Here is a 57671-nt window from a genome sequence, read left to right as displayed (position 1 = left end):
AAACTACACAATAATTAAAGAAATCTTGCAAAGGTTTCATCTTTCATTGTCAATCGTCCATTGTACATTGTCAATTGCAATATATATATAAATAATTTTTACATAATGTATTAATTTTAAATGCTTCTGTTATAAATAATTATTTACTTTAATAAAATAAATTTATAGGAGTGAAAAAAATGGCAAATAAAATCAGAACAAGATTTGCACCTAGTCCAACTGGATATATGCACGTTGGTAATTTAAGAACTGCTCTTTATGCTTATCTTATTGCTAAACATGAAGGCGGAGACTTTATATTAAGAATTGAAGATACAGACCAGGAAAGATTAGTTGAAGGTGCTGTTGACATTATATATAACACACTAAAATTAACTGGTTTACAACATGATGAAGGTCCTGATATAGGTGGTCCTGTAGGTCCATATGTACAAAGTGAAAGAAAAGACATCTATCTTGAATATGCAAAAAAATTAGTAGAAAAAGGTGAAGCTTACTACTGTTTCTGTTCAAAAGACAGATTGGATATGTTAAAAGAAAATGCTGAAGCATTAAAGAGACCTTTTAAATATGATAAACATTGTGCACATCTTTCAAAGGAAGAAATTGAAGAAAACTTAGCAAAAGGAATCCCTTATGTTATAAGACAAAATAACCCTACAACTGGTACAACAACATTTACTGATGTAATCTATGGAAAAATCTCAGTAGATAACTCTGAACTTGAAGACATGATATTAATAAAATCTGACGGACTTCCAACTTACAATTTTGCAAATGTTGTAGATGACCATTTAATGGGTATAACTCATGTTGTAAGAGGAAATGAATATTTATCATCTTCTCCTAAATATAACAGATTATATGAAGCTTTCGGATGGGATGTACCCGTTTATGTACACTGTCCACCAATAATGAAAGACCAACACAATAAACTATCTAAAAGAAATGGTGATGCATCATTTGGAGATCTTTTAGATAAAGGTTATTTAAAAGAAGCTGTACTAAACTATATAGCTTTACTTGGATGGAATGATGGATCAAACGAAGAAATCTTCTCTCTTGATGAATTAATAGAAAAATTTGATTATAAAGATATAAGTAAATCACCTGCAATATTCGATAATGCAAAATTAAAATGGATGAACGGTGAATATATCAGAAAATTATCTTTAGAAGAATTCCATGAACTAGCTATGGAACAATACAAAAAAGTATTACACAAAGATTTTGATTTTAAATTTATATCTGAATTATTACATACAAGATGTGAATTATTAAATGATATTCCTGAACAAATAGATTTCTTAGAAGAATTACCAGAATATTCAACTGATCTTTATGTTCATAAAAAAATGAAAAGCACACTTGAAACTTCATTAGAAAATTTAGAAAAAGTATTACCTGTACTTGAATCTATTGATGAAGAACATTGGACAATGGATACTCTTCATGAAAAAGTATTTGAATTAATCAAATCATTGGAAATTAAAAATGGTCAGATGTTATGGCCTATAAGAACAGCACTTTCAGGTAAATCATTCACTCCTGGTGGAGCCTTTGAAATTGCTGTATTAATTGGAAGAGAAGAATCCTTAAAGAGAATGCATAAAGGTATTGAACTTTTAAAAGCATAATTTAAAAAGCACGGTTTTTGCCGTGCTTTTATTTTTCTACAGAAAATTATATTCATGAAAACTTTGTGGATAACTTTTTAAAACAGCAGAAATACATAGTCTGCAAAGTTGATTTTTTATATATAAAAAGGGACCCCTTAAATATTTAAGAGACCCCTTTTTAAAAGCAATGTACTGTATTACTTCTAGAAAGTCAGTGTTTGTTTATTATTTTTACATATCTTCATTTGTATGAGATGAAAACAAACCCTTTTCATCTTTGTCTATTTCTTCTATACAATCATCATCTATATCTTTTTCATTCAATTCTTTACTATCTTCTTCATATTCCTTATGATTTTTCATATATTTCTTCCAATTCACATATATATAATACAGGTTCACAACATCCTGTTCATTATATAGAAGAATTTTTTCTATTTTTTCTTCTGGCATTCTTTTAAAATAACTCTTATCTTTCATAACTTTATGAAAAGTTTTTGCAAGATTCGAACCACTTATTACTTCCCCTTCCCTTACTATATCAAATATCTTTTCAAGATTTTTCAAACCTATAGATCCAGTCATTTCCTTTTCATATTCTTTCTGAATATCTATTGAATCAAAATACTTGTCAAAATCATAATCTATAGAGTTCTTTTCAAAAAGATAATTTATAACTGTAAAGTCATTATTTCCCGAAAAAGTAACAATAGCCTTTTTACCTTTATTTTTCATTTTCATAAAATAATCTCTTGCAAGATATAATATATCTATTGCTTCATCTTTATCTTCTATCATATACTGAGTAACCAGTATTGACTTTATTCTTGGATTATATTCACATGCTCCAAAAACACCAATACATTTGGGCTTTTTATAAACATAGTGTTCCAAATCAAAAAATATCAGTTCTTCTGGCGCATATTCCATACCATCACATTTCATCATAACTTCATTACTATATTCATCTGCCTTCACTTTATTTTCACGAATAATCACAGTACCACTCTTTCCTATACAAATTGTATATCTTCAATGTCTAAATTGTATATTACATCTTTTCTTTCAACTACAACATTAACTTTTTCAATGAGATTTCTATCTTTTATTACTTTCTGCAGAAGTTCTTTGGTCGGATTCATGCAATATGGATATTTTACATTTTTAAACATGGTATAATCTCCTGCCGTATCCCCATAAGCATAACTTTGATTCAAATCTATATCATATTTCTCTACAAAATTACCAATAGCTTTTTCTTTACTTTTGCTATCCCACATAGGAACCACTTCTCCTGTATATTGATTTTTTTCATCAATTACATATTGAGCACCAATATAATCTGTAAATCCATATTTTTCTGCCATTTCTTTTACCAGTTCTGAAGGCGATCCAGATATTATTATAAGAGTATGCCCTTTTTCCTTATGCCACTTTATTCTATCCCTTGTAAAGGTATATACCCTGTCACCTTTCTGTTCAACAATTTTCTTAGCTATATATTCTATCCTGTATTTTTCTAGTCCCTTTATAGCTTCCATATAGATACCTATCATCTTTAAAAGGTAATCATCATAATCGCCCTGTCTTTTATCCCATTTCATATAATCTGGTCTTACATCATTGTACCATCTTTCTTGTCCGATTATCTCATATTTGACCATCTTCTTAAACACTTCTGTTATAAGTCCTTCTCGATATAATGTCCCATCCAAATCAAAAAATGCTCCTATATTTGACATTACCTCACATCCTCTTAAGTCTTTTGTCTTATAAACCATTATACTTTATTTTAGGGATATGGAAAAGTTATATGATTTTTTTCAATACTGCTAATATATTATATTTTAGAAGTGTTATCAATGATACCACTGATTATTTAAATTAGTCATCCAGTTTCTCCCTCTTCACCAAATCTTTATTTGATTCTTTAAACTTATCCACTATCTTATTATAATAAATTCTTGCTGTCGCCATTGTTGGAGAACCCAATATCATTCCTACAGGTCCTAGTATTCCTCCTCCTAATGTAACTCCAAATATTATTGCAAGAGGACTTACTCCTACTTTTTTACCTATAAGTTTTGGTTCAAGATACCAGGCATCAAATTGCTGAAGTGCAAATAACATAATCGCAACAATCACTGCTTGAATAAATGATGAAAACACCGTAACTACAGCTGATATAATTATTCCTACCAGCGGTCCAAAATAAGGTATCATATTAGTTATTCCTACAATCAGAGCCAATAATGGAGCATAAGGCACCTGCAATATAATAAGTCCTATTAATGCAATAGTTCCAATTATCATTGAATCTATTGCCTTTATTCCTACATAAACACCTATCATTTTGTTGTATGTTCTCAAAAAAGTAAGCAAATGTCTTCCATTATTTTCTTTCAAAATCATGAAAGCTATTGTTTTTGCCACTCTTACAATATTATCTTTTTCCAACAAAACATATATTGAAATTAGAAATCCCAAAACTACATTAACAAGATTTGACGTCATTGATATTAAATATACTGCAAGACTCTGAAGTATTGACATGGAAACATTCCCTATTTGATTTGTTATATTTTGAATATTTTCTAAAAGTCCAGATTGTGCTATAAGTTCATTTATTCTCTCATTAGAAAGCCCTATATTTATCCATCCTTGGACTTTTTCCATATAACTTGGTATTTCACTTGTTATATTTAATATGCTGTCAACAACGCTTGGAATTGTAAAAAACAATGCAACAAAAACTATACCTATTAAAACAATATAGGTAAGTGCAATAGCCATTCCCCTTTTTATTTTCAATTTCCTTTGACATAATTTCACTACTGGATTTAATATATATGCACATATAAGAGCATATATAAAAGGACTTAAAATAGACAATCCTTGATTGATTATTTTGAAGAAATACTTATAATTATCAATAATTTTATAGCCTATTATTCCTATCAATGCAAATATTAAAATATCTCTGTATTTTATATTTCTGTTCAAAAACATTTCAGCATCTCCTTTCCTTTCTAATATTTTATTTAAATTATATCATAATTCAATATTAAAAATATTAAATTATTGTCATAACAATTCAATAATGGCATCGTATCATTTTACATATTTTATCACTATAAAAAATTAAATGTACATAATTCATCTTTATATATGAATCATGTACATCATAAATATAATAGTCTATTTTTACATCTTTTCTACTACACTAATTCCTAATAATTCAAGACCATTCTTTATAACCTGTAATGAAGCTTTAACAAGATTCAATCTTGTTGCTTTTAAATCTTCATCTTCTAAATTTAATACTGAATGTGCATTATAGAATTTATTAAATCCTTTGGCAACTTCAATTACATATCTTGTTAAAATTGATGGTTCAAGTTTATCTAACGCTAAAGTTATCACATTATTGAAGTTTCCTAATGCCTTAACTAATTCAAATTCTTCCTTTGATGATAATTTGCTATAATCAACAGTTCCATTGCATTGACCAGCTCTTTTCAATATACTGTTTCCTCTTGCATAAGCATATTGTACATATGGACCTGTTTCTCCCTCAAATGAAAGAATTTCTTTCCAATCAAATACAATATCCTTCTCTCTTGAATTCTTAAGATATGTAAAGATAACTGCACCTACACCTATCTTCTTTGCCACTTCTTCTTTATCTTTAATTTCTTCCTTATCTTTAATTGCTTCCATAGTCTTTTCAACTGCTTCTCTTAATAAATCATCTAGAAGTACAATTGAGCCATCTCTTGTTGACAACTTTCTATCTGCAAATTTTACTAATCCGAATCCTACATGAACACAATCCTTAGCCCATTCATGACCAGCAAGTTCCAATACCTTAAACACTTGTTTAAAGTGAAGTGCCTGTGGAGTTCCAACAACATATACACATTTATAGAAATCATAAGTTTTCTTTCTATACATAGCTGCTGCTAAATCTCTTGTAGCATATATTGATGCACCATCTGCTTTTAATACTATACATGGTGGCATATTATAATCTTCAAGCATAACAACTTGTGCTCCATTACTTTCAACAAGAAGTCCTTTTTCTCTTAATTCATCAACAACAGCATCCATTTTATCATTATAGAATGCTTCACCATTTAATGAATCAAATTTAACACCAAGAATATCATATACTCTTTCAAATTCCTTTAAGCTTAATTCTCTAAATCTAGTCCAAAGAGCTGTAGCTTCTGGATCTCCATTTTCTAATGCCTTAAAGTTTGCTCTTGCTTCATCTTCTAAACTAGGATCTTTTTTAGCTTCTTCATGGAATTTAACATATATTCTTAATAGTTCATCTATTGGGGCCTTCTCTAAAGCTTCTTCATCAACCCATCTGTGATATGCACTTATTAACTTACCAAATTGAGTTCCCCAATCTCCTAAATGGTTTAATCCTATTGTATTATATCCTTCTTTTTTAAACATCTTATATAAAGAATTTCCTATAGCTGTAGTAAATAAATGTCCAACATGGAAAGGCTTAGCTATATTAGGTGAAGAATATTCTACACATACTGTTTTTCCTTCACCAACATTAGAAGCACCATAATTATCTCCTTCTTCTAATACTTTTGTTATTGTTTTTTCGGCAAAAGTTCCTTTATCAACAAAGAAATTAAGATATGGTCCTAGATTTTCAATTTTTTCAAATCCATCTATGTCCATAGCTTCCTTTAATTCTTGTGCTATCATATTAGGAGCCTTTTTCATAACTTTAGCTAATTGAAAACATGGAAATGCATAATCACCCATCTCTGGTTTTGGCGGAATCTCTATAAGCTTTTCTATAGGTTCTGCATCTAAATCTACATGTTTTTTTATTAATTCTGCAATTTTAATTTTGTAATCCATAATTACCTCCATTTTATATAAATTTAATCATTGAATTTCAATCATTATTTTAAAATTATACATACGTAATATATAAATTTAAACAATAATATTTTATATTTAAAAAAACCGCCTCTTTAACAAAAAGAGACGATTTATTCGCGGTACCACTCTAATTGCATATTATATATTATAATATGCCACTCTAATTTTAACGCAGCTTTAACTGCGACCATCCCTACTCATTTCAGGCGATTTCTCTGAGGTTCTGTTTCCTTGCAATTTATCCTATCAGGCTTACACTCTGTCCTGACTCGCTTTAGGCATCAATTAAAGTACTATCCTCTTCATAGAATATTTCATAATAAAATTAACCTTTATTAATTATACAAATTGAAAAAATTATTGTCAATAAATATTTATATTATTGAATATGCAAATTTCATTATAAAATTTATAAATATAGATGCTATAGGTGAAATTACTCTCCATCCAAAAAATAATGCAGCCATTATCAGCAATCCTTGATACCTGTAACACATATCTTCAAACTCTCTAAATCTTCCCGGTTTTATATCCCTTACAAGACTAAATCCATCAAAACTTGGTATAGGAAGAAGATTGAATATTCCAAGACTAGTATTTATATTTACTATATATAAAAGCATATAATAAAAAATATATCCTAGTTTTCCAGGAATAAATCCATATAAAAATCTAGTATATAACGCTAGTACTATAGCTCCTACTACTGCCACTATAAGATTAGCAGCTGGCCCTGCCAGACTCACCTTCAAATCATCTTTATAGTAATCTTTAAAAGCATATGAATTAGCTTGAACAGGTTTTGCAAATCCTATTCCTAAAAACAATATACATAAAAATCCAAAGGGATCTATATGCTTTAATGGATTTAAAGTAAGTCTTCCTTGAAATCTTGCTGTATTATCTCCTAATTTATCTGCTACTACTGCATGACCATATTCGTGAAATGTAAAAGCAACAAGAATTGCTGGGATCATCAATATTTTACTCAATAAAAAATTCATTATTTCCTCCTTGAATATAAAAACATTGTACTTCTATGTTATCACATAATATTTATTTAAAAAATATTAATTTATATATATTACAATATTAAAATTTATCTGACTATATATAAAAATGTCAAAAAACTTACTACAAATTCATTCTTCATTATAAATTACCAATTGTACATTGCAGTATATATTATAAAAAATAGATAAATACATATTAGCTATGTATTTATCTCAAAAATAATTTTTATTAATATTATTTTTTATCTTTATCTGTTTTTAATGAAGTATATACAAGTTTTCCATTATTATCTGTAGTTGCTATAAAATCTTCTTTTATCTGAATAAGCTTTCCTTCATATTCCACTTCATTTCCTGTTGAAAGATTTTTTACAGCTCCTTTAAGATTATCATTGATAAGAATCTGGCTTTCATTATTAAAATATATATCGTTTCTATTAACTACCGCTTCAAGACTTACTGTCTTCCATGATGATGTTTCATCATCAATTTTGCCATATATTATACTTGCTATTTTTTCTCCATTAAGTTCACCAATATAAATAACATCATTTTTATCGATTCCTAAAAGAGTAAGATTTTTGTTAGAATTAAAATTCAACTGTTTATTAGGACTTGTAACATAGAATTTATTATTTATCTCATCTTCATAAACAAGTCTGTCAACATGAGGTATTACCTGCATATTTCCTAATACACTGGCTTGAAGTGAAACTTTACTCTTATCATTATTTATATCTACTCTATAAACAATGCTTTTAAGACCGCCTTTATATATGTCAACATAATAAACACTTGTAAATGTAGACTCTGTTATTTTTTTCACTTCCATATCTTCTGCATAATCACAGATATCAGTGACATAATTTATAGATGAATCTTTAGGACTATATGTAATAAGCTGAATTACTGGATTTCCATCTTTAACGACTTTCTCTGCAATTATAAGTCTGTCTCTGTCTGAAAGCCATTTATGGTATAAAATATCTCCATTGTCTTCAGTCTTTACTTCGTTTTTGGTTCCTGTCTTACTTTCTTCTATGTATAAAGTGTTATTTTCACAATAAGTAAGATACTTTCCATTATATGATACATTTACCTCTTGTGCCGAACCAGGAATTGTTGCAGTAATATCTTTTGTATTTTGCTTTTCTACATCCATTTTATTTCCTTTAAACTCCGATGAATGTTTGAACACAAAATTTTCTAAAACAAATAATCCACTGATCTGCAATATTATTGATAATATTGCCCAGGCAATTATTTTCTTATACAACTTCATAATATGTACTCTCTCCTTAAGTTTATTTAACAATAATTGCTGTTGGTATTGCTCTTTCGCCCATACTGTTTGAAGGTGTATTTCTCACTTCTCCATAATAGTATAATGTAGCAGATTTACCACCATCAAGATTCATTGCATTAACAGCACCTAATTGATACATTATTTCCTGAGTTTCTTTTAAAGTTGCTCCAATACTTCCTATGCCTCTTCCATCAATAACAAGCATGATTATAGCACCATCCTGTCTCTGTCCTATAGCAGTTCTTGGAGCTATTCCCCAGCCTCCATCTCCACTCATAGGAGTCATTTTTCCATTAACAACTAATGTAGGACCAAAACTTAATGCTTCTTGTATTCCTTTTTCCTGCAATTCGGCCACAGAATATTTTCCTACCATCATTACACCCTTTTTATCAATTGCAAGAAGTTCTGTCTTATCACCCTCTGCAAGATCATTATGTATTACTTCTCCGCCAGTCATTACTATTCCTGATGGAATTCCTCCATTTCCTGTCCATTGTGATGTTGATGACTGGTCAACAAATGCACCACCATTAATGGCTGCAACTGCATCATAATTTTCAGCTATCTGTGATGTTGTCTGTCCTTCTTCATTCAATTTAGAAGTATATCCCACTTTAACTCTTGTTGGATCTTTTACTATAAGATAGTATCCTGTAAATTTAGGATTATCAGCTATTTCATAGAATTCAATTGTATCATCTTTTACTTTTGGTATGTTTATTTCTGATGTATTAGTAGTTTCATCTGTTTCTTCTGTAGAGTTATTACCTAAAATTTCATTTATCTTTTCATCAGATAAAAACCAGGTTGCAAGATACTGGTGAGTCATAGAAGTCATAGCAGCACCTACATATGTACTCTTTGCATTTTCAAACGGCCCGTATAACAGCAAAAACGGAAATGTACAAGCTGTAAAAATGAATTCAAATAAGAAAAATAGTATAAGAGTCTTATAAGAAATCTTTTTTGCTTTCTTTTTCCCTTTTTTAGATTTGGGTTTAGGCCTGTTATTTTTTACTTTTTTATTTCCTATATTTTTATTCATAAAATAATATCCTCTCTAAAAAGCCTACTCTATCACTTAGAGTTTTAAAATATACCAAAACTTATTATATATTATTTATTTTTAAATTACAATGACATCAGCATTTCAATCTTATGTATAGAGTATTTTTTTTAACATTATGATATAATTTCATAAGGAGGTGCTTATTTATGGAAGAAAAAATTTTAGATATACTTAAAAGTTCATCTGAGTATATTTCAGGAGAAAATTTAAGTGCAAAATTGAATGTTTCAAGAACTGCTATATGGAAACATATTAAGAATTTAAAAAATAAAGGATATAATATCGAGGGAATATCTAATAAAGGTTATAAATTAATATCTTCTCCTGATAAAATAAACAAACAGGATCTTTACATAAATCTAAAAACAGAAAGAATCGGAAGAAACCTAATTCATTTTGATTCTACAGATTCAACAAACATAAGAGCAAAAGAAGCTGCCAAAGACAATTGTCCTGATGGAACAATAATAGTTGCTGAAGAACAAATAAGCGGAAACGGAAGATTTAAAAGAGCCTGGAATTCACCTGCTGGAGGAATATGGTTTACTTTAGTTCTAAGGCCTAACATTCCTACTTCCGAGGCTCCTAAAATAACTCAGATAGCAGCTGCATCCATATTTAAAGCATTAAAAGAACTGAATATTGATGCAAAGATAAAATGGCCAAATGATATCCATCTTAATGGTAAAAAATTGTGTGGAATTCTAGGTGAAATGAACTGTGATATGGATTCAATAAATTTTCTTATTATAGGAATCGGTATGAATATAAATATCGATATAAATACTTTAGATGAAGAAGTGCAGAAAAGTGCGACTTCTTTAAAAAATGAATATAAAAAGGATTTTGATAGGAATGAAATTCTTGCACGATTTTTAAATAATTTCGAAGAGCAGTACAATAAATTTTTAAATAATTTAGACATGAAAGAAACCATTGAAATTTGTAGAAATAATTCAATCATATGGGGTAAACAAGCAAGACTTATAACTTATAATAAAGAAGAATTAGTTACATGCATATCACTTTCCGATAAAGGTAATCTTATAGTCAAAGATGCAAACGGAAAAGAAAAAACTGTCTTATCTGGTGAAATAAGCTTTAAATTTTAATCACTAAAAATAATCAATCTTTTAAGTTTTAACTTTCCTTTAAACTGAAATATATATTATCAAAATTAACAAACAGCAACTTACAAATAATTTTTTGTAAGTTGCCATTTTTATCCATAAGTTTTTAAAGAAGTGTTATTCCGTTTTCTTTACATATATTTAAATTCTTATCATCCCATATTGAAGCTTGAACTTCCCCTATATGAGCTTTTCTTAAGAAATACATACATATTCTTGACTGTCCTATTCCGCCACCAATTGTATATGGAAGTTCTCCATTCAAAAGCATTTTATGAAATGGAAGTTCCCTTCTGTCATCACATCCTGCAATAGCAAGCTGCTTATCAAGTGCTTCCTCATCTACTCTTATTCCCATAGAAGAAACTTCAAACGCTCTTTCTAAAAGTGGATAGTAGAATATTATATCGCCATTTAAAGTCCAGTCATCATAGTCTGGAGAACGTCCATCATGTTTCTTGCCTGACTTCAATGCTCCACCAATCTGCATTATAAATACTGCACCTTTTTCTTTTGCAATAATATCTTCTCTCTCTTTAGGAGTTTTATCTGGATATTTATCTTCAAGTTCTTGTGTTGTAATAAATGATATTTCTTCAGGAAGAAATTCCTTTTCATTAATAAGTTCACTGCAAGCAAATGATTCTAATGATTTAAAAGTAGAATATATTTTTCTTACTGTATTTTTTAAAGTTTCTACATTTCTATCCTTCTTTTCAATGATTTTTTCCCAATCCCATTGATCTACATAAATAGAATGAAGGTTGTCCAATTCTTCATCTCTTCTTATTGCATTCATGTCAGTGTATAATCCTTCACCAACTTTAAATCCATATCTATGAAGACTGTATCTCTTCCATTTAGCTAAGGAATGCACTATCTGCACTTCCTTCTTAGATTCTAACAAATCAAAACTAACAGGTCTTTCCACTCCATTTAAGTTATCATTTATACCTGTATCTGGTTCTACAAATAATGGTGCTGAAACCCTTGTTAAATTAAGATTTTCTGCCAAAGCCTTTTCAAAGAAATCTTTAATCTTCTTGATATGAATTTCAGTTTCAATTAATGAATATTTACTCTTATAACCTTCTGGAATTATTAATCCATCAATATTCATACTGTTCTGCCCCCTTAATTTTTATAAACAAGCTTAATTACAAAATTGTAATAATACTCTATATAAATTATGCTTTCATCCACATTTTTAATTTAATATCATTTTTTCTGTTGCATGCATACAAAACTAAATTAATATGTAGATTTAATAAGCAGTAAAATATATAAAAATAGACCAAGACTGATTATTACAATCTTGATCTATAGTCAGCTTTTCTAATTAATAATTTTATAAAAATTTATTCTTTTTGTCAATTTATAAGTAAAATTATTTACTTATTTTAAAAAAAATTATTATTCATTAATCACTTTCTGAATATTTTCTTTTAATACCCTTGCAGAGTCCTGTAATTTTTTCAGTTCTCTTTCATCACTTATAACGGGATTTACAATTCTTACTGCTCCTGTACTATTAAGAACCGTTGGAACTGCCAAATACACATCATCAATTCCATATTGTCCTTCCATAAGAGTCGAAACTGTTAAAATAGTATTTTCATCTCTTAATATAGCTTCAACTATTCTTGTTGCTGCAAGACCTATTGCAAAATAAGTAGCACCTTTTCTATTTATAATTTCATAAGCAGCACTTACTACATCTTTTGCAATTACATCTTTTATTTCTTCATCCCATTCAAGATTGAATTTTTTAGTATAGTTTTCAAATGTCTCTCCTGCAATACTTCCAGTACTCCAACTTACAACTTCACTATCACCATGTTCACCTAATACATAAGCATGAACATTGTTATTATTTACATTCAAATACTTGCCTATTACATATTTTAATCTTGATGTATCCAATACTGTTCCTGAAGCAATAACCCTCTCTTTAGGAAATCCTGATAATTTATAAGTTATATATGCTAAAACATCGCAAGGATTTGATACTACCAATAAAATTGCATCTGGACTTGCTGCTGCTATTTGTGGAATAAATCCCTTAAATATTTTATAATTCTTTTCTATAAGATCAAGTCTTGTTTCACCCTCTTTTTGTGCTGCTCCCGCTGTTATTATTATAACATCTGAATCTTTGGTTTCACTTATATCTCCTGCATATATATTAACTGGTTTTACAAATGATGTACCATGAACTAAATCCATTACTTCACCCATTGCTTTGTCCATATTAATATCACAAATACATATTTCTGTTGCCACTCCACTGTTCATTAAAGCATACGCTGTAGTTGCTCCAACAAATCCAGCTCCTATTATTGATACCTTACGCTTTCTTTCCAACATAAATTTTCCTCCTTTATATGATTATTAATGCTATTAGTTTTTCCTATAAACAAAATATTATTAGATAATATTTTTGGTAATTTTTTATATTTAAATTATTATTGTTTAATAATAATTATTCTTCTTAATTATATCTCATTTGAATTTTGACGTAAATACTATATAATTAAATTTAACAAGTTAATAATTATATTATTCATATATATTGCAATTAACAATGATAATTGACAATGAAATATGAAATCTTTTCAAGATTTCTTTTATATTTTACATGTATCAGATAAATTTAAAATGTAATTTTAATCTTGCAACATATATACAAAACGGAGGGAAAACTGTAATGAAATTATTATTTTTTGATACTGAAACAACAAGTATCAAACCAGGAAGTATATGTCAGCTGAGTTATATCACTGTAGATGCAAATGTAAAACCTCAGGTAACAACCGGAAAAAATTTCTTCTTCACAGTTGATGAAATGGATCCATCTGCTCAGGAAGTTCATGGTTTTTCATTAGAGAAACTTTATGAATTATCTGAAGGTCAATACTTTGAAGACTTAGCTTTTGACTTTATAAATGATTTTAAAGAAGCCGACTTTATTATAGGACACAATGTAAATTTTGATATAAGATTTTTAAAACATGAGCTTCTTACTTTGGGCGAATTATTTGAACCCAAAAATACATTCTGTACAATGGCATATTATAAAAATATCTGCAAAATTCCAAAACCAAATGGTGAAATAAAAAATCCTAAACTTTCTGAAGTCATTGATTGGCTCAATATATCTGAAAAACAGATTGCAGAAACTTCTGAAAAACTTTTTGAAGGAAGCGGAAACTATCATGATGCAAGATTTGATACTGCAGCCACATATCTTACAGTTATAGAAGGATTGAAAAAAGGATACATTCCAAGAGGTTATTTTTCAAATCTTTTAAAAAAACAAGAAAATTTATAAAATAATTTATTTAAAATACAAATTAAGCTGTTACATGGAAATTGGACTTATTTTCTCATGTAACAGCTCTATTTTCATAAAACAGTAATTACAAATTAAAAATTTATAAAACACTCTAAGGATATTCAATCATAATATTTTATACAAGTATAATTCAATTAACAATGAAAGATAAAATCTTTACTTATTATGTTGTTATATATATTTTTTTTAATTTACAGGAACGTATATTTGTGTAATAATATCATCTGAATCAATCGGACCACTTATATATTTTTCATAAAATTCACCAGATATTTCATAATTATTTTCTGATATCCATTCAATAATCTTTGCATATCCTTCTGAAAGTTTATCATATTCACCTTTTATAACTGCCATTGCACATTTTCTGCCTTTAAATATTTTTGAATTTGATATTCTTTCTTTTATAGGAACTGCTATTTCAGTATCATTTGCATCATGATTAAACTCCTCTCCATAATAAATAGACATTGGCGGACCTATAACTGTAAGTTTTTCCTTTGCTACTCTTTCAAAAAGTTTACCTATATATTTTCCATACTCTTCAGTACTCATAATCTGACGGGTTGAAATAATGTTCATATCTTCTGCATTTACTATTTTCACTTCAATTTTATCCATAAATGACATAATATCAAATCCTTTCTCTAAATTAATTAAGTCATTATTCATATCTTTCTCTAACCTTTCAAAATCCTGTATTGTTTTATGAATCTCTGCTTTCTTTAGATTCATCATATCAATTATAAATTTTCTATCATTTTCTAAAATAACTTGCTTTATTTCTTCTAAAGAAAAATTATATTTTTTCAGTTTAGAGATAAGAATCATAGTCCTTATCTGGCTTATATCATAATATCTATAATTATTTTCTTCATTGATTTTTATTGGTTTTATTAGATCTATGTTATCATAATGGCGTAGTGTCCTTGTTGTCACTTTACATATTTTCGAGAATTCTCCTATTGTAAGCATAATCATCAATCCCTCCAATGCTTTAATGTTAATATATTCCTTAAGGATTAATCTTAGTATAAACTTTAACGTTGTGTTAATGTCAACATTTTTTTAATATATTCTTGACTTATTTGGGTTAAAAATTAAAACTGCATAAATTCTTATTTAATTTATGCAGTCTACTCATTAATATCCAAATATTTCTTCTTGATATTTTTTACACAGCTCTTTATCCATAGCTTCAACACCTTCTAATGGATATCTGATTTTCATTATCTCATATTTATTTACTCCTAATAGATGATATGGAAGTAGTTCAACTCTTTTTATATTAGGTATTGTATCTATATATTTCTTAAGCCCTTCTAAATACTCTCTGCTGTCTGTAAATCCAGGCACAACCACTTGTCTTATCCATATTTCTGTATTATTTCTTTTCATAGCCTCAAGAAACTTTAATGTTTCATCAATTTCCATCAAAGTTATATTCTTATATCCTTCTCTTGTATAATGTTTTATATCATATAAAACAAGATCTGTATATTTTAATATTTCGTCATAATCACCAAATCCATAGCCTGAAGTATCAAGGCATGTATTTATCCCTTTTTCTTTACACAGCTTTAATGTTTCTAATAAAAATTCAGGTTGTCTTAATGGATCTCCTCCTGAAAAAGTTACTCCCCCTCCACTTGCTGCAAAATAACTTTTAAATCTTTCTATTCTATCAACAAGCTGTTCTGGAGTATACTCTTCTCCTCCATTTTGAGTCCATGTATCAGGATTGTGACAGAATTTACATCTTAACGCACATCCCTGAAAAAATATAACCACTCTTATTCCTGGTCCATCTACAAGTCCCATACTTTCAACTGAATGAATTGTTCCTTTAACCATAATCGTATTCCACCTTCATTATCATTTGATTTTCGCATTTATTATAACTATCCTATGCATTACCTATTTAACACTTAACAATTATGAGTTTTGTTAGATATGCTATTAGTATTTCTTTAAATAATATATATTTTTCAAAATTTCTTTATAAATTTTATTTTAAAACAGAATCCTGGATAATGAAAAATCATCCAGGATTCTAAATTAATTATCTTTAATTATTTTATCTTTTGTAAGTAGATGAAATTAAAACTACATTTTTTCGTGGAATGTTCTGTTTATAACATCTAATTGCTGTTCTCTTGTTAACTTAATGAAGTTTACAGCATATCCTGAAACTCTTATAGTTAATTGTGGATATTCTTCTGGATGTTCCATAGCATCTAATAATGTTTCTCTGTTAAATACATTAACATTTAAGTGATGAGCATCTTGACCAAAGTATCCATCCATCATAGCACTTAAGTTAGTTATTTGTTGTTCTTTGGATTTTCCTAATGCATCTGGTACAATTGAGAATGTGTTAGAAATACCATCTTGAGAATGTTCATATGGAAGCTTAGCAACTGAGTTTAATGATGCTAATGAACCACTGTTATCTCTTCCGTGCATTGGATTAGCTCCTGGTGCAAATGGCTCTCCAGCTTTTCTACCACATGGAGTAGTACCAGTTTTCTTACCATAAACAACGTTAGAAGTTATAGTTAATACTGATTGAGTATGATATGCATTTCTGTAAGTCTTGTTCTTTCTGATTTTGTTCATCATGTTTTCAACTAAGTATACAGCAATATCATCAACTCTGTTATCATCATTTCCGTATTTAGGGAATTCACCTTCAACTTCGAAGTCCACAGCTATTCCTTCTTCATTTCTTATTGGCTTAACTTTAGCATATTTAATAGCTGAAAGTGAGTCAGCACAAACTGAAAGTCCAGCTATACCACAAGCCATTGTTCTGAATACATCTCTGTCATGTAAAGCCATTTGTAAGCTTTCATAAGAATATTTGTCATGCATGTAGTGAATTACATTTAAAGTATTAACATAAAGATTAGCTAACCAGTCTGTCATTACTTCAAATTTTTCCATTACTTCATTATAATCTAAGTATTCAGAAGTTATTGGTTCCATCTTAGGTCCAACTTGTACTCCAGACTTTTCATCTCTACCACCGTTTATAGTATAAAGTAAAGTTTTAGCTAAGTTAACTCTTGCACCAAAGAATTGCATTTGCTTACCAACTTTCATTGCAGATACGCAACAAGCTATAGCATAATCGTCTCCCCAGTATGTAGCCATTAAATCATCATTTTCGTATTGTACTGAACTTGTATCAATAGATACCTTAGAGCAGAAATCTTTGAATCCTTGAGGTAATCTTGTTGACCATAATACAGTTAAGTTTGGTTCTGGTGATGGTCCTATAGTGTATAGTGTGTTAAGAATTCTGAATGAGTTCTTAGTAACTAAAGTTCTTCCATCTAATCCCATACCACCAATTGATTCAGTAACCCAAGTTGGATCTCCTGAGAATAAATCGTTATATTCTGGAGTTCTTAAGAATTTAACTAATCTTAATTTCATTACGAAATGGTCAATTATTTCTTGAGCTTCTTCTTCAGTTATAACTCCATTTTGTAAATCTCTTTCAATGTATATATCTAAGAATGTAGAAGTTCTACCAAGTGACATTGCAGCACCATTTTGTTGTTTAATTGCTGCTAAATATCCAAAGTATAACCATTGAACTGCTTCCTGTGCATTGCTTGCTGGTCCAGATATATCTATTCCATAACTTAATGCCATTTCTTTAAGTTCTTTTAATGCAACTATTTGATCAGATATTTCTTCTCTTAATCTGATAACATCTTCATCTATTGTGCTTACTTCTAATGATTTCTTTTGTGCTAATTTATCTTCGATTAATCTATCAACACCGTATAAAGCAACTCTTCTGTAGTCACCTATGATTCTTCCTCTACCATAAGCATCTGGAAGACCTGTAACGATACCTGATTTTCTAGCTAATCTCATTTCATCTGTATAAGCATCGAAAACTCCTTGGTTGTGAGTTTTTCTGTACTTAGTAAATATTTCAGAAATCTTAGAATCAACTTCATATCCATAAGCTTTAGCTGCATTTTCAGCCATTCTTATTCCACCTTCAGCCATTACAGCTCTCTTTAAAGGTGCATCAGTTTGAACTCCTACAATTTTTTCAATTGCTTTGTCTATATATCCTGGTGCATAAGCATTTATTCTTGATGCTGTCTTAGTATCAACATCTAAAACTCCGCCATTATCTCTTTCTTTTTTGAATAAGTCACTTACTTCATCCCATAATTTAGTAGTGTTTTCACTTGCTCCAGTTAAGAAAGAATCATCACCTTCATAAGGAGTGTAGTTAAGTTGAATAAAGTTTCTTACATCAACACTTTTTTGCCATTGTCCACTTTTAAACCCATCCCATTGTTTAAACATAATTGTTTCCTCCTTTGTTTTGTATACTATTATAAGTTTCTTCTTTTGTACTATACAAATTGTTTGATAATTTACTCAAAGTCTTAAAACTTTGTTAAATCATTTTCAATATGATTATAATACAAAATCGACAAAAACAAAAGTTTTTTTTAAAATAATCAAAAAAATATTTGTTTTTTATAGTTAAAAATCATATTTGTTTTAAATTTATTCCTAAATATATAATTTTTATCTAAATGCGTGTTCTTTTTAGTGACTTTTCCATGCATTTCTTTAAAAGCTTTGTTAAAAATATAACATTTTTTGTTGTTTTTATTTTCTGACTATTCATTCAAATGTATTAGTAATTTAAAAGTTTCATTTTTTTATTAATTCAAATAAATATATAGCAAAATCTTATATTAAAGATATCATTTGATATACAGTCACTTCATGCAGATATTTATGCTTAACTAATATTAATTATCCATTATCAAAATTAAATATAAATTGCAGTTTTTCATTTAAGTACTATCATAATCATCTCTTTGCTCAATTTATAATTGTTGTTCTATTGTCAATCTATTAAATTATACAACGAATAAAGCTGCCTCTAATAATTTAGAAGCAGCTTTATTTCAAAATAAATTTATTTTACTTTGCACCATATTGAGCATAATAATCATCAATTCTAGCCTTTATTTCATCGTTTATAAGCACAGTTCCATTAATTTCCTTGTTATATAAGTATTCAATAACTTCTGCCATTGTAACTATCGCACAAGTTTTAAATCCAAACTTTTCTCTTATCTCAGATAACGCCGATTTTTCTCCCTGGCCTTTTTCCATTCTGTCAACAGAAATTATAAGTCCTTTAACATCAACATCTCCCTGACTCTTCAATATAGGCATTGTTTCATAAATTGAAGTTCCTGCTGTTGTTACATCTTCAACTATAAGAACTTTATCTCCATCCTTTAATTTACTTCCTAAAAGAATTCCCTTATCTCCATGGTCTTTAACTTCTTTTCTGTTTGAACAGTACTTAACATCTATATCATATTTTTCTGATAATGCAATTGCAGTTGTAACACCTAATGGGATTCCCTTGTATGCAGGTCCAAATAATATATCATAATCTTCACCAAAGTTTTCTTTTATCGCTTCTGCATAAAATGCTCCAAGTCTGCTTAACTGGCTTCCTGTTTGATAATTCCCGGTATTAACAAAGAATGGTGTCTTTCTTCCGCTCTTAGTAACAAAATCTCCGAATGTTAACACTCCACATTCTATCATAAAATCAATAAATTCTTTCTTGTAAGCTTTCATCTTTAATTCCTCCGTTAATTTTAATATTAATAACAAAGTAGCCTGATGCCACTTACCCCTAAATAATTAATTTTAATCGCAAACTTCTTAATCTTTATTTTGCATACATTAATTATTTTTTACATATACAAAAAAGTCTTCCTTTTATAAAATAAAGGAAGACATAATACGCCTACGGTTTCTCATAACTTCCTTATTGATTTCTCGAATCAATTTAAAGGGGTTTATCCATTGTTATTACGATACCATCAAATTATATTATTGTCAATTATATTTTAAATTTATTATACTAATATACTATGTTTAATTCCAGTTGAAGAAACATTTCTAAGCCTTTTTAGCTTTATTTTTCTACATAATTCCATTTCCCAAATCATATGCCATTTGTATATAATTTGTATTCTTAACATCAGCAGGAGAATTCACACCATAAGCCATAAGAATCCCTCCATCTTTGTTTCCTTCACCTCGAAAACATGAAACATACTGATGATAGCAATCAAACATTGTTTTCATATATTTCTCTTCTAGTTAAGCTCCAGCTGAAACCAAATAAAATATTTTATTAGTAAGTAAAGTTTCGATAGCAAATGTTCGATCAAGAACACGCTTCATTAAAGAAGTCCATGTGTAAAAATATACTGGAGATATGAAAGCAATGACATCTGTGTCTAGTATTTCATTGTAAATATCTAACATATCATCTTTCTGCACACATTTTCCACCATTTGTCTGACAGATGCCACATCCTACACAATCTTTAATTACTTTTTCTTTTAATTCAATTCTAGTAACTTCATGCCCTGCATCTTTTGCCCCACGAGCAAATTCATCAGCTAAAATTCCTGTATTTCCATTTTTGCGAGCACTACCATGTAAAATTAAAATTTTCATATCATTTATTCCTTTCATAATACTGTATTGTTTTAGGACTATTGATTTTAAAGTTAACCTTTTGCAATAAATGCAAAAGGTTATTCTCAAAACATTTTTTTGAAATTTAAACAAATATATGTCCATAAGATTAAATAGAATATAATGCTTTTCTGGCATAATTTTTATATATAATACTAAAACTCTGCCATGCAATACAAAATACTTTTGTTTTGTATTGATATCCTTTATATTTTTCATTCGTTTTTAATAGTACTGATATAGGACTATTATACTTTGAGAGTAATTTTTTGTCAAGTGAATAAATAATAATACTGAGTAACATGAATATCATTTTATCACTTAAAAGAAAGATTATATAATATTAATTTTCATTAACATTAAATTATACCAACTATCTCATTTATATCTTTAATCCCTTGTTCCTTCAAGAAATTTTCCATTTCTTCAATAATATCTTTTCCAGCCATAGGATTTATAAAATTAATTGTACCTATCTGAATAGCACTTGCTCCCGCCATCATAAATTCAATAGCATCTTTCCCATTTGAAATTCCTCCAAGACCTATAACGGGAATATCAACTGCTTTAGATACTTCATAAACCATTCTTAAAGCTACTGGTTTTACAGCGGGACCAGAAAGACCTGCTGTTACATTATTAAATACTGGCTTTCTCTTATATATGTCAATTGCCATACCTTTTAAAGTGTTTATAAGTGAAATGGAATCAGCTCCAGCTTCCTGACATTTAACTGCCATATCAACTATATCTTCAGCATTAGGTGACAATTTAACCATTAATGGTTTTTTTACAATTGATTTTATTTCCTTAACAACATCATATGCAACGTTTGATTTTATTCCAAATGCCATTCCTCCATGCTTTACATTTGGACAGGATATATTAAGTTCAATCATATCAACATCTGTTTCATTTATTTTAGTAACAGCAGCCACATAATCATCAATACATCCTCCACCTATGTTAGCTATAACATTTGTACCAAGCTTTCTCATTTTAGGAAGCTCATTTTCTATAAATGCATCTATTCCAGGATTATTAAGTCCTACAGAATTCATCATTCCAGAAGGAGTTTCAAATACTCTAAGTCCATCATTCCCTGCTTTTGGATTTATAGTAAGACCTTTTGATGATATCCCACCAAGAATTCCAACATCATAAAAATTATTATACTCAGCTCCAAAACCAAAAGTTCCTGATGCAGCAATTACAGGATTCTTAAATTCTACACCATTAATATTTACCTTCATCATATCAATCACGCCCCATTCCTATAATTCTACATAGTATCCATCAAATACAGGACCATCTTTGCAGGTTCTCTTATTACCATCTTTAGTCTTACATGTACATACTAGACAGGCACCAACTCCACATGCCATGTGCTTTTCCATAGAAACATATACTTTTACATTCTTTTCTTTACACATTTCAACTACTTTTTTCATCATGATTTCAGGACCACAGCATAATACTGTATCATATTTTTCCACATCTAAAAGATCTGTTACAAATCCTTTATGTCCATATTTACCAGTATTTGTTGATATCTTTATATCATTGACATAAGGCTTAAAATCATCAATCAGATAAATTTCATCTCTGAATCCAGAATATAAATCTATAACTTCACTATTGTTTTTTTCTCTAAGTCTTTTTGCAAGTTCAAACATAGGTGCAGTACCTATTCCTCCTGAAACTAATGCCACTTTTCCATAATCTTTACTTAAATCAAATCCATTTCCAAGAGGACCAGTTAAATTAATTTCATCATTTTCTTTAAGTTTAGAGAATTCTTTTGTTCCATTTCCAACCACTGCATATAAAAATGTAAGTCTGTCTCCATCTTTTTCACATATGCTTATTGGTCTTGGCAAAAGTGTTGTTCCATTAAGTTTTAGCATGTAAAATTGTCCAGCATTGATTTCACCTGCATCTTTAACCACTAATTTATATATATCTTTTGATACTTCTTCATTTGAAATAACTTTTGCACTTCTATATGTAACAGCCATCTTAAACCTCCATATTTTTACTATTTATTAACAGCATTCTTTATAGCATCTCTCATCTTTATAGCTTCTTCTCTTGCACATACTGCAAAATCTTCTGCAGGTCTGTTTAATTTTTTATACGCAAGGAGTATTCCTCTTGATGAATTGACAACTCCGCCATTTCCATTATTTAAATATAAAGCAACATCCTCCGCTGTTCCGCCTTGAGCTCCATATCCAGGTATCAAGAAAAACATGTTGCTGTAATTAGCTCTTATTTTCTTTCCTTCATCAACATGAGTACATCCAATAACACCGCCTATAGCAGTATATCCACATTTTCCAGTACAGTTTTCAGCCATCTTTGTAATCTTATCTGCAACTACTTCATAAACTTTCTTTCCTTCTGCTGTATCTATGTATTCAATATCTTCAGCTCCTGGATTTGATGTTCTTACCAAACTGAATACACCCTTTTTACCACTTTCTAAATATGGCATATATGGCTCTATACTGTCCATTCCCATATAAGGGCTTAACGTTATAAAATCTGCTTCAAAGTCTCCTTCAAAATGAGCTTTTGCATACATTTTTGCAGTAGCTGCTATATCTCCTCTTTTTATATCCGCTATTATTATTTCATCTTTTTCTCTTAAATACTCAAGGGTTCTCTTATATGCAGTAAGACCTTCAAGTCCTAATGCTTCGTAATATGCAATCTGAACTTTAAAACATGCTGCTACATCATATGTAGAATCTATTATTTGTTTATTAAATTCAAATATGGCTTCTCCTGGAGTTCTTCCTTCTTTTATATAATCTGGAATATAATCTAATGCTGTATCAAGTCCAACACATACAACTCCTCTTTTTTCTACTCTGTCATATAATTTATCAATAATATTATTTGTCATTTTAAAGCTCCTTACGTTATATTTTAAATCTATGTCAATTTTATCAATCATAAAATGCAAAGTCTGCAAATTATCATATCACTATCTCTGCAGATCTTTTAACAATTAGTTTTTCTTATATTTAATAACTCCACCCTTGATAGTTGCTAAAATTTCTCCATAAAACTCCATTCCTTCAAATGGGGTATTTTTTCCCTTAGATAAAAATTCTTTGCTATCAACTTTTATCTTTTTATCTAAATCAACAAGAACCAAATCTCCTTCAGTTCCCACACTTACTTTTCCTTTATTCATTCCTAAAAGTTTTGCACCATTAAAAGACATAAGTCCACTTAACTTGTTTATTGATATTCCGTTTTCCCTTACAAGTTTTGTGTAACATATTGGGAATGCAGTTTCAAGTCCAACCATTCCTGGCGAACCATTTTTCTTCTCTTCTGCTGTATGCGGTGCATGGTCAGTACCTATTGTATCAACCATTCCAAGCTTTATTGCTGAAATTATAGCTTCTACATCTTCCTTTTCTCTTATTGGTGGATTTACTCTATAATCATTTATATCTCTTGTAAGCCCTATATGATGAGGTGTAACTTCTAATGTAATATTTGCTCCGCTCATTTTTCCATCTATTATATATTTTATACACTCTTTAGTACTTACATGACACATATGTAATCTTGCCCCAGTAATTTTAGCAAGTTCAACGTCTCTTAAAGTCATCATATTTTCAGCAATCCTCATATCTACTTTTGAAAACTCTGGAGACTCTGCATGAGACATTATGACCCAGTTATTTTTCTTTGCAATCTTCATCGCTTGAAGCATAGTATTAGAATTTGCAACTCCTACACCATCATCTGAAATTGCTCTTATTTCAGGATCATCTTTTAATTCTTCAAGATGAGTCAGTGTAACTCCATCAAAATCCTTTGTTACTGAAAGACATTGATGTACATCAATTAAATCTAATTCCTTACTCTTATTTCTAACATACTCCAATGTTTCTTTTGATGAACATATAGGTTTTGTATTTGCCATAAGACACACTCCTGTGTATCCTCCTCTTAATGCTGCTTTTGAACCTGTTTCAATATCTTCTTTCCATGTAAATCCTGGATCTCTAAAATGAGTATGAGTATCAACAAATGATGGCATAAGAACTTTTCCTTCTGCATCTATTGTTTCAACATTTTCCTTATTAATTTTTTTCCCTATTTCATCTATTAATCCATCTTTTATGTAAACATCACCAGTGAAATCTTGAAATGCATCTATTATTCTTGCATTTTTTATCAATAATTCCATAATAACCTCCTTATATTAACTTATTGCTATTTATATAAATCTTTTCACAACATCATCTTTAATACTACTATAATCTAAATTATAGTCTTGTTATTGTATCACAATACTCACATCTATAACGTCCATTTTCTTTGTCAACAAGTATGAATGAATGAGGTACATACTCTTCAAATTTTGTTATACAGCTTGGATTCTTACATTTTATTATATTTTGCACTCTTTCAGGAAGTGTTGGCTTTATTTTATTTACTATAGCTTCATTTTTAACTTCACATATTGTAACTGTTGGTGAAAGCAATCCTAATACTGTATAATCAAGCTTTTCACAATTTTCAATTTTTAAAATGTCCTTTTTACCAAGTTTTTTGCTCTCTGCATTTATTATAAGAGCAACACTATAATCACTTTTATCAAGCTGAAGATAATTAAATATCTTTACGCCCTTTCCTGCTTCAATATGATCTATTACTATTCCATTCTTAATGCTAGTTATTTCCAACATTTACATCACCCCCAAAAGTTTTATCATAAGAGCCATTCTTACGTACATCCCATATTCAGCCTGCTTGAAATAACATGCTCTTTCATCGTCATCTATTTCATATGATATTTCATTAACTCTTGGAAGCGGATGCATTACAATCATATCTTTTGATGCCATATCCATTTTAGCCTTGTCTAATATATAACTATCCTTAAGTCTTAGATATTCTTCCTCATTAAAGAATCTTTCTTTTTGAATTCTTGTCATATATAAAATATCAAGATTACCTATAACATCTTCAAGTTTTTCTACTTCAACATATTCCATATTATTCTTTTGCAATATTTCTTCTCTTATATATTGAGGAATTGCAAGTTCTTTAGGCGATATCAACACGAACTTATTTCCAGAATATCTTGACATAGCTTTGATTAATGAGTGTACTGTTCTTCCAAATTTTAAATCTCCACATATGCCTATTGTATGATTATCTAATCCATTTTTTAAACTTGTTATTGTGAGTAAATCAGTAAGAGTCTGGGTTGGATGCTGATGTCCTCCATCACCTGCATTTATGATTGGAACTCCTGCATAAAGACTTGCAACCTTTGCTGCACCTTCTTTAGGATGCCTCATTGCAATAATGTCTGAATAAATTGATACTATTTTTATAGTATCTGCAAGTGTTTCGCCTTTAGAAATAGATGTTGAATTAGGTTCTGAAAATCCTAATATCTTTCCTCCAAGTCTCATCATTGCTGCTTCAAAACTTAATCTTGTTCTTGTACTTGGTTCATAAAATAATGTTCCTAATATCTTTCCATCACATATGTGTGAGAATTTCTGAGGATCTGCCATAATCTGATGTGCGAGTTCAAAGATCTCATTCAGTTCTTCAACTGTAAAATCCATTGGTTCTATTAAATGTCTTATTTCTTTTGTCATTTTTATCACTCCTTCTTAACCTCTCTGTGTTAATTTAAAGGTAGGAAATTATAATAAACATTAACTTTTATGTATAATTTTTATAAAAAAAATCTTCCTTAATCAAAGGAAGACACAATAATCCTGATACATAAAATATTGTCATATAACTTCCTTATTGATCTCTCTGAATCAAATTAAAGGTTATTCTTTGTGTAAGAATAACACTTATTTTTTATTGTGTCAATATAAATATTGTTTATTGATAAAAGAGAGATTCCTTTAACCCAGTATATATTTCAATTAATAATATACAATTGACGGTTTACATTAAATAAAAAGTATGAATATTCCAAAAAAGACTCCTTAATTTGGAGTCTTTTCTTTTAACTATTAAAAATTATTCATAACTGAATCCCACATCATTTTACCACATTTAGCTAATGTTACAGTTCCATAAACACTATTTGGAATTCCCATTGATAAAACTGTAAATGTAAATGCTCCTTTTTGTAAGTGTAAAAGCGCTGTATCATTTTCTACACCACTCTTATCTCCTGTCTTACTTGAAATTTCATATTTTAAATCATCTGGAATATATAATGCCAACTTATTTTTCATCTGTTGTCTTTGTAATATATCTATAAGCATAGTGCTATTTTTCTCATTTAAAAAATCTGCATTGTATAAATGTTTCCATATTTTAGATAAATCTAATGCACTTGTTATGTTTTCAATACCATTACTCAAAGCTCTTTCATCAGAAGTCTTTCTGTTAAGCTTTGTATTCTTTAATCCTAAACTTTGAATATCTTCATTGATAGTATCCATTCCAACAATATCTATTAATTTATTTGCTGCTGTATTGTCACTTTGAATAAGCATAGCAACAAGTAATTCAAAAAAAGTATAGTCCCTATTATCAAATTCATGAATTATTCCTGTTCCATATACTTTATCCTCTTCATTAATTGTTATTTTATCCAAGAATGAACCTTTACCATCTTCTACATATTTAATAGCAGAAACTGCAATAGGAAGTTTCATACATCCAGCACTTGTCATTTGAGCATTTTCATTATATCCATAACAAAATCCACTTTGTAAATCTTCAAAGAAAAATGCATATGTTCCAATTCTTGTTTCTAAATACTTCTTTATTTCTTTCATCATACCCACCACTTTCTAAAATACTAATTAATGTCACTAGGCATATTATATCCTTAATGTTAATTATAACAGATATATCTTATTCGTTAAAAACTTCTAATCAGCAAATGATATTCCTATTTTCTTTGCAACTGTAACCAATTCTCCTTCTGGATCTACATTTTTATTATTTCCAATTACATTTTCAAGACTGTCATAAGTTATTTCATTTCCTTTTAAGCATACCATACTTCCAAACTTACCTTGATTTATAAGTTCTACTGCTGCTACTCCATATCTTGTTGATAATATTCTATCAAATGTACATGTAGTGCCTCCTCTTTGAATATGACCAAGAACAGTACACCTTACTTCTCTTCCATCTACTAACTTTTCAAGATCATTTGCAAGTTTATTTCCAATTCCACCAAGCCTTATTGGATCAGGGCTATCTTCAACTATTTTAGCTACCATAACATCTCCATCTTTAGGTTTTGCACCTTCTGCAACAACTATAATAGTAAATAATTTCCCTTGTTTTTTTCTATCTTCAATCTTTTCAACAATTTTATTTATATCATATGGGATTTCTGGTATTAATATAACATCGGCTGAACCTGCTATTCCTGATTCTAATGCTATAAAGCCTGCATTTCTGCCCATTACCTCAAGTATCATTATTCTATGATGTGATTCTGCTGTTGTATGCAGTCTATCAAGAGCTTCTGTTGCAACACCAATAGATGTATTAAAACCAAATGTTGTATCTGTTGAGCCCAAATCATTATCAATAGTCTTAGGAACACCTATTACATTAACACCCTTTCTTGCAAAATCTCTTGCTGAAGTAAGAGTTCCATCTCCACCTATTACAATCAGAACATCGACATTTTCCTTTTTCAGATTTTCAACTGCTACATCCGAAACATCTTTTTTTATCTTTTTTCCATCTTCAATAACTGAATAATCAAACAGATTATCTTTATTTGAACTATATAAAATCGTTCCTCCTCTAGGTAAAAGACCTGATACAGTTGATAAATCAAGTTTCATAAAATCATTGTTATAAAGTCCTCTATACCCAAATTTATATCCAATAACTTCATAACCATAATTTAAAATTGCTGATCTTGTCACTGCTCTTATTACTGCGTTCAGACCGGGGCAGTCTCCCCCTCCTGTTAATAATGCTATTTTCTTAATCTCTTTCTTCATCTTAATCCCCCTATACCATAATCTTTTTCAACAAATTTTCATTATTTTCTGAATATTTGTCTTAAACCTTCTCACATCCCATATATTTTTTTAATAGAAAATCATATTAAGTATACGATTACTTCTACTAATTTTATGATATCATAAACTTTAATCGATGAAAAGTACAAATTGACAATATATTCTTTATTATATATTTTTTGATATATGAATTTTTAAATTTAATCTTCTTAATAATTATATTAAGACTTTTTATATATATACATATTACAATTAACAATGGAGAATTGATAATGAATGATGGAATCTTTTCAAGATTTCGTTAACTATTATGTAATTTTATTATCTGAGGATTTTTCATATTAGTATAATTCTCAAAAATAATAAATATACATTATGTCAAATATAAACATGTATATTATATGTTGATTTTAACTATATGGATTTATAATTATGAAATATCCATATTTAATAATATTATTATTAATTAATTTCATTTTCAGAATACATATAGATTTTTATATTTATAGCAACATATTCGTAAATAAAAATACAGCAGCATTTATATTATATATGGAAAATTTAAAAAGATATAACAAACATCCTTTTAAATTTTCCATATATAAATATAAAAACCACTGTAATGTATATTTTATGCTGATAAATCCATGCCTAACAACATTAATATTACAAATATTATTCCGACTCCTACTCTATACACTGCAAATACTCGCATAGGTCTCTTTTTTAAGTATGCCACAAATTTTTCCATAACAACTATAGAAACAACAAATGCAACAATAAATCCAATTACTAACGTAACCCATAGTGTTAATGTCATCTGAGAATAATCAAATTTCAGAAGATCAAGCCCGCTTGATCCAATCATTGCTGGTATTGCAAGAAAAAATGAAAATTCTGCTGCAATCGGAGTAGATAATCCTGCAACCCATCCCCCCATAATTGTTGATGCACTTCTTGACATTCCAGGCCATGAAGCCAATATCTGAAATACACCTACTTTTAAAGCCTGCATTGGAGTTATGTTATCAATGTTTTTTATAGCATTTTTCTTTCTTCTGAACTTATTTTCTATTACTATTAATAAACATCCTCCAACTATAAGCCCTATGGCTACTGCCTTTACATTAAATAGACTTTTTATTTTACTGTAAAATAGAAGTCCAAATATAAGCATAGGTATGCTTCCCATTATTACATTTATTCCAAAATCAAAACCTGTCTTTCCTTTTTTGCCTTTTGAGAATATATAAGCAAAAAATTCTATAACACTATCTTTAATTTTTTTCCAATATAATACTACAACTGCTAATATTGCTCCAAGCTGAATAACAACTTCAAACATATCAACAAATTCTTTTGGATCATTAAATCCTATAATGCTAGAAGCAATTATCATATGTCCAGTAGATGATACTGGTATAAATTCCGTCAATCCTTCTATAACAGCTATTACTATAGCCTTAAATATAAACAAAAAGTCTATTGCCACACTTTATCACTCACTTTCTTTTTCCTTCTGTTTAATTATAATAATATATTTATTTCTTGTAAATATAATTAAATTTTTGTAATAAATATAACTATTGCTTTTCAATTGTCACACTGCCAACTGTATTGATTCCATCTAAAGATAATTCAAGAACATTAGAACCTTTCTTAAGTTTTACTTCTTTATTTTCTTGAACTTGCTCATACCCTTCTCCATTTACATTTAAATAAAATTCTTTAAGAACACTATCATCTTTAAATGCAGCTACAAGTATTGAATTTTCATTAGAACTAGTTTTCTTTTTATTGTTTGCATCATCTTTTTTCTCATCATCATTAGAAACAGCTCCACATACTAATAAATATGCTTTTTCATCTGAACCTACAAGGGTATCAAATGGACTTCTTTCAAATAATTTTCTTTCTTTTGTAAATACTGTTGGTGCTGCAAAAGTGTCTTTTATTTTATATTCTATTGCAGTATCATTTTTTATATATGTTACATTACAATTACTTCTTTTCTTTTCACAACTATTCTCTATGGATACACTATATGAATCAAAATATTTGCTTATTTTATTTTTATAGTCAAGTTGAGATGTCTCTCCTAAATAAGATATTTTCTTCACATCACTATTTATAACTTCAACTGCAGATAATTTAGTATTATCATCTTCAAAATGTCCACCATCACTTACATCTATCATTACCCATTTATTGTCTTCAGAACTCCAATATTCAATAACATAATATTCAACATCTGAATGATATTTAGAATTTCCTTTTCTAAATACACCAATTCTGTTTTTAATTCCAAGAATATTTATGAAGTCTCTTGTAACAACTGCCATATCCTTAATTGACGATCTATTAGATTGAGTTTTTCTAGATAATATATCATACCCATCATTAAGATTTGTACTTTCAACATCATCAGTTTTTAAAATTTTATTTACAATTTCTACTGCCTTCATAACTTTGTCATAATCAGTTTTGCATTCACTAGCCTGTTCACTTATTTTATACGAAGAGTCTAATGTGGCAAGCTTTTCATTAGGAATCTGTTCATAAAAAAATGCTATATTGTTTTCATTATAAAAATTATTCCATTCTGTAATTTTCACTCCTTTTCCCACCAATAAATTCATTGCTGTTAACACAAGTCCTCCTGCAAGTAGGACACTGCCACATATAATTTTTAAACGATTTTTCTTTAATATATTCATCTTCCTCACCTCTGAAGTGATATTATAATTTATATATGTTCTAAATAATAAAACGACATAACAGTCAAGAAAATCTTAAAAGACTTCAGCATTTATTGTTAATTGCGACATATATACTTTAATAACTCTATTATATTTTCGTACAAATAACAATATACATAAGTTTTTGAAGTAAATTCACATAAAATTATTTAAGGATTATATCTTAATTAAAAAACTTAATTTGATATAATCCTAATAATTTAACTTTAATTATAAAAATTCAATATTAATAAATTAATTTTACTTCTGACACTATCTCATTTTTGTTTGAGGAATTATCCTTTTTTGAAGAATCATATAATACTTTTATTCTGTTATAGTTATCAGTTATTATTGCTTTTTCTGATTCAGATGTTTTTTCATCAATTCCTTCATAAGCTGCCTTAATATTACTCATTGCTCTTGTAACATTATGCTCAGAATAAATATAATAATATGCTGCATCATTTAAAGTTGCAATATCTTCCTTATCAATGTCATAAGCTTTTCTTATCTGATTTATTCCTTCTTCACTTTTTCCAGTTTCTAAATAAACTGCTCCTAATGCTCTAAAATATTTAGGATTAGCTTTATCTAAAGATGTACTGTTTTTGAGAAATTCAACAGCTTCATCAATTCTCTGATTTTTATATTGAATTAATCCCATCTTATAATATATCTCTGCATTATCATTATTTATCTTTGATGCAAGTGTATAATAATATAAACCTTTGCTGCTGTCCTGAAGAACATCTTTATAATATTCTGCTATAGTTATAATGTTGCCAAAGTTAAAAGGTTCTTTGGTTAAAGCTATTCTCAAATAAGGTTCTTCTTCTGACGTTTTATTTTGGCCTAATAATATTGATGGTATTAATGAACTATATGAATTTAAATAATCTTTATTGAGATATATACATCTCTTCGCAGCTTTTATTGCATCATCATATTTTTTTTCATAGTAACATTTAAGAGAATCTGCATATTCAGCTATATATGTACCTTCGTTGTTGTCCATTATATCATCCAATATTTTTTCTGCTGATTTGTTCTCCTTTTGATTTATATTCATCTGAACTTTTGTAAAAAGATAATTATTATTTTCAGCATAATCTTCTTCAAGTTTTTTCATTATTTCATCGGCTTTTGATATATAAGCAGAATCACTGCAATATACTCTTGCTAAAAATAAATCATAAACACTGTTATTTTTATCTTTTTCTTTTAATTTATTTATCTCTTTAATTATAGTATCCTTATTATATTTTGCTGCATCATCTATTGTATCAAGTATAATTATATTATTCTCATCCAATTTATAAGCATTTTCAATCTGCTTTAAACCTTCTTCATAATTTTTTAAAAGCAGATTCATTTTTGCTGCTGTAATTAAAGATGAAGAATCATTCTCAGCTTCTGAAAAGTTGCTTATTATTTTCTTAGCTTCATCTTTTTCATTATTTGCTATATAAACACCAAACATAGCCTTTAATAATTCTGAATCATCTGGATATAAGCCCAAGAAAAATTCCCCGTATTCCTTTGCTTTTTGATATTCACCATTTATAAAAGAATTTATAACAATTCCTTCTGCAAGTTCCTTATCTTTTTCTTCAAATCCTTCAATTCCAGCACTTTGTGTATCAATACTTTTATTTCTTGCTTCATAAGCCTTTTGAATAAATTCATTTGACTTTTTATAATCGCCTTGTATAGAATATACTTCTCCTATTTTCAATGTCCATATTGGCCATTGTTCATTCTGCTGTAATGAATTATATTCTGAAATTGCCATATCATATTTTCCATTTAAAAGTGCTTGGTCTCCATTATTGTCAGTTATAGATACTACTGCATTGTTTTCATCAGTTGCCATAGAAAACTTAACTACAACTGATATAAGTAATGCTATTGCTATATAAATAATAATTAATATCATTGGCATAAAATATTTGCTTTTGGAAATATTCGTATTGCTTTCTTCTATTTTACTCAACCTAAAATCCCCCTCCTCTTTTTATCTGTTTTTTAGCAGATCTATTTAATTTACAAAATAAATATCTATTTTTATTAAATTAAATATATATTACAATATTAAAATTATATTTAATATTTATCATATACATATAAAAATATCAAAGAACTCTTTCAAAGATTTCATTTTTTATTGTGAATTGCAACATAATATAATACTCATCGATTACAATCTGCATTATACTAAAAAACTTTAATTACAAATTATTACTGAAAGTATATGCTAAATTTTATTTTATCAAAAAATTCAATAAAAATCCACTTCTTGTTTTTCTTTGACATAATATTGAATATTTTTCATGAAAAATGCCTCTTACTTCAGATACAGATATTTCTGTTTCTTAAATAAGAAGCATTAAAATAATACTCTAAATATTATACATTAAATCTGAAATTAACTACGTCTCCATCCTGCATAACATAATCTTTACCTTCAAGTCTGAATTTACCATGTTCCTTAGCAGCAGCTTCTGAACCACATTCAACTAAATCATCATATCCTACAATTTCAGCTCTGATAAATCCTCTTTCAATATCACTATGAATCTTACCAGCTGCCTGAGGAGCTTTAGTTCCTCTCTTTATAGTCCATGCTCTTACTTCCTGAACTCCAGCTGTTAAGAAACTCATAAGACCTAATAATCTATAACTTGTTTCTATTAATTTATCTAATCCTGATTCTTCTAATCCATATTCAGCTAACATTTCAGCTTTTTCTTCATCATCAAGACCAGACATTTCTTCCTCTATTTTAGCGCTTACAACCATTACTTCTGAATTTTCAGCAGCAGCATATTCTGAAACTCTCTTTACATAATCATTATTGAAATTTCCATCCATAACATCATCTTCTGATATATTACATGCATATAGTACTGGCTTGTATGTAATTAAAAATAAACTTTTTACAAAAGCTTTTTCTTCATCAGAAAATTCTAATGTTCTTGCTGGTTTATTGGCTTCAAGCTGTTCCTTAATTCTCGCCATTACCCCATATTCAAATTTAGCATTCTTATCACCTGATCTAGCAAGTTTAACTGTCTTTTCCATTCTTCTTTCTAATATCTCTAAATCTGAAAAGATCAATTCAAGATTTATAGTTTCAATATCTCTTATAGGGTCAACGCTTCCTTCAACATGAACAACATTTTCATCATCAAAGCATCTCACAACATGTACTATAGCTGCTACTTCTCTTATATTAGCTAAAAATTTATTTCCTAATCCTTCACCTTTTGATGCACCTTTAACTAATCCTGCTATATCATAAAATTCTATTGCTGTATAAACTTTTTTCTTTGTGTTATACATCTTTTCCAAAACATCTAATCTCTTATCTGGAACACTTACAACACCTACATTGGGCTCAATAGTACAGAATGGATAATTAGCTGATTCTGCACCAGCCTTTGTTATTGCATTAAACAATGTGCTTTTACCTACATTTGGTAAACCTACCATACCTAATTTCATCTATGTACATTCCTTTCACTCATAAGTTTTGCTTATTTTTTATAGTATTTATATTAATTTTTATATAACTTCAATTTAAAAACAAGCATGAAATATTGACACTGGCTTTAAATTTTGACTAAATAAATACATCCTTAAAAATTATACTCTAGATGTCTTTTTATTTCAATATTTTATAAATCAATGATACAAATTACCATGTGTTTTATTTTTTAAATTACAAATAATATTAATAAATATTATAATTGACATCTTATTTAATTAACTCTAATATTTCTTTTATCTCTAAAATCCATGCATTTAAATATACAAATATTCAATCAACTTCTATATGTCAATTTTAATATATAATTTTATTAATGAATTGAAGGTGAATTTTAATGAATAGAACTCTAAAATATTTAGTTGCTTTTTCGTTATTTATCAATTTTTCTTCATCTATTGCCATGCCTGCATATGCTTCATTTAATAACTCTGAAAAAATATATAATGAGGATTATTTTTCAGATGATGGAGCACTAGGAGATCTTGCTGATTTTGAAGATTTTGAAGATATATTTACTTTTTCAAATGATCAAAGCGAATTAAACTGGTATTATGTTGGAAAAGGAAAAGATAATCCTTCTGAACCTCCTAAAGAATGTCTGAATTTTTTGAAAGAAAATGATGGATACTATTTAGGCGATACATCAAATAAAACAATATACCTTACATTTGATGAAGGATATGAAAATGGAAATACAGGAAAAATTTTAGATACATTAAAGGAATTAGAAGTTCCTGCTGCCTTCTTTGTAGTAAAACCATATATCGATACAGAACCTGACTTAATTAAAAGAATGGTAAACGAGGGACATATTGTAGGAAATCACAGTGTACATCATCCATCAATGGCACAAATCCATGATTCAGAAAAGTTTAAATCTGAATTCACAGGTGTTGAAGATGCATACAAAGAATTAACAGGACAGGATATGCCCAAATTTTTCAGACCTCCTATGGGAAAATACTCAAAAGAATCATTAGAAATGACTAAACAATTAGGATATAAAACGATTTTTTGGAGTTTCGCCTATAAAGACTGGCTTATAAACGATCAACCTTCTGAATCAAAAGGAATAGAAAAAATAGTAAATGGTTCTCATCCTGGATGCATAATGCTGCTTCATGCAGTCTCTGATACAAATACAAAAATATTGAAACAAGTAATAACAGATCTCAAAAATTCAGGATATCAATTTAAGTCTTTAACTGAATTACCTAATCTTGATGTATAGTGCAATTTAGAATTTAAGGATTAAATCTTTGATGTTTTTATCATGTAAATTTTCAAAATAATTTTAATCTTGAAACCTATATATGATTCAAGATTAACATTACATAATAATTAAAGAAATCTTGAAAAGATTTCATCCTTTATTGTCGATTGTCCATCATACATTATTAATTGTAATATATATGTAAATAGCTGTCTTGTAAAGATTAATTAACATTATACCTAATATTTCAATTAAAAAACACCATTAGATATATTTGTTCTTTACACTGACAGCTATTACACCTATTCTTTAATGTACTTGGTTACACTTTCATCAATTTTAACATTTGAATTCTTAGATTTAATTGTGTTTTTGATAACTTTAAAATCTTCTCCTGAATAATAACTAGGACTTATATAATACTTATCCACCTTGTCATTTCTATTATTCTTCTTTTTATTGCTTGTCTCTCTATATGTAACAGTAAAAAATTCCTTCTTTTTATTCTTTTCTTTTGGATCATTGTCTATGCTTAATGAGTCAATTGAACTATATTTTATCTTCTTTATCAAATTTTTATTTTGATAAAATTCCATTTTATTTTCTTTCAAATAAATATCTCTGCTATATTCTACCCATACAGCAAGAGCTGTTACTATAGCAACAAACAGAAAACATATAAAAAGCGGATTTGTAACTCCTTGAGTAATTGCATAAACTAATGCTATTACAAATTCTACTACTACTGCTGAAATCATAAGACTATTTTTCTTTTTTATTATAATAGGATATTTGTTTTCTTCCATAATCCTTTCTCTCCAATCTCTTTAGTTTAATTAAAATATGTTTAATCCCCTTAATCATTATATCCTAAGCACACTATCTTTTTCAATATTTACCTTGTAAAAGTTTAAATGTATTATTTTTTAATCTGAACATAAAATAAATCTGAAAGGAAGGTGTATACTTATGGCAACAAACAAAGCTGGTAGTTCTAATCCTATGCAGAAAGGAGAAAGACGACAGAGACTTCATAAAAATCAAGATAATGTAGGTAATGCAAAAAATAAACCTCAATATAACAACTTCGATGGAAATCCAATAGAATAAAATTTTAGAAGAGATTCTTTATTTTCACTTTAAGAATCTCTTCTTTACATAATAAATATACTAGTAAATTACTTTTTCAACTATTTCAGAAATTTTATTTCTTTCTATAAGAGATATTTCTAAAATATTTTTTATTTCCTTATCCAGATCTTCAAAAAATTCTTCATTTTTTAATGCCTTAAGGTTAACTTTAACATTTACAATAGAACTTTCAACTGCACTATGAAGAAGTATTGCAGATATTCCAAGATCAGATAAGAGCATTTTATTTCCATACTCAGCCATAATTTTAAGATTGTCATAAAATCCAATACATTCTCTTGCTAAAGCTAATGGTGCTTCCATAGACTTTATTGTATTGTCCCTTATTGCCTTTTTTCTATTTTCCTTTTCTTCATCAGTATCTTTAGGCATCTTATAACAATCCATAAGCTTTAAAAAATTTTCTCTATCTTCATCCATAATTTCAAGACTTTTCTTTGAAAATTCAATACTCTTTTTCTGAAAATCTATTATCATATTCTGTGTTTTTTCATTTAATGACATATAGCTCTTTTTTCCTACAGTCAATGAGTAAACCATTGAATTCAATGCTCCAGATAATGCTGCTATAAGTCCTGCAACACTTCCGCCTCCTGGTGCTGGCATATCACTTTCTAAATCTTCTATAAACTTTTTAATAGTATCATCACAAAACTTCATTATACACTCTCCTTAATAACCTTATAAATATTATTCTATATTTCTATTTCCTATAATGGACACTAAATATCCTGAGTATATCCAAAATATCATGGAAATAAAGCTCAATATATAAATCAATGTACTTTCAAATAAATTGACAGCTGCTATTCCAAGTATCATCGATGTCAGTACCGTCATATCAAATTTTTCTCTTTTCCTCATATGATCAATATGATTTATTATAAAAATAAACAATAGAATTATAAATATTAAAATCATCATCAATGATATAATTCCATTTACAGTTGCAATTTCAACATATATATTATGAAGACGTCCAGTTGATAATCCTGGAAGATCTTCAGTTTCCCTTGCATTTGTAACTGCATCAACCATTTCATTATATCCTACTCCAGTTACTGGATTATCTTTTATTACTATAGATGCTGATTCCCAGAGACTTGTTCTCCCACTTGTAAAATCCCTTATATGATTTCCTTCTATATTTATGGCAGCAGTACATGCTATTATTGGAATTATCAAAAGAACTGCTCTTATATATTTATTATTGCTGTATATAAAAGCAAAACAATATACTACAGCTATTACAACAAGATATGAACTGCGTCCATTAAATAAAATCATTGTAATCCCTTGAATGGCAATATTAATACACCAGAATATCTTAAGTCTAAAATTTTTTGTCATGTGATGAATATATATTGACATTACTATTGCAATTGCTGCTGCAATAGAAATTGCATTTGGATTTTCAAAAATTCCGCCTTTACTTCCTTCAAAAATGTATTCTCCTACTGTAAATGATTTATTAAATATTTTCATAATAATAGAAATAAGAGAAGCAGCAAACATGAATACAGCATAAAAATGAGTTGTTATATTCATTTCCTTTATTAAAACTTTTTTATTTCTAAACACATCAACAGTAAATATACTTATGAATAATACAAGATTAAAAATCCATATTTTTAAATTTTCACTTCCTCTATAGACAAAAAGATTAAATAAAAGAGTAACTATCACAAAAATTCCAATAGGTATATCAAATCCGTATATTTTTCTTTTCTTATAATCATTTATTGCCATAAATAATATTAATAATATCCCCCATATTAAGGCAATCCTGCTTAAAAGATTTATTCCTGGAATAACCTTAAGTACTGTTACCACACTTAAGCTTACAAATAAATAAAATAATCTGAAGTAAAATTTATTATCTATAATATCATATATCTGTTTTAATTTATCTTTCATTTATTTCTTTATACACTCCTTTTAGCTTTTCAACTAACACTTTTTCTGAATAGCTAAGAATTGTTTTCTCTTTTATTTCGTTTTTATCATAAGTTTTATAATCACGACTCATTTCTATAAGTGCATTTTTTAGTTTTTCTACATTATCCTTTTCAATTATAATTCCGTTATAATCTCTTATTATATCCTCTGCCCCTCCATTATAAGTTCCAATTACAGGCTTGCCACATGCCATTGCCTCAATATATACAACTCCAAATGTCTCATGTTCTGAAGCCAATACAAAAGAATCACACATTTTCATCTCTTGTGCCACTTCATCTCTTGAAAGTGCTCCCAAAAGATATATCTGATTTTCCATATGTTCTTCTTTAATCATTTCTTTTAACTTTTTAGTTAGAGATCCATCTCCTCCAATTTTCAAAATAGCTTTTTTATCTTTAAAGGCTTTTGAAAAAGCTTTTATTAGATTCTCCATTCCTTTTCCTTCTTCAAGAAATGCACATGAAAAAACACTAAATGTATCATCATCTTTTTTTATTTCCTTATTATTATCATTTCCAAACCGACTTAAATCAACCATATTATGAATTACTCTTATATTGTTATGTGTATAATTTTCCATTTCTCTTTTTAAGCCATTTCCAACTGCAATAAGAACATCTGCATTATCATAAGCTTCATATATATATTTTTTATAACTTTCCTTTGCATATTTTGCATATTTTAATGAAGAATGTTCTGTTAAAACTAATGGAATATTATGTTTTTTACTTATATAATTTGCAGATATTCCTCCCCAAAAAGCAGAATGTGCATGTATAATATCTACCTTTCCTTCTCTTTTTACTATCTCATTATATATTTTATCCATTCTTCTGTTAAAGCTTTTAAACATTAAAGGATTTTTAGGGAAATAATTATAATCTTTATATCTATAAGTTTTCAATCCATCTTCAATTGCAAACTGAATTCCCCTGCTTTCTTTTATTTTTCCAAGCATAGTTATAGGCCATATTTCATTATATGCAACTGTAATTTTAATACCTGCATTTGAAAGAGCCTTAAACTGTTCCTTAAAAAAACTTCCATGCACCTTATTTCTTGATGTTGCATACCATGAAGGAATTACCATTATATGCATTTCATCACTCCTCATTTAAAAGAATTTTGTTCAGTCTTTCAACTATAGAATTCCATTCATAATTTAAGTCTGGCGGACATTTTAGTTGATTTTTTTCAAACAGTTCAACCATATTATAAATTTTTTCTTTTATTAATTTCACTTCATTTTGCGTTACAATACATTTTTTATTGTTTTCCACAACTGATTTTATAGGATCCTTTTCATCACCATATATAACAAAAATTCTTCCCTCAGCACCAAAATAATCATATATCTTTGCAGGAATCTGTTTTGAATTTTTGTTACCAAATAAAAGTAAAATCTCTCCATTAAGCATATACTTAAGAGCTTCATCGAAAGGAATTCTTCCTGAAACTTTAGCTATTTCTAAATTTTCAAGTCTCTTTTTTCCTTCTATGTCATCAATATTCCCAAAAAACAATACATTAAGCATATTATACACATTAGAATTTTCTTCTTTTATTTCCTCCAAAGCAGTAATGAAAGGCCTTATATCTCTAAGTTTAGAAAAAATTTCACCTGTATATATCATATTAATTTTACCCTTTTTTATAAATTCAGGTGATTTTTCAAGAGATAATCTATTGTAAAGTTTTAAATCAAATCCCCTATTTAATATGAATGTCTTTTTTAATCCATTTCTTAATTCCTCATAATCTTTTTCATATTCTTTTCTATTAGCATCTGTGACAAAAATAAAGCTATCTGCCATATTTATAATTTTCTTTTCCATCTTTTGTTCAATTATTTTCTTAAATATTAAAGCTTTTTGTCTTGTTGAATCCTTAAGCCACGGATCACTCCAATAAGTAATCCATGGGACATCTTTAAAACAGCTTTTTATTTCATATGCACATAAATGAGAAGATGGTGGTTCATGCATAGAAAAAATAACATCAAATTTTTCTTTTTTCATCAATAACTTTCCATAAGAACCTGCTTTCTTAGCCCATCCATAATACATATCTGGAATAACAAGAGAATTTTTTATTTTTCTTAAGATTTTTTTTAAAGAACTACTATTATTTTTAGTATTAATAATACTGCCATTATTAAAGGACTTTTTAGGCATTAGTCTTTTAAATAAAACTCCTCCATCAATAAGATGTAGTTTTATATCTTTATTCATCATATTTAATAATCCTTCATCATAATAAATTGAATCTTTAGGAAAATTAACGGTTAAAAGATGAATTTCATTCTTTTCAATTTCACTTAACTTATTTAAATACTGCAGCGTTTCAATTGCAGCTGAATTATTGATAAGTGGAGAGTAGCAAGCGATAAATAATATTTTCATATGTCCTCCTTATCTTTAACTTTAACTTTTACTTCTTCTTATTCTGAATTTATTTAAAATAATGTTACTCAATTCAATAATTTCTTGAAGTTTTAAAATATATCCTAAAATAAGATAAAATATACTTCCTAATGCAGTTCCAACCACTAATAAAGTGAACTCATTTACTTTATTGCCCAATAATCTTATAATTCCTAAAATAACAATTCCCATAAATACAGAATCAAAAATTATAATTGATATTTTATATAAGATATCTTTAATTTTAAAATTATATTCTAATCTTATTATGCTTCTGAAAAGCAAAAGAGAAGTTGCAATCATTGCAATAACAGATGAAACTGCTATTCCAAAAACTCCAAAATATCTTGAAAGTATAATATTCAAAAATATGTTTACAACTACTCCTACAATTCCATTAAAAGTAGTAATTTTAGTCTTTCCCATAGTAAACAATGTTGAATTTAATATGTCTCTCATTCCTGTAAAGAATATTCCAAAACCATAACCTATAAGTGCCGCAGTTGTTATTTTTACTGCATATTCATCAAATTGTCCTCTTCCATAAACAATCTGCACTATTTGTTTTCCAAATATTAACATCCCAATAGTAATTGGAATCAATAAGATTGCAAGATAAACTATTGATTTTTTCAATGTTTCAACAAATCCTTCATGGTCACCATTATTCCTCATATTAGCCATAACTGGATATGCAACATTTGCTATTGATGTTGTTATTATAGTATTTATGAATATTATAAGTTTCTGTCCATAGTCTAATGCTGATATAGATCCTACAGAAAGAGAAGATGCTATTTTCTTATCAACAATCATGTTTAATGAATTGGCTCCAGCTCCTATTATGACTGGAACTATTAAAATTAATATCTCATGAAGCTTCCTATCTTTTAAATTTATAAAAAACTTAAATTTATATTTATGAGACATAAGAGATGGAACCTGAACTACAACTCTTAAAAAATTACCAATAACATTAGCTATGGTAAGTCCTACAATATCATATTCTTTAAAAATCAATAAATAAATTATCATAGGAAAATTAAAAAACAATCCAAGAATAGATGGAATAATAAAATCTTCATTAACCTGAAGGAGCGATGTAAAGCAGGCATTTACTGACAAAAATAAAATATTCAGCAATGTTATTCTTGTAAGCTTCGTTGCCAGAATTAATGCATCATCAGAAAACCCGCCAGCCAGAATATGCACTATTTCTTTTGCGAAAATGCTGCTCACTATAAAAAAAACTAATGATACAATAAAAAGAATATTAATCACATTATTCGCAAAATTATACATATCATTTTGGCCTTTCTCAGCTCTTATACTACTTAACATAGGAAGAAAAGCAGTTGAAATTGCAAGACCTATTAATGTAAAAATCGTTTCTGGAACAGAGACAGCTATGTTATAAGCATCTGTATACATTCCAGCACCAAAACTGCCTGCAATAAGCATATCTCTTATAAAGCCCATTGCCCTGCTCAAGAGAGAAACTATCATTATTATAAATGTAGATTTAATTAAACTGCTTTCCTTCTTCATTTTTCACCATACTATTGCTTTCTTGTTTTTTTATTTTTTAAAACTAGTAATAAAAATTTTGGTATTGAAATCAGTCTTTTTATTCTAAACGGCTCCTTTACTACCCTATAAAGCCATTCAAGTCCTAGTGATATCATCCATTTAGGAGCTCTTTTAAGATTTCCTGCAAATATATCAAAAACTCCTCCAACACCCATAAATATTTTTATATCCTCAATATCTCTTATCTTATCTATGAATATTTCTTGTCTTGGCGATCCCATTGCCACGAATATAGCCCATGGTTTACTGTCCTGTATGTTTTTTATTATTTCATCGCAATTATTCATATCAAAATATCCATTATGATATCCTGCAATTTTTAAATTCGGATAATCTTTCTGTACATTTTCAACGCATTTTTCAACAACTTCTTCTTTTGCTCCAATAAAATACACAGATTTCTTTTCCTTGTCAGCTTTGATTATTACTTCTTTTACAACATCTATACCTGCTATTTTTTCCTGTACAGGATTTCCTAATAATTTTGATGCTATTACAGTTCCAACCCCATCAGGTATTATTAAAGCTTCCTCATCATTGAAACTTTTTTTCAATACCTTATCATTCATTCCATTGAAAAGAATTTCTGGGTTGCCTGAAATTATATTTACTTTATTAAGACCCTCAATATAATTCATAAGGGCTTTTTTATCTCTATTAAAGACATTAAATTCAAGTATTTTTGTAAACATACCTACTCCCACATTATTAATCTATAAATTTTCTACTTGGCTCTATTTAGCATTTGATCAATCTCCATTACTATTTCATCATCTGGAGCAAGTTTTTTTGCAATATCTAGATTTAACCTTGCTTGTTCCATATCTCCTAAATTATAATAACACATTACAATATTAGTACATATTTCAACTTCTTTAGATGCTTCAAATGCCTTTTTAAAATATTTTATTGCTTCTTCAAATTCATTTAAACATGCATAATTCATTCCAAGTTCATTTACTACTTCTAAAATTCCAGATTCTATAGAAAGACTTTTATTTAAATAATGAATTGCTCTATTATAATGCTGAATTTTTCTATAACATACACCAAGATAGTAATATATCAATGGATTTTCTGAAAATTCCTTGCTCAGTGGTTCAAGAAGTTCAATTGCTTTTTCAGGATTATCTTTCACAAGTTCCACTGCTTTTTCATATGTACTTATATTCTCAACATCCTTCACGATTCCTTCTATTTCAGAATTAACTTTACCGCCTTTATTTATATATTCATGAATCTCTACTTCTGCACCTTTAAAATCTCCATCGTCTTTTAAAATAAGTGCATTATATAAATGAGGTTCTGGACACTTAAAGAATTTTTCTTTGCATACCTCTATATCTTCACTTAATGATTCAGTAAATCCAGAATCCTTTTCTCTTATAGCTTCACCTACACTCAAAAGTTTAATCATTATATCCTCTTCTTCACAATATCTATAAAGACCTTTTAAAAGAATATAGGCATCATCTAATTTATCTTGTTTTATTTTATCTGCAATAAGACTCTTTACACATTCCTCGCTATCTGGAATATATGTCAATATTGTACCATAATCATCTATATATCTTATATTAGGATCTGCACCAAAAGCTGTAAACATTCCTTCAATAAAATAATATATAGGCAAATTACTTAATCTAAGTTCATTATTAGCATTTTTTGCAACATAATCTGCACTTATTGGAATATAGAGATCTGAATTTTTAAATTTAATATATTCAGGCATATGTATACTTTTCTTAAATCCTTCTTGATCCACTTCAAGAAATAGCATTTTGCTCAACTTATCTTTATACATTGTTTTATAATTACTCATTTAGCACCTCTTATTAATTGTCATTGTTAATAAATCTTAATTATATTATATATCTTAATCTTTCTAATAAATTCAATCTTAGCATTCAAACAAATTATGCTGAAATGTTTATAATTTGTTAATTAATATTATAAAACCATATCTTAAAGTATGAATTTATATAACAAAACTACAAAATTAAAACATATATGTTCTAATAATAAACTTGCATAATAATTGAAGAAATCTTTAAAAGAATTCATCCTTTATTGTTAATTGGAATATATAATAAATTATTAACTGCAATATATATTATAATCTAAATTATTCAAATTTAATATATATACATCACAATTAATACTATTAAGCAGATTGCATTATTTAAATAAATCATAGTTAAAAACAAATGCTACAAAACTTATCACTGTTTTTATATAAAAAAATGCTGCCACTTTTGTGACAGCATTTTTTATTATTAATTTAGATTTCCATTAATTATTTCCATTACTTTTTCTTTAAATCTTGCAATTTCATGCTCTGCATTTTCTAAGCTGCTGCCTTTTACAGCTAAATAAATCTTCATCTTAGGCTCTGTACCTGATGGTCTTACAACGAAATAAGATTTATCCTCTAATATATATTTTAATACATTTGATTTTGGTAATTTAATTTCTGATTTAGTATTATTAACAGTATCATTTTCTATACTTAGTTTATAATCTAGATTCTTAACTACCTTAACGCCATCTATAGCATTTATAGGATCATTTCTCATTCCTTCAATACATGCTGCTATTTTTTCTTGACCTTCTTTACCTTTCAATTCTATTGATACTAATTGTTCTTTGAAATATCCATACTTTTCATATAGTTCAATTAAAGCTTCATACAAGCTCTTGCCTTGTTCTTTATAATAAAGAGCCATTTCACATACTAACATTGATGCAATTACAGCATCTTTATCTCTTACAAAAGTTCCTGCAAGATATCCATAACTTTCTTCAAATCCAAACAGATAACTCTTGTCTCCTGCATCCTCAAATTCTCTTATTTTTTCACCTATATATTTGAATCCAGTTAATACTTCCATTAATTCCACATTAAAATCTTCTGCAATAGCTCTTGCACCTTCAGTTGTAACTATAGTCTTTATTACAACCCCATTGTCTGGAAGCTTGTTTGTTTCTTTTAATGAACTTAAAACATAATGAGTTAAAAGTAAACCAGTCTGATTTCCTGTTAAAACCTGATAATTTCCTTGGCTGTCTTTTACAACTACACCTATTCTATCACAATCTGGATCAGTACCAAAAATTATATCTGGATTTTCTGTTTCAGCCATTTTTAATGCTAGTTTAAATACATCTGGATTTTCTGGATTAGGATAAGATGCTGTTGGGAAATTTCCATCTGGCAATTCTTGTTCCTTTACTACCTTTACGTTTGAATATCCTAACTGTTTTAATACAGTTCTTACAGGAATATTTCCTGAACCATGTATTGGAGTATATATAACGTTTAATGTATCAGCTTTTTCTTTAACTAAATCAGTTCTTATAGCTAATCCTTTAACTTTATCATAATATATTTTATCTAAATCTTCACCAACATATTTTAAAAGACCTTTTTCAACTGCTTCATTTTCATCCATATTTTTAATCTTTGAAAAATCATCTACAGCATTAACACAATTAATAATAGTCTTGGCTTTTGCATCAGTTACTTGTCCTCCAAATTCATCATACACTTTATATCCGTTATATATTTTAGGATTATGTGATGCAGTAACTACTATACCACCAGAACATTTTAATTCTCTTACAGCAAAAGATAACATTGGTGTTGGTCTTAAGCTTTCATATAAATAAACTTTAATATTATTAGCACATAATGTTAATGCTGCTGCTTTAGCAAATTCATCTGACATATTTCTTGAATCATGTGCGATTGCTACTGCTGGTTCAGTGAAATTATCATTTAAATAATTAGCAAATCCTTGTGTAGCTTTTGCAACTGTATATATATTCATTCTGTTGCTTCCAGCTCCTATTATTCCTCTTAATCCACCTGTACCGAAATCTAGATCTTGATAAAATCTATCTTCAATTTCCTTTTCATCGGATATATTTCTTAATTCATTTTTTGTTTCCTCATTTATAACATCTGAGTTAATCCATTCATTATATTTTTCTTTGTAGTTCATTTTAATTCCCTCCCCATTTTTTTCAGTTATATTATACAATATTTATCTGTAATAAAAAATAGTTTTAAATTCAATTTCTAAAATTATTCATTAATGTCATTTAAATAACTTTATCGTATTGAAAATAATATCATCATTTAATTTTGTCATATTTGTATATTAATTCTAACATTTTTATTACATTTATTTAATAATATAATATTATTCCTTTTCAAATGAATATCGTTATCATTGATTTTTTAAAAACATATATTTCAAATCAGCATATACTTATTATAAAATTTTTCAAATTTATCTAAAAATATAACCATATTTATTGTAACATAATCACTTTTAATCAAATCAATATAACAATAGTATTGATATATTTAATTTTATCGTAAACAATATCAATACTATTATAACTCATATTTATATACTAATCTATAAAAAAGAATTATATTTATAAATTTCTACAAAACAATATAGAAAAAATTTGTAAATAATCTTATTTATTTTCCTTTATTCTCATCATCTCCTGTTGGTATAAATTGTTCATTAACAACTGACGCACACACTGATGATAAATCTTCTACTATTGAAATTTCATCTCCTATTTCTAAATCAGATAGTTTATAAACACTTCCAACTTTTGCTTTTGAAACATCTATATTTATACTCTTTGGAAGGTCTTCTGGTTTACATGATACTTTTACAGAATCTTTCTGACTCTGAAGCACAATTCCTTTCTGACTCAAAAAATCCTTGCCATTGAATTTTATAGGAATTTCTGCAGTAATATTTTCATCCGAACATATTTCTTCTAAATCTATGTGTACTATCTTATGTGTAATAGCATCTTTTTGAACATCTTTGATCATTGCAGTACCATTATATCCATCAAGATCAAAATTTACAATTCCATGTTCACCTATAATGTTAAGCTCGCTTACTAAATTCATTTCTCCAATTTCAAACATTAAACTTCCAAGCTTTTTTCCATATATTATGCCTGGAACTAATCCTTTTCTTCTCTCTTTTTTTGCACTCTTAGATGAATTTTTGATTCTTTTATTTAAAAATAATTCTTCCACTTGTAATCCTCCTTTTACGATTATCAATCATTTCTCTATTATTTCTCATTTTCATATTTTTATTCAATCAATAGAAATTTTAATATTCTTATACATATTCATCTAAAAGTCTTATCAAAAAATTAAAACTATATATATTTCAATTAACAATGTACAATGAACAATTGACAGTGAGATGAAATCTTTTTAATATTTTTCTAATTATTATGTAATTTTATTATTGAAATATATATTTTTTCTATGACAAATTGTCAAGCTAATATAATTCTATTTCAAAAATAAATACAAAAAACAGACAGTTAAAAGATACTATTTCCCTTAACTGTCTGTTTTTTAATCTAAAATTATATCAATTAAACAACTATTAATTATTCTGCTGCAGTTTCTTCTTCTTCCTCATCTTCTTTTTCATCTACGATAATTGATCCAATAACACTTGATAAGTCATCATCAACAGTAACTTTATTACTAATTGCTAAATCTTTTAATGTATATACAGTTCCTGCTGTTCCTTGGGATACATCAAGATCAAATTCTTTTGGAAGATCTAATGCTGTACAAGTTACCTTTACTAAATCTTTTTGAACCTGTAAAATCAATCCCTTGCTTTCTAAAATTCCTTTTCCAGAAATCTTAATATCAACTTCAGTAGTCATTTTTTCTTTATCTGATACTTCTTCAAGATCTAAGTGAATAATTTTGTTTCCAAAATTATTTTTTTGAAGTTCTTTAATTACAGCAGTACCTTTTTGTCCATCTAAATCAAATTTTAATACTCCATGTTCACCTGATACTGCTAATTCCTTTTGTAATGCTGTTACATCAACATCAAACAATTCATTTCCTATTTCTTTTCCATAAATTACTCCAGGAATTTTACCTTGTCTTCTTTCTGCTCTGGCATCATGTCCATTTTTCTTAACTCTTTTACTTAATAATAGTTCCTCCATTGTAAATCTCTCCTTCTTAATTTTAATAATCCTAAATATTATGTTAATTCTTTTTATGCTTAGATCATTTAAATCATTAGCTTACGATGAACGGAACATATAGGCATATTACAATCATAAGGTCTTATATGCTTATAATGATTAGTCTTATCTGAAGAATTTTGAAAAGATAAGATTAATTTGCAATTAAAATTTAACATTTTTCTCGCCTCTAATTCATCTAAAATATATTCCCTTATTTCTTATTTAATTTTCATATATATTATACCACTTTTTATTCTATTTTTCCTTAAATTTATAATAAATTTTGCCTAGCTTCTCTCTATTTTAACTTTACTTCCACCTTTTCCACATTCAGCTGGAGATACTATAAGTTTAACAGGTACTCTGTTTTTTATGCTTTCTACATGGCTTATTATTCCAACTTTAAGTTTATCATTATGAATCCTTTCCAATGAGTTCATAACAACTTCAAGCAGTTCATCATCTAATGTTCCAAATCCTTCGTCAAGGAAAAACAATTCTAGTGGTGCTGTACCTTTGAGCTGAATTTGAGCAGACAATGCAAGTGCAAGAGATAATGATGCTAAAAATGTCTCTCCTCCAGATAATGTACTTGCATCTCTCTGAGCCCCTCCATTTTTATAATCTCTTATCATAAATTTTCCATTTTCATCAACTTCAATACCATAATTTCCATGTGATATTTCTTTCAGTCTTTTAGAAGCCTCTATTGATATATATTTAAGCTGATGCGCTGCAACAAATTCAACAAACTTCTTTCCTTTAAATAATTTTTCAAGATCCTTAAGCATTCCAAGCTTATGTTCAAGATCACTTTTTTTCTGTAAAAGTTCTCTCTGTTCCTTTAGTTTTGTATTTAATCTTATAATTTCATTTTTAAGATTTATTACGTTTTCTTCACATTCCTTCAATTTATCATTTTTTGAATTCATGATTATTTTTAATTCATCATACTCTTCTTTTGTTATAAATCTTCCATCAATCTTATTTTTAAGTGTATTTATTGCACCCTGTATCTTTGAAATATTTTCCTTATATTCTTCAACTTCATTTTTTAATTTAATTAGTTCTGCTTTTTCAAGCATACTAGCTTTAACTTCTTCTATGCTCTTAAATCCTTCGCTCAGAATCATAAAATTCATGTTTTTTTCTTCATTTATTTTTTTATCACTAAGGGTTTTATCTGTGCTCTGTGCTGAAATAAGTCTTTCATTATATTGTTTAAAAATTTTATCAAGATCATCTTTTTCCTTTTCAGAATTTTCATAATTATCTTCTATATTTCTTATATTAATTTCTATTTTTTTAAGAAGTTCTTCTAAATTTTCATTTTCACCACACTTGCTTTTAATAAATTCAATTTTCTCTTGTATGCTTTGTTCATATGAACTTATTTCAGTTTCTTTCTTAACTATTTCTTCACTTATTTTTTTTATTTCTTCATCCCTTTGTTTTCTTTCTTCTTCAAGTAATTCCAACTGTTTTCTGGACTTATTTATATCTCTTAAAATTTCATTCCGTTCATTTTCCTTTTTTCTTATTTCAATATTCTTTTCTTTAAAATTTCCAACAGAAATATCTTTTTTTAAGCTTTCTATTTCTTTAACAAAATCATTTTTCTCATTTTCTGATTCCTGAAATTCTTTTTCAAGTATCTGCTTTTGATTCTGATAAGATCTTAATGCTGCTCTTAAAGCCTTAATGTCTCCATCTTGCTTTTCACGTTTTATCAGAATATCTTTTATTCCTTTTTCTAATTCTTCTTTATTTTTGTTATACTCATTTACTGAAATTTTTAATTTTTCAAATTCCGTTTCCAAATCCTTTAAAGATTTTTTTCTGAATTCAACTCCAAGTTTATCGATATTTTCTTTTCCTTCCTCAATATTTTTAATATCAGTTTCCAAAGTCGTTTTTGCTTTAATATTTTTATCATTTATTTTTTTTAGAAGATCTTCTTTTTCCTTTATTTCCTTTTCAATCTTTTCCAAATCAAAACGAAACTTTGAATCTGTAAAATGATTGAAATCATGATGAATAGATCCACATACAGGACATTTTTCTCCTTCTTTTAATTCCTTTCTCAGTTCTATTGACATAGATTCCCTTAATGCAAGCTTCTGATTTTCTTTCAACACTTTAAGTTCGTTTTCATATTTGCTTAACTCTTCTTCATATTTATTTATATTTTCTTCAAGAATAGTCCTCTCCTCAGAAAATCTTTCTATATCTTTAGATATCCTGTTAAATATTTCATACTTCCTGCTGCATTCTTCTATAAATTTTCTATGTTCTAAAAGAAAGTTCTGATCTCCAGGACACTTTTCAATCAAATTTTCCAGTTTTTCTTTTTTATCATTCAATTCACCATCAGTTTTTTCAATATTACTTTTTAAATTTATGCCCTCTTTTATTGTGTCATCAATTAATTTATTTATTGATCTATATTTTTCTTCATATTGTTTTGATATTTTATCAGCTTTACTTATCTTTTCTTCAAGTATAAGTCCATTTTGTATTCTCTCTTTAAATTCTTCATCTATTTGTAACTCATTCTGTTTCTTTTCAAGACCAATTATATATTCATTTTCTTCTTTAGTGTATTGATTTAAATTTATTAATCTTTTATTACTTTCATCAAAATCCTTTTTATATTCATCTTTTTTCTTTAAAGCACTCTTATGTTTTTCAATTATTGTTTTTAATATATTCTGCGCTTGTATAGCATCTTTTGTCTTTTGTCTTCTAATAATAAGTTCTGATAAATTTTCTTCTTTATCTTTTTTCGCAGCAAGCCATTTTTCTTCCGCTTTTTCTCTGCTTTTGCCCACATTGTTTAATTTTCCAATTATATCTGTGAGAAGCAATTTATTTTCCTCATAGGATTTTATAGTCTTTTCATAAACCGTTATATATGGAATCACTTTTTCTGCATTTTCACTAAGTTCTATTGTATTCTTCGCCTTTTCAATGAATTCTTCTTTCTGCTTTAATGCATTTTCTTTTTCTTCATATACCTTTAATTCATTCTGCATATTCCATAATTCTTCATTTTTCTTATCCTGTTTTTGAATATCTTCAAACTCTAACCCTAGCCTTTTAAATTCATTTTCTCTGTTTTTAAGTTCTTCTTCATTTTCTTTAAGCTTTTCCAAACTTATATCTTCATAACCCTTTAACTGACCTTCCAAAATACTATTTTCTGTATTTTCTTTTCTTATCTTTGCAGACAATTTAACTGAAAGATTATCTCCATATTTTTCAAGATTAAACAATCTTTCAAGCATTTCTCTTCGTTCTTTTCCTTCAAGTTTTAAAAATTCACTAAATTTTCCTTGTGGCAATACTACAGTCCTTGTAAAATCATCTATATTAAGTCCAATTATCTCTTCAACTTTTCTGTTCAACATTTTAACAGAATCTGCTATAACTTCTTTATTGTTTTCTTCTGTTATGTCTACAAGCTTACATTTTCCACTATTTATATTTCCATCCTTTTTTCTTTTAAACTCTCTATCAATAGAATATTTTTTAATTTCTCCTCCCGATATCTGAAACTCGAAACTTACATTTACTCTGTCACAGTTAGTATTTATAAAATTAGAACTTTTTCTCGATACTGCTCCATATAAAGCCAAAGTTATTCCATCAAGAATAGTTGATTTTCCACTTCCTGTTGGTCCAAATATCCCAAATAATCCTCTGTCTGTCAGTTTTAAAAAATCAATTGTCTGTTCTTCTTGAAAACTATTTAACCCTTTAATTTTAAGTTTAATTGGTTTCATCTTGATCACCTTCTTCATTTATAATTGATAGCAATAAATCTACAACTTCCTTCTGTGGCTCAACATCACGTTCTTTCTTATAAAATTCTCTAAATACCTCTTCAAAAGGTTTCTCTCTCAAATTTTCGAATTCAATTTCTTCATCATCATTTTTTATTTTAGGCTGTATTTCCAGTATATCTTTCTTAAATTCCTTCATTTTTTTTATTTCATCTTCTCTTATATATGTGTCAGTTTCTATTTCAAGATAAACCCAGCAGTTATGATCCTTATTTTCTTCACATCTGTTTATAGCATCCTCTATACTCTTACATTTCCATATTTCAATAGGTTTATATACTTTAAGTTTAATTTCCTTTACTACACATTCCTTTCCAGGTTCTGCATCAATTATAAAACATTTTTTATCATAATTAATTTCTTTTTTATTATAATGAATAGGGGATCCTGAATACCTTGCTCTTTTTCCTGTACCAGGTACTATCTGTGGCTTGTGAACATGACCTAATGCAATATATTGAGCTTCTTCTGGGAAACAGCTTCCATACACAATATAACTTCCGCCAAGCTGTATACTTCTCTCTGAGCCCCCTTCTTCGCTTCCCATTGCAAATAAATGAGAAACAACCAGATTTATGGTATCTTTTCTATAATGAACTTTAAGATTATCAAACAATTCTGATATTCTTTCACTATAAGATTTCAACTTTTCTTCATCAGTATCCATACTTCCATATATAACTTCATTAAGTCTTTTTTCGCTTGGATAAGGTACTGTCAATATTACACTTTTTTCATTATTTATTTCTAATTCTATAAAGCCCTCTCCAGAATCAACAACTCTATGTTTCCCATATTGACCACATGGAATTACTGTTTTAGGTGTACCACACATTATTATTCCATGATCTCTCGCCAATGGACCTGCTGCAACAAGCCTTTCAGGACTATCATGATTTCCGCTTATAACGAGAGTTATCCTTTCTCCATCTTTAGAAATCTGCTTTAATGTATCATAAAACATTTTTTCAGCTCTTGCTGGTGGATTTGAACTATCGTATACATCTCCCGCTATTATTACCAAATCTATGTTGTTATCTTTAACTATGTCTACAAAATCCTTCAAAAACAATTCTTGTTCATCCATTCTACTTTGACCTTCCAGGTTTTTTCCAAGATGCCAATCTGCTGTATGAAGTATTCTCATTTTAATTCCTCCTAACGTAATAAATAAAAATTATATCTATTAAAAATAAGCTTTTAAAATATATCATAATTATATCCTAAATAATTCTATTCATAATAAATTATATTGAAAGTTCATCTTATAAATAAAAAGCAGACAAAATATCTGTCTGCTTTTTACTTACTAATATAGATTATATTCCAAAATATCAACACATTCATTTATTATCTTTAATTTGTCACTTTCATTGAATGATTTATCCCTCAAGATATCCTTCATTCTTTTCACTGCTTTGCACATTTCTTTATAATCATCATTCTCTATACCTATGAAACTCATTTTACACGCTCCCTTTATATATTACATAGTAAAATACTATATAATAATTGTTTGCTTAAGCTTCATTTATATACTATATTCATATACTTTTTTGTATATTTTATCTCTGACTTCTAAAAATTCATCATGAATTATTTCTCTTCCATAACTCATAATTTTTAACGGAAGAAGTGGGCTTCCTTCCTGTAAAGGCGGTTGAACATAGTCATAGTCATTTAACTTCATACCCATTCTCTTATAATATTGAATTCTTCTTTCTGCAATATCATTATCCGGCATTTCAACTTCCAGTACTGTCATCTTATTGTTATTGTTTAGATATGCTTTCAAAAGTTTTGTTCCAATTCCATTTCCTCTTAAAATATCATCAACTGCAAAATGTTCAATGAAATTGAAATTCTTAAGTTTCCAAAATGCCAAAAAAGCACATACATTATCTTCTTCATCCTTATATCCTATAACATTATAATATTTGTTATGAAAAAGCTTCTTTTGATCTTCATAATTTCTTCTTTCAATACTTGGAAATGATTTTTCCATAACATTATACATACTTTTAAAATCATCTATATTTATATTGTCTAGCTTATAATTTTTCATTTCACACTTCCCTAATTACCAGTATATAAATCAATAATTAATTTTTTATAACTTGAATTTCAAAGTATATTATATCACAATATGTAAAATTTTTTACATATTAAATATCAGCAGGTATATTCTATTTTTTATTTTTATGATGATTATAAATATAAAAAGGTATTCCTATAAGCATTAATATAAATCCCCACATTACTGTTTCTGCTCCTGAACCATATATAGTCCATATAGTATAAGCAAATGCTGTTAATGGAATTATAGATTTCTTTAAAAAATATCCTAATGTAAAGTTTTTCTCATTTTTAAATATAAGCATCATTTCTGCTGCCACTGTTAAGAGATATACTGGAAGAAATGATAATGTCGCTAATATAGTTATAAATGTAAATGCTGAAACCATACCTTTTTGATAATTCATCAATAATAATATGTTAACAAGTACTGAACCAATTATTAATGAATTTACAGGTGTTCCATACTTAGGATGCAGCTTTCCAAAAAATTTAGGAAATACCCCATCTTCTCCTGCTGCAAATGAAACCCTTGCTGTCGATAAGATCCATCCTATTGTAGTTCCCAATATACATATTACAACTGCTATTGTAAGAAACTTTCCAATACCTGTTCCAAGAGATTTAGTCAATATATCTGTAAGAGGAGCTGAACTTATAGCAAGTTCATTATTTGACATCGCCCCCATACTTCCAACACTTATCAATATATATATAATTGCAGCTATTAATAGACCATATATTGTACTCTTCTTTACATTTTTTTCTGGATTTTTAAGTTCTCCTGCTGTAACTGTTGAACTTTCAAGACCTACAAATGCCCACAAAGTAGAAGTAGCTGCTAAAGAAACAGTAGATAAGTCTTTTCCTTCAGGGTTAAATGGAGTCAAATTAGAACTGTCAAAATTCAAAAATGCTGCTATTATAAACAAAGCAAAAAATCCTATCTTAAACACAGTAACAAAACTCTGAATTTTTCCTGCATGTTTCACTCCTATAATATTTAGTATAGTAACTGACCACAAAATTCCGCTTGTAAAAATTATTGATACCAATGGATTATTTAATGCTGGAATAACAGCACCTGCATAACTTGCTATTGCAACAATTATAGCTGCATTACCAATCCATGAGCCATTCCAATAAAGCCATGCACTTAAAAAACCAGCAAATTCACCAAATGCTTCTTTAGTATACTGATACGCTCCACCTGTTGATGGATATTTAGAACCTAAATTTGCAAAAGAAACAGCAATCAATATAGATCCTATTGTTGTAAAAATCCATGCAATTATTGTAGACATAGGTCCTGCTACCTGTGCAAGAGTTGCTGGCAGCATAAAAACACCTGATCCTATCATATTCCCACAAACAAGCATAGTAGCCATAAACAGACTCATTTCTTTTTTTAATTTTTTTTCTTCCATTTTTCCTCCTATGTATTTATATTCCTTTTTCCATTATTTATTCAACGTAAATGGTATTTATATTATTTTTAAATTAAATAATATTTTCTCTTAAAGTATATCATATTTTTATATCTTTTGTATTTTTAAAGCGATTTATGTCGTACAAAGAATCATAATACATTATTAATTTATATTTAAGGATTTTTCATATTGGAATAAATATAAAACTCAGTCCAACATATAGTGTATCTCAAATGAATATGTACACTATATCTTGCACTAAATCATATAAAATTATAATTATGAAATATACACATTTAACTAAACTGTAAAATTGATAGAACAATTAAAACTAAATTTTATAGATAATTACACACCTAATGACAATATTATTATCATATTAAATCACTACAATAAAAAATAGATAAACAGGCAGAAATATTTATAGAAATCACCTGACATTAAAAAATATAAAATTTGAAAGTCTATAGTAATTCACCGTGAGAACGAATAAGGCAAATGAATTAATGTGAAGTTTGCAAAGCACAGGTAAGACTTAGAACAGGTAATAAAGTACATCTTATTGTTAAGATTGTTAAGATAATACCTATTATATTGGGGATGATTTGATTTATGTTTATAGTAGGTATCATATGAATATTGAAGAAATGAATATT

General features: G+C 28.0%; 48 protein-coding genes and 1 other annotated feature. Of the genes, 5 read left to right on the top strand and 43 right to left on the bottom strand.

The features are described from left to right. Positions 1–179: 179 nt before the first annotated feature. Positions 180–1637 carry a glutamate--tRNA ligase gene (gene gltX, locus Q0F58_RS01185; protein ID WP_294371386.1) on the top strand — a complete coding sequence of 486 codons (1458 nt, stop codon included), beginning with the start codon at positions 180–182 and terminating at the stop codon, positions 1635–1637. 213 nt (positions 1638–1850) lie between these two features. Here gltX and Q0F58_RS01180 read toward each other — a convergent pair whose 3' ends face one another. The 7 genes from Q0F58_RS01180 to Q0F58_RS01150 all read right to left on the bottom strand — a co-directional run bounded on the left by Q0F58_RS01180 (position 1851) and on the right by Q0F58_RS01150 (position 9903). After that, positions 1851–2618, bottom strand: coding sequence for a ribonuclease H-like domain-containing protein (locus Q0F58_RS01180; protein WP_294371385.1), 768 nt, complete (start codon positions 2616–2618; stop codon positions 1851–1853). Between the two features lie 14 nt (positions 2619–2632). Further along, positions 2633–3361 (bottom strand): HAD-IB family hydrolase, encoded by a 729-nt coding sequence (locus tag Q0F58_RS01175; protein WP_294371384.1) that lies wholly within the window; start codon positions 3359–3361, stop codon positions 2633–2635. Positions 3362–3503: 142 nt separating this feature from the next. After that, positions 3504–4628, bottom strand: coding sequence for an AI-2E family transporter (locus Q0F58_RS01170; protein ID WP_294371381.1), 1125 nt, complete (start codon positions 4626–4628; stop codon positions 3504–3506). A gap of 195 nt (positions 4629–4823) precedes the next feature. After that, the gene (gene argS, locus Q0F58_RS01165) at positions 4824–6512 is read right to left on the bottom strand and encodes an arginine--tRNA ligase (RefSeq protein ID WP_294371378.1); all 1689 of its coding nucleotides are present in this window, start codon (positions 6510–6512) and stop codon (positions 4824–4826) included. 122 nt (positions 6513–6634) lie between these two features. Further along, positions 6635–6851: a binding site (T-box leader), on the bottom strand. Between the two features lie 59 nt (positions 6852–6910). Continuing rightward, the gene (locus Q0F58_RS01160; RefSeq protein ID WP_294371376.1) at positions 6911–7540 is read right to left on the bottom strand and encodes a site-2 protease family protein; all 630 of its coding nucleotides are present in this window, start codon (positions 7538–7540) and stop codon (positions 6911–6913) included. Positions 7541–7784: 244 nt separating this feature from the next. Continuing rightward, entirely contained in the window at positions 7785–8831 is a 1047-nt protein-coding gene (locus Q0F58_RS01155) for a dipeptidyl-peptidase IV (protein WP_294371373.1), read from the bottom strand. Between the two features lie 22 nt (positions 8832–8853). Beyond that, the gene (locus Q0F58_RS01150; RefSeq protein ID WP_294371370.1) at positions 8854–9903 is read right to left on the bottom strand and encodes a phosphodiester glycosidase family protein; all 1050 of its coding nucleotides are present in this window, start codon (positions 9901–9903) and stop codon (positions 8854–8856) included. Between the two features lie 170 nt (positions 9904–10073). Between Q0F58_RS01150 and Q0F58_RS01145 the strand changes: the two genes are divergently transcribed. Further along, positions 10074–11039 (top strand): biotin--[acetyl-CoA-carboxylase] ligase, encoded by a 966-nt coding sequence (locus Q0F58_RS01145; RefSeq protein ID WP_294371367.1) that lies wholly within the window; start codon positions 10074–10076, stop codon positions 11037–11039. A 124-nt stretch (positions 11040–11163) separates the two neighbouring features. Here the strand turns inward: Q0F58_RS01145 and asnA are convergent, their stop codons facing one another. Further along, complete coding sequence (asnA, locus tag Q0F58_RS01140) at positions 11164–12171, bottom strand: aspartate--ammonia ligase (RefSeq protein ID WP_294371436.1); 1008 nt, start codon at positions 12169–12171, stop codon at positions 11164–11166. 299 nt (positions 12172–12470) lie between these two features. Then, positions 12471–13424 carry an L-lactate dehydrogenase gene (locus tag Q0F58_RS01135; protein WP_294371365.1) on the bottom strand — a complete coding sequence of 318 codons (954 nt, stop codon included), beginning with the start codon at positions 13422–13424 and terminating at the stop codon, positions 12471–12473. A 340-nt stretch (positions 13425–13764) separates the two neighbouring features. Between Q0F58_RS01135 and Q0F58_RS01130 the strand changes: the two genes are divergently transcribed. Then, a complete protein-coding gene (locus Q0F58_RS01130) occupies positions 13765–14388 on the top strand; it encodes a 3'-5' exonuclease (protein ID WP_294371363.1) in 624 nt (207 codons plus the stop codon). A 210-nt stretch (positions 14389–14598) separates the two neighbouring features. Here Q0F58_RS01130 and Q0F58_RS01125 read toward each other — a convergent pair whose 3' ends face one another. The 18 genes from Q0F58_RS01125 to ychF all read right to left on the bottom strand — a co-directional run bounded on the left by Q0F58_RS01125 (position 14599) and on the right by ychF (position 35227). Next, a complete protein-coding gene (locus Q0F58_RS01125) occupies positions 14599–15387 on the bottom strand; it encodes a GyrI-like domain-containing protein (RefSeq protein ID WP_294371360.1) in 789 nt (262 codons plus the stop codon). Between the two features lie 168 nt (positions 15388–15555). Continuing rightward, the gene (gene pflA / locus Q0F58_RS01120; RefSeq protein WP_294371357.1) at positions 15556–16266 is read right to left on the bottom strand and encodes a pyruvate formate-lyase-activating protein; all 711 of its coding nucleotides are present in this window, start codon (positions 16264–16266) and stop codon (positions 15556–15558) included. Between the two features lie 252 nt (positions 16267–16518). Then, the gene (pflB, locus tag Q0F58_RS01115; protein WP_294371354.1) at positions 16519–18750 is read right to left on the bottom strand and encodes a formate C-acetyltransferase; all 2232 of its coding nucleotides are present in this window, start codon (positions 18748–18750) and stop codon (positions 16519–16521) included. 633 nt (positions 18751–19383) lie between these two features. Next, on the bottom strand, positions 19384–20058 hold the full coding sequence (gene pyrE, locus Q0F58_RS01110; RefSeq protein WP_294371351.1) for an orotate phosphoribosyltransferase: 675 nt from the start codon (positions 20056–20058) through the stop codon (positions 19384–19386). 351 nt (positions 20059–20409) lie between these two features. Then, on the bottom strand, positions 20410–20574 hold the full coding sequence (locus Q0F58_RS01105) for a hypothetical protein (RefSeq protein ID WP_294371348.1): 165 nt from the start codon (positions 20572–20574) through the stop codon (positions 20410–20412). A 15-nt stretch (positions 20575–20589) separates the two neighbouring features. After that, positions 20590–20970: a flavodoxin family protein gene (locus Q0F58_RS01100; protein WP_294371345.1), complete on the bottom strand. Its 381-nt coding sequence runs from the start codon at positions 20968–20970 to the stop codon at positions 20590–20592. A gap of 362 nt (positions 20971–21332) precedes the next feature. Then, on the bottom strand, positions 21333–22229 hold the full coding sequence (locus Q0F58_RS01095) for a dihydroorotate dehydrogenase (protein WP_294371342.1): 897 nt from the start codon (positions 22227–22229) through the stop codon (positions 21333–21335). 18 nt (positions 22230–22247) lie between these two features. After that, positions 22248–22991, bottom strand: coding sequence for a dihydroorotate dehydrogenase electron transfer subunit (locus tag Q0F58_RS01090; RefSeq protein ID WP_294371340.1), 744 nt, complete (start codon positions 22989–22991; stop codon positions 22248–22250). A 20-nt stretch (positions 22992–23011) separates the two neighbouring features. Further along, positions 23012–23884, bottom strand: a complete 873-nt coding sequence (pyrF, locus tag Q0F58_RS01085; protein WP_294371338.1) for an orotidine-5'-phosphate decarboxylase — start codon at positions 23882–23884, stop codon at positions 23012–23014. A 105-nt stretch (positions 23885–23989) separates the two neighbouring features. Continuing rightward, the gene (locus Q0F58_RS01080; protein WP_294371335.1) at positions 23990–25189 is read right to left on the bottom strand and encodes a dihydroorotase; all 1200 of its coding nucleotides are present in this window, start codon (positions 25187–25189) and stop codon (positions 23990–23992) included. Positions 25190–25268: 79 nt separating this feature from the next. Beyond that, a complete protein-coding gene (locus tag Q0F58_RS01075) occupies positions 25269–25691 on the bottom strand; it encodes an aspartate carbamoyltransferase regulatory subunit (RefSeq protein ID WP_294371333.1) in 423 nt (140 codons plus the stop codon). Beyond that, positions 25692–26618, bottom strand: coding sequence for an aspartate carbamoyltransferase (gene pyrB / locus Q0F58_RS01070; protein ID WP_294371329.1), 927 nt, complete (start codon positions 26616–26618; stop codon positions 25692–25694). It lies immediately after the preceding gene. A 372-nt stretch (positions 26619–26990) separates the two neighbouring features. Further along, positions 26991–27767 (bottom strand): serine hydrolase, encoded by a 777-nt coding sequence (locus tag Q0F58_RS01065; RefSeq protein WP_294371326.1) that lies wholly within the window; start codon positions 27765–27767, stop codon positions 26991–26993. A 96-nt stretch (positions 27768–27863) separates the two neighbouring features. After that, positions 27864–28961: a 6-phosphofructokinase gene (locus Q0F58_RS01060; protein WP_294371323.1), complete on the bottom strand. Its 1098-nt coding sequence runs from the start codon at positions 28959–28961 to the stop codon at positions 27864–27866. A gap of 652 nt (positions 28962–29613) precedes the next feature. Then, positions 29614–30474, bottom strand: coding sequence for an undecaprenyl-diphosphate phosphatase (locus Q0F58_RS01055; protein WP_294371321.1), 861 nt, complete (start codon positions 30472–30474; stop codon positions 29614–29616). Positions 30475–30565: 91 nt separating this feature from the next. Then, positions 30566–31699 (bottom strand): hypothetical protein, encoded by a 1134-nt coding sequence (locus Q0F58_RS01050; protein WP_294371319.1) that lies wholly within the window; start codon positions 31697–31699, stop codon positions 30566–30568. Between the two features lie 268 nt (positions 31700–31967). Next, positions 31968–33716 (bottom strand): hypothetical protein, encoded by a 1749-nt coding sequence (locus Q0F58_RS01045; RefSeq protein ID WP_294371317.1) that lies wholly within the window; start codon positions 33714–33716, stop codon positions 31968–31970. A gap of 413 nt (positions 33717–34129) precedes the next feature. Next, a complete protein-coding gene (gene ychF, locus Q0F58_RS01040; RefSeq protein WP_294371316.1) occupies positions 34130–35227 on the bottom strand; it encodes a redox-regulated ATPase YchF in 1098 nt (365 codons plus the stop codon). A 380-nt stretch (positions 35228–35607) separates the two neighbouring features. On the opposite strand from ychF, the gene pdaA reads away from it, so the two are divergent. After that, on the top strand, positions 35608–36504 hold the full coding sequence (pdaA, locus tag Q0F58_RS01035) for a delta-lactam-biosynthetic de-N-acetylase (protein WP_294371315.1): 897 nt from the start codon (positions 35608–35610) through the stop codon (positions 36502–36504). Between the two features lie 284 nt (positions 36505–36788). Here the strand turns inward: pdaA and Q0F58_RS01030 are convergent, their stop codons facing one another. Further along, positions 36789–37292: a hypothetical protein gene (locus Q0F58_RS01030; RefSeq protein ID WP_294371312.1), complete on the bottom strand. Its 504-nt coding sequence runs from the start codon at positions 37290–37292 to the stop codon at positions 36789–36791. A 163-nt stretch (positions 37293–37455) separates the two neighbouring features. On the opposite strand from Q0F58_RS01030, the gene Q0F58_RS01025 reads away from it, so the two are divergent. After that, positions 37456–37596, top strand: coding sequence for a clostri-philic family protein (locus Q0F58_RS01025; RefSeq protein ID WP_294371309.1), 141 nt, complete (start codon positions 37456–37458; stop codon positions 37594–37596). Between the two features lie 60 nt (positions 37597–37656). On the opposite strand, the gene Q0F58_RS01020 is transcribed toward Q0F58_RS01025, so the two are convergent. The 15 genes from Q0F58_RS01020 to Q0F58_RS00950 form a co-directional block, all read right to left on the bottom strand. Then, positions 37657–38298 (bottom strand): cyclodeaminase/cyclohydrolase family protein, encoded by a 642-nt coding sequence (locus tag Q0F58_RS01020; protein WP_294371307.1) that lies wholly within the window; start codon positions 38296–38298, stop codon positions 37657–37659. Positions 38299–38328: 30 nt separating this feature from the next. After that, a complete protein-coding gene (locus Q0F58_RS01015) occupies positions 38329–39555 on the bottom strand; it encodes an O-antigen ligase (RefSeq protein ID WP_294371304.1) in 1227 nt (408 codons plus the stop codon). After that, positions 39545–40699, bottom strand: a complete 1155-nt coding sequence (locus Q0F58_RS01010) for a glycosyltransferase (RefSeq protein WP_294371301.1) — start codon at positions 40697–40699, stop codon at positions 39545–39547. The genes Q0F58_RS01015 and Q0F58_RS01010 overlap by 11 nt, the downstream gene beginning before the upstream one ends. Positions 40700–40703: 4 nt before the next feature. Then, complete coding sequence (locus Q0F58_RS01005) at positions 40704–42002, bottom strand: glycosyl transferase group 1 (RefSeq protein ID WP_294371298.1); 1299 nt, start codon at positions 42000–42002, stop codon at positions 40704–40706. A gap of 21 nt (positions 42003–42023) precedes the next feature. Further along, positions 42024–43571 (bottom strand): murein biosynthesis integral membrane protein MurJ, encoded by a 1548-nt coding sequence (gene murJ / locus Q0F58_RS01000; protein ID WP_294371294.1) that lies wholly within the window; start codon positions 43569–43571, stop codon positions 42024–42026. A gap of 11 nt (positions 43572–43582) precedes the next feature. Beyond that, the gene (locus tag Q0F58_RS00995; RefSeq protein WP_294371292.1) at positions 43583–44305 is read right to left on the bottom strand and encodes a WecB/TagA/CpsF family glycosyltransferase; all 723 of its coding nucleotides are present in this window, start codon (positions 44303–44305) and stop codon (positions 43583–43585) included. Between the two features lie 32 nt (positions 44306–44337). Further along, the gene (locus Q0F58_RS00990) at positions 44338–45435 is read right to left on the bottom strand and encodes a tetratricopeptide repeat protein (RefSeq protein ID WP_294371290.1); all 1098 of its coding nucleotides are present in this window, start codon (positions 45433–45435) and stop codon (positions 44338–44340) included. A gap of 454 nt (positions 45436–45889) precedes the next feature. Further along, entirely contained in the window at positions 45890–47617 is a 1728-nt protein-coding gene (locus Q0F58_RS00985; protein ID WP_294371288.1) for a phospho-sugar mutase, read from the bottom strand. A gap of 491 nt (positions 47618–48108) precedes the next feature. Further along, complete coding sequence (locus tag Q0F58_RS00980) at positions 48109–48690, bottom strand: 50S ribosomal protein L25 (protein WP_294371287.1); 582 nt, start codon at positions 48688–48690, stop codon at positions 48109–48111. Between the two features lie 368 nt (positions 48691–49058). Beyond that, on the bottom strand, positions 49059–49640 hold the full coding sequence (locus Q0F58_RS00975) for a 50S ribosomal protein L25 (protein WP_294371283.1): 582 nt from the start codon (positions 49638–49640) through the stop codon (positions 49059–49061). Positions 49641–49951: 311 nt separating this feature from the next. Then, a complete protein-coding gene (locus Q0F58_RS00970) occupies positions 49952–53449 on the bottom strand; it encodes an AAA family ATPase (RefSeq protein ID WP_294371275.1) in 3498 nt (1165 codons plus the stop codon). Further along, positions 53436–54656 carry an exonuclease SbcCD subunit D gene (locus tag Q0F58_RS00965; RefSeq protein WP_294371273.1) on the bottom strand — a complete coding sequence of 407 codons (1221 nt, stop codon included), beginning with the start codon at positions 54654–54656 and terminating at the stop codon, positions 53436–53438. The genes Q0F58_RS00970 and Q0F58_RS00965 overlap by 14 nt, the downstream gene beginning before the upstream one ends. A gap of 162 nt (positions 54657–54818) precedes the next feature. Then, the gene (locus tag Q0F58_RS00960) at positions 54819–54974 is read right to left on the bottom strand and encodes a hypothetical protein (RefSeq protein ID WP_294371270.1); all 156 of its coding nucleotides are present in this window, start codon (positions 54972–54974) and stop codon (positions 54819–54821) included. 66 nt (positions 54975–55040) lie between these two features. After that, positions 55041–55574, bottom strand: coding sequence for a GNAT family N-acetyltransferase (locus Q0F58_RS00955; RefSeq protein ID WP_294371268.1), 534 nt, complete (start codon positions 55572–55574; stop codon positions 55041–55043). Positions 55575–55695: 121 nt separating this feature from the next. After that, positions 55696–57012 carry an APC family permease gene (locus tag Q0F58_RS00950; protein ID WP_294371266.1) on the bottom strand — a complete coding sequence of 439 codons (1317 nt, stop codon included), beginning with the start codon at positions 57010–57012 and terminating at the stop codon, positions 55696–55698. Between the last annotated feature and the right edge of the window lie 659 nt (positions 57013–57671).

This window comes from uncultured Clostridium sp. (genome assembly GCF_934754915.1).
Lineage (GTDB): Bacteria > Bacillota > Clostridia > Clostridiales > Clostridiaceae > Clostridium.
This window is presented reverse-complemented; position numbering and strand designations above follow the sequence as displayed.

Coding starts and splice junctions, on each gene's coding strand:
- Q0F58_RS01150 (WP_294371370.1), bottom strand. CDS start 9,903: ATGAATAAAAATATAGGAAATAAAAAAGTAAAAAATAACAGGCCTAAA.
- Q0F58_RS01090 (WP_294371340.1), bottom strand. CDS start 22,991: ATGGCTGTTACATATAGAAGTGCAAAAGTTATTTCAAATGAAGAAGTA.
- Q0F58_RS01130 (WP_294371363.1), top strand. CDS start 13,765: ATGAAATTATTATTTTTTGATACTGAAACAACAAGTATCAAACCAGGA.
- Q0F58_RS01050 (WP_294371319.1), bottom strand. CDS start 31,699: ATGAATATATTAAAGAAAAATCGTTTAAAAATTATATGTGGCAGTGTC.
- pflA (WP_294371357.1), bottom strand. CDS start 16,266: ATGGTTAAAGGAACAATTCATTCAGTTGAAAGTATGGGACTTGTAGAT.
- Q0F58_RS00960 (WP_294371270.1), bottom strand. CDS start 54,974: ATGAGTTTCATAGGTATAGAGAATGATGATTATAAAGAAATGTGCAAA.
- Q0F58_RS01080 (WP_294371335.1), bottom strand. CDS start 25,189: ATGGAATTATTGATAAAAAATGCAAGAATAATAGATGCATTTCAAGAT.
- pflB (WP_294371354.1), bottom strand. CDS start 18,750: ATGTTTAAACAATGGGATGGGTTTAAAAGTGGACAATGGCAAAAAAGT.
- pdaA (WP_294371315.1), top strand. CDS start 35,608: ATGAATAGAACTCTAAAATATTTAGTTGCTTTTTCGTTATTTATCAAT.
- Q0F58_RS01135 (WP_294371365.1), bottom strand. CDS start 13,424: ATGTTGGAAAGAAAGCGTAAGGTATCAATAATAGGAGCTGGATTTGTT.
- Q0F58_RS01175 (WP_294371384.1), bottom strand. CDS start 3,361: ATGTCAAATATAGGAGCATTTTTTGATTTGGATGGGACATTATATCGA.
- Q0F58_RS00985 (WP_294371288.1), bottom strand. CDS start 47,617: ATGAACTACAAAGAAAAATATAATGAATGGATTAACTCAGATGTTATA.
- murJ (WP_294371294.1), bottom strand. CDS start 43,571: ATGAAGAAGGAAAGCAGTTTAATTAAATCTACATTTATAATAATGATA.
- gltX (WP_294371386.1), top strand. CDS start 180: ATGGCAAATAAAATCAGAACAAGATTTGCACCTAGTCCAACTGGATAT.
- Q0F58_RS01010 (WP_294371301.1), bottom strand. CDS start 40,699: ATGCATATAATGGTAATTCCTTCATGGTATGCAACATCAAGAAATAAG.
- Q0F58_RS00970 (WP_294371275.1), bottom strand. CDS start 53,449: ATGAAACCAATTAAACTTAAAATTAAAGGGTTAAATAGTTTTCAAGAA.
- Q0F58_RS00995 (WP_294371292.1), bottom strand. CDS start 44,305: ATGTTTACAAAAATACTTGAATTTAATGTCTTTAATAGAGATAAAAAA.
- Q0F58_RS00950 (WP_294371266.1), bottom strand. CDS start 57,012: ATGGAAGAAAAAAAATTAAAAAAAGAAATGAGTCTGTTTATGGCTACT.
- Q0F58_RS01065 (WP_294371326.1), bottom strand. CDS start 27,767: ATGAAAGAAATAAAGAAGTATTTAGAAACAAGAATTGGAACATATGCA.
- Q0F58_RS01095 (WP_294371342.1), bottom strand. CDS start 22,229: ATGATGAAGGTAAATATTAATGGTGTAGAATTTAAGAATCCTGTAATT.
- pyrE (WP_294371351.1), bottom strand. CDS start 20,058: ATGAAAGCTTACAAGAAAGAATTTATTGATTTTATGATAGAATGTGGA.
- Q0F58_RS01155 (WP_294371373.1), bottom strand. CDS start 8,831: ATGAAGTTGTATAAGAAAATAATTGCCTGGGCAATATTATCAATAATA.
- Q0F58_RS01030 (WP_294371312.1), bottom strand. CDS start 37,292: ATGGAAGAAAACAAATATCCTATTATAATAAAAAAGAAAAATAGTCTT.
- Q0F58_RS01005 (WP_294371298.1), bottom strand. CDS start 42,002: ATGAAAATATTATTTATCGCTTGCTACTCTCCACTTATCAATAATTCA.
- Q0F58_RS01060 (WP_294371323.1), bottom strand. CDS start 28,961: ATGAAGAAAGAGATTAAGAAAATAGCATTATTAACAGGAGGGGGAGAC.
- Q0F58_RS01170 (WP_294371381.1), bottom strand. CDS start 4,628: ATGTTTTTGAACAGAAATATAAAATACAGAGATATTTTAATATTTGCA.
- Q0F58_RS01145 (WP_294371367.1), top strand. CDS start 10,074: ATGGAAGAAAAAATTTTAGATATACTTAAAAGTTCATCTGAGTATATT.
- pyrB (WP_294371329.1), bottom strand. CDS start 26,618: ATGACAAAAGAAATAAGACATTTAATAGAACCAATGGATTTTACAGTT.
- Q0F58_RS00975 (WP_294371283.1), bottom strand. CDS start 49,640: ATGGAGGAACTATTATTAAGTAAAAGAGTTAAGAAAAATGGACATGAT.
- Q0F58_RS01100 (WP_294371345.1), bottom strand. CDS start 20,970: ATGAAAGGAATAAATGATATGAAAATTTTAATTTTACATGGTAGTGCT.
- Q0F58_RS01105 (WP_294371348.1), bottom strand. CDS start 20,574: ATGAAAACAATGTTTGATTGCTATCATCAGTATGTTTCATGTTTTCGA.
- ychF (WP_294371316.1), bottom strand. CDS start 35,227: ATGAAATTAGGTATGGTAGGTTTACCAAATGTAGGTAAAAGCACATTG.
- Q0F58_RS00955 (WP_294371268.1), bottom strand. CDS start 55,574: ATGAAAAATTATAAGCTAGACAATATAAATATAGATGATTTTAAAAGT.
- Q0F58_RS01015 (WP_294371304.1), bottom strand. CDS start 39,555: ATGAAAGATAAATTAAAACAGATATATGATATTATAGATAATAAATTT.
- Q0F58_RS01160 (WP_294371376.1), bottom strand. CDS start 7,540: ATGAATTTTTTATTGAGTAAAATATTGATGATCCCAGCAATTCTTGTT.
- argS (WP_294371378.1), bottom strand. CDS start 6,512: ATGGATTACAAAATTAAAATTGCAGAATTAATAAAAAAACATGTAGAT.
- Q0F58_RS00965 (WP_294371273.1), bottom strand. CDS start 54,656: ATGAGAATACTTCATACAGCAGATTGGCATCTTGGAAAAAACCTGGAA.
- Q0F58_RS01075 (WP_294371333.1), bottom strand. CDS start 25,691: ATGTTGGAAATAACTAGCATTAAGAATGGAATAGTAATAGATCATATT.
- Q0F58_RS00990 (WP_294371290.1), bottom strand. CDS start 45,435: ATGAGTAATTATAAAACAATGTATAAAGATAAGTTGAGCAAAATGCTA.
- Q0F58_RS01125 (WP_294371360.1), bottom strand. CDS start 15,387: ATGCTTACAATAGGAGAATTCTCGAAAATATGTAAAGTGACAACAAGG.
- Q0F58_RS01020 (WP_294371307.1), bottom strand. CDS start 38,298: ATGAAGTTTTGTGATGATACTATTAAAAAGTTTATAGAAGATTTAGAA.
- Q0F58_RS01025 (WP_294371309.1), top strand. CDS start 37,456: ATGGCAACAAACAAAGCTGGTAGTTCTAATCCTATGCAGAAAGGAGAA.
- pyrF (WP_294371338.1), bottom strand. CDS start 23,884: ATGACAAATAATATTATTGATAAATTATATGACAGAGTAGAAAAAAGA.